This window comes from Streptomyces sp. NPDC001941 (genome assembly GCF_040296945.1).
Lineage (GTDB): Bacteria > Actinomycetota > Actinomycetes > Streptomycetales > Streptomycetaceae > Streptomyces.
In genome coordinates, this window is sequence record NZ_JBEOYE010000021.1 from 56,330 (window position 1) to 111,312 (window position 54,983).

Annotated in this window: 55 protein-coding genes (1 of these 55 cut by a window edge); 30 read left to right on the forward strand and 25 right to left on the reverse strand. The window is 73.6% G+C overall.

Translation table 11 applies throughout. The annotated features are described in order from the left end of the window. On the reverse strand, positions 1 to 545 hold the 5' portion of the coding sequence (locus ABT160_RS16850) for a response regulator (RefSeq protein WP_351648206.1). Its footprint begins 154 nt before the window's first position; 545 of the gene's 699 nt are visible here — the first part of the coding sequence; it begins with the start codon at positions 543 to 545; the stop codon falls past the left edge of the window. A 300-nt stretch (positions 546 to 845) separates the two neighbouring features. Here ABT160_RS16850 and ABT160_RS16855 point away from each other — a divergent pair, with 300 nt between their 5' ends. From ABT160_RS16855 to ABT160_RS16865, 3 genes are all read left to right on the forward strand, one after another. Beyond that, positions 846 to 1,619, forward strand: a complete 774-nt coding sequence (locus tag ABT160_RS16855; protein ID WP_502984243.1) for a polysaccharide deacetylase family protein — start codon at positions 846 to 848, stop codon at positions 1,617 to 1,619. A 96-nt stretch (positions 1,620 to 1,715) separates the two neighbouring features. Beyond that, complete coding sequence (locus tag ABT160_RS16860; protein WP_351648209.1) at positions 1,716 to 2,723, forward strand: SPFH domain-containing protein; 1,008 nt, start codon at positions 1,716 to 1,718, stop codon at positions 2,721 to 2,723. Beyond that, the gene (locus ABT160_RS16865) at positions 2,720 to 3,619 is read left to right on the forward strand and encodes a hypothetical protein (RefSeq protein WP_351648211.1); all 900 of its coding nucleotides are present in this window, start codon (positions 2,720 to 2,722) and stop codon (positions 3,617 to 3,619) included. The genes ABT160_RS16860 and ABT160_RS16865 overlap by 4 nt, the downstream gene beginning before the upstream one ends. A gap of 173 nt (positions 3,620 to 3,792) precedes the next feature. On the opposite strand, the gene ABT160_RS16870 is transcribed toward ABT160_RS16865, so the two are convergent. Further along, entirely contained in the window at positions 3,793 to 4,614 is an 822-nt protein-coding gene (locus ABT160_RS16870) for a DMT family protein (RefSeq protein WP_351648272.1), read from the reverse strand. A 131-nt stretch (positions 4,615 to 4,745) separates the two neighbouring features. Between ABT160_RS16870 and ABT160_RS16875 the strand changes: the two genes are divergently transcribed. Then, positions 4,746 to 5,021 (forward strand): hypothetical protein, encoded by a 276-nt coding sequence (locus tag ABT160_RS16875; protein WP_351648212.1) that lies wholly within the window; start codon positions 4,746 to 4,748, stop codon positions 5,019 to 5,021. 14 nt (positions 5,022 to 5,035) lie between these two features. Next, a complete protein-coding gene (locus ABT160_RS16880) occupies positions 5,036 to 6,217 on the forward strand; it encodes a glutathionylspermidine synthase family protein (protein WP_351648213.1) in 1,182 nt (393 codons plus the stop codon). Positions 6,218 to 6,244: 27 nt separating this feature from the next. Here ABT160_RS16880 and ABT160_RS16885 read toward each other — a convergent pair whose 3' ends face one another. After that, positions 6,245 to 6,928, reverse strand: coding sequence for a polysaccharide deacetylase family protein (locus ABT160_RS16885; protein ID WP_351648214.1), 684 nt, complete (start codon positions 6,926 to 6,928; stop codon positions 6,245 to 6,247). Between the two features lie 252 nt (positions 6,929 to 7,180). Then, positions 7,181 to 8,380, reverse strand: a complete 1,200-nt coding sequence (rocD, locus tag ABT160_RS16890; protein WP_502984244.1) for an ornithine--oxo-acid transaminase — start codon at positions 8,378 to 8,380, stop codon at positions 7,181 to 7,183. Between the two features lie 244 nt (positions 8,381 to 8,624). Here rocD and glyA point away from each other — a divergent pair, with 244 nt between their 5' ends. After that, the gene (gene glyA / locus ABT160_RS16895) at positions 8,625 to 9,905 is read left to right on the forward strand and encodes a serine hydroxymethyltransferase (RefSeq protein WP_351648217.1); all 1,281 of its coding nucleotides are present in this window, start codon (positions 8,625 to 8,627) and stop codon (positions 9,903 to 9,905) included. Between the two features lie 97 nt (positions 9,906 to 10,002). Here glyA and ABT160_RS16900 read toward each other — a convergent pair whose 3' ends face one another. Further along, entirely contained in the window at positions 10,003 to 10,800 is a 798-nt protein-coding gene (locus ABT160_RS16900; protein WP_351648218.1) for a hypothetical protein, read from the reverse strand. Further along, positions 10,793 to 11,407, reverse strand: a complete 615-nt coding sequence (locus ABT160_RS16905; RefSeq protein WP_351648219.1) for an RNA polymerase sigma factor — start codon at positions 11,405 to 11,407, stop codon at positions 10,793 to 10,795. Before ABT160_RS16905 ends, ABT160_RS16900 begins: the two co-directional genes overlap by 8 nt. A 59-nt stretch (positions 11,408 to 11,466) precedes the next feature. Here ABT160_RS16905 and trpS point away from each other — a divergent pair, with 59 nt between their 5' ends. Together trpS and ABT160_RS16915 are read left to right on the forward strand one after the other, a co-directional pair. After that, positions 11,467 to 12,492: a tryptophan--tRNA ligase gene (gene trpS / locus ABT160_RS16910; RefSeq protein WP_502984239.1), complete on the forward strand. Its 1,026-nt coding sequence runs from the start codon at positions 11,467 to 11,469 to the stop codon at positions 12,490 to 12,492. Positions 12,493 to 12,626: 134 nt separating this feature from the next. Then, positions 12,627 to 13,217: a 2'-5' RNA ligase family protein gene (locus tag ABT160_RS16915; RefSeq protein WP_351648221.1), complete on the forward strand. Its 591-nt coding sequence runs from the start codon at positions 12,627 to 12,629 to the stop codon at positions 13,215 to 13,217. Between the two features lie 55 nt (positions 13,218 to 13,272). Here the strand turns inward: ABT160_RS16915 and dprE2 are convergent, their stop codons facing one another. Together dprE2 and dprE1 are read right to left on the reverse strand one after the other, a co-directional pair. Continuing rightward, entirely contained in the window at positions 13,273 to 14,028 is a 756-nt protein-coding gene (dprE2, locus tag ABT160_RS16920; protein WP_351648274.1) for a decaprenylphospho-beta-D-erythro-pentofuranosid-2-ulose 2-reductase, read from the reverse strand. A 27-nt stretch (positions 14,029 to 14,055) separates the two neighbouring features. Further along, complete coding sequence (gene dprE1 / locus ABT160_RS16925) at positions 14,056 to 15,417, reverse strand: decaprenylphosphoryl-beta-D-ribose oxidase (protein ID WP_351648223.1); 1,362 nt, start codon at positions 15,415 to 15,417, stop codon at positions 14,056 to 14,058. Between the two features lie 151 nt (positions 15,418 to 15,568). On the opposite strand from dprE1, the gene ABT160_RS16930 reads away from it, so the two are divergent. From ABT160_RS16930 to ABT160_RS16945, 4 genes are read left to right on the forward strand one after another with little or no spacing between them, the layout of a single operon-like run. Then, entirely contained in the window at positions 15,569 to 16,096 is a 528-nt protein-coding gene (locus ABT160_RS16930) for a phosphatase PAP2 family protein (protein ID WP_351648224.1), read from the forward strand. After that, positions 16,089 to 17,042, forward strand: coding sequence for a decaprenyl-phosphate phosphoribosyltransferase (locus ABT160_RS16935; protein ID WP_351648226.1), 954 nt, complete (start codon positions 16,089 to 16,091; stop codon positions 17,040 to 17,042). The genes ABT160_RS16930 and ABT160_RS16935 overlap by 8 nt, the downstream gene beginning before the upstream one ends. Then, complete coding sequence (locus ABT160_RS16940; RefSeq protein ID WP_351648227.1) at positions 17,039 to 17,473, forward strand: GtrA family protein; 435 nt, start codon at positions 17,039 to 17,041, stop codon at positions 17,471 to 17,473. Before ABT160_RS16935 ends, ABT160_RS16940 begins: the two co-directional genes overlap by 4 nt. Continuing rightward, the gene (locus ABT160_RS16945; protein WP_351648228.1) at positions 17,461 to 18,408 is read left to right on the forward strand and encodes a YihY/virulence factor BrkB family protein; all 948 of its coding nucleotides are present in this window, start codon (positions 17,461 to 17,463) and stop codon (positions 18,406 to 18,408) included. The genes ABT160_RS16940 and ABT160_RS16945 overlap by 13 nt, the downstream gene beginning before the upstream one ends. On the opposite strand, the gene ABT160_RS16950 is transcribed toward ABT160_RS16945, so the two are convergent. Beyond that, positions 18,356 to 19,624 carry a D-alanyl-D-alanine carboxypeptidase family protein gene (locus ABT160_RS16950; RefSeq protein WP_351648230.1) on the reverse strand — a complete coding sequence of 423 codons (1,269 nt, stop codon included), beginning with the start codon at positions 19,622 to 19,624 and terminating at the stop codon, positions 18,356 to 18,358. The two genes, ABT160_RS16945 and ABT160_RS16950, sit on opposite strands and share 53 nt — an antisense overlap. 127 nt (positions 19,625 to 19,751) lie before the next feature. Here ABT160_RS16950 and ABT160_RS16955 point away from each other — a divergent pair, with 127 nt between their 5' ends. The 3 genes from ABT160_RS16955 to ABT160_RS16965 all read left to right on the forward strand — a co-directional run bounded on the left by ABT160_RS16955 (position 19,752) and on the right by ABT160_RS16965 (position 23,021). Then, positions 19,752 to 20,006, forward strand: a complete 255-nt coding sequence (locus tag ABT160_RS16955; protein WP_351648231.1) for an SCO4848 family membrane protein — start codon at positions 19,752 to 19,754, stop codon at positions 20,004 to 20,006. Between the two features lie 21 nt (positions 20,007 to 20,027). Further along, positions 20,028 to 21,317, forward strand: a complete 1,290-nt coding sequence (locus tag ABT160_RS16960; protein ID WP_502984245.1) for a metallophosphoesterase — start codon at positions 20,028 to 20,030, stop codon at positions 21,315 to 21,317. Positions 21,318 to 21,464: 147 nt separating this feature from the next. Continuing rightward, the gene (locus ABT160_RS16965) at positions 21,465 to 23,021 is read left to right on the forward strand and encodes an ABC transporter substrate-binding protein (protein ID WP_351648234.1); all 1,557 of its coding nucleotides are present in this window, start codon (positions 21,465 to 21,467) and stop codon (positions 23,019 to 23,021) included. Positions 23,022 to 23,052: 31 nt separating this feature from the next. On the opposite strand, the gene ABT160_RS16970 is transcribed toward ABT160_RS16965, so the two are convergent. Genes ABT160_RS16970 through ABT160_RS16980 form a run of 3 tightly spaced genes read right to left on the reverse strand, consistent with a single transcriptional unit; the run spans position 23,053 to position 24,768 of the window. After that, positions 23,053 to 23,847 carry a TetR/AcrR family transcriptional regulator gene (locus tag ABT160_RS16970; RefSeq protein ID WP_351648235.1) on the reverse strand — a complete coding sequence of 265 codons (795 nt, stop codon included), beginning with the start codon at positions 23,845 to 23,847 and terminating at the stop codon, positions 23,053 to 23,055. A gap of 10 nt (positions 23,848 to 23,857) precedes the next feature. Further along, positions 23,858 to 24,331, reverse strand: a complete 474-nt coding sequence (locus tag ABT160_RS16975; RefSeq protein ID WP_502984240.1) for a thiol-disulfide oxidoreductase DCC family protein — start codon at positions 24,329 to 24,331, stop codon at positions 23,858 to 23,860. Between the two features lie 5 nt (positions 24,332 to 24,336). Then, positions 24,337 to 24,768 carry a hypothetical protein gene (locus ABT160_RS16980; protein WP_351648237.1) on the reverse strand — a complete coding sequence of 144 codons (432 nt, stop codon included), beginning with the start codon at positions 24,766 to 24,768 and terminating at the stop codon, positions 24,337 to 24,339. Positions 24,769 to 24,905: 137 nt separating this feature from the next. On the opposite strand from ABT160_RS16980, the gene ABT160_RS16985 reads away from it, so the two are divergent. Then, complete coding sequence (locus ABT160_RS16985; RefSeq protein WP_351648238.1) at positions 24,906 to 25,694, forward strand: alpha/beta fold hydrolase; 789 nt, start codon at positions 24,906 to 24,908, stop codon at positions 25,692 to 25,694. 46 nt (positions 25,695 to 25,740) lie between these two features. Here ABT160_RS16985 and ABT160_RS16990 read toward each other — a convergent pair whose 3' ends face one another. The 9 genes from ABT160_RS16990 to ABT160_RS17030 form a co-directional block, all read right to left on the reverse strand. Beyond that, complete coding sequence (locus tag ABT160_RS16990) at positions 25,741 to 27,816, reverse strand: DUF4132 domain-containing protein (protein ID WP_351648239.1); 2,076 nt, start codon at positions 27,814 to 27,816, stop codon at positions 25,741 to 25,743. A gap of 101 nt (positions 27,817 to 27,917) precedes the next feature. Then, positions 27,918 to 28,112: a ferredoxin gene (locus tag ABT160_RS16995; RefSeq protein WP_351648241.1), complete on the reverse strand. Its 195-nt coding sequence runs from the start codon at positions 28,110 to 28,112 to the stop codon at positions 27,918 to 27,920. A gap of 2 nt (positions 28,113 to 28,114) precedes the next feature. Further along, entirely contained in the window at positions 28,115 to 29,305 is a 1,191-nt protein-coding gene (locus tag ABT160_RS17000; RefSeq protein ID WP_351648242.1) for a cytochrome P450, read from the reverse strand. 134 nt (positions 29,306 to 29,439) lie between these two features. Then, the gene (locus tag ABT160_RS17005) at positions 29,440 to 29,964 is read right to left on the reverse strand and encodes a hypothetical protein (protein WP_351648243.1); all 525 of its coding nucleotides are present in this window, start codon (positions 29,962 to 29,964) and stop codon (positions 29,440 to 29,442) included. A 131-nt stretch (positions 29,965 to 30,095) separates the two neighbouring features. Beyond that, positions 30,096 to 30,854 carry a succinate dehydrogenase iron-sulfur subunit gene (locus ABT160_RS17010; protein WP_351648245.1) on the reverse strand — a complete coding sequence of 253 codons (759 nt, stop codon included), beginning with the start codon at positions 30,852 to 30,854 and terminating at the stop codon, positions 30,096 to 30,098. Next, positions 30,854 to 32,608, reverse strand: a complete 1,755-nt coding sequence (gene sdhA / locus ABT160_RS17015; protein ID WP_351648246.1) for a succinate dehydrogenase flavoprotein subunit — start codon at positions 32,606 to 32,608, stop codon at positions 30,854 to 30,856. Before sdhA ends, ABT160_RS17010 begins: the two co-directional genes overlap by 1 nt. A gap of 25 nt (positions 32,609 to 32,633) precedes the next feature. Then, positions 32,634 to 33,113: a succinate dehydrogenase hydrophobic membrane anchor subunit gene (locus ABT160_RS17020; protein ID WP_351648247.1), complete on the reverse strand. Its 480-nt coding sequence runs from the start codon at positions 33,111 to 33,113 to the stop codon at positions 32,634 to 32,636. A gap of 8 nt (positions 33,114 to 33,121) precedes the next feature. Continuing rightward, positions 33,122 to 33,502, reverse strand: coding sequence for a succinate dehydrogenase, cytochrome b556 subunit (gene sdhC, locus ABT160_RS17025; RefSeq protein WP_351648249.1), 381 nt, complete (start codon positions 33,500 to 33,502; stop codon positions 33,122 to 33,124). Positions 33,503 to 33,649: 147 nt separating this feature from the next. Further along, on the reverse strand, positions 33,650 to 34,255 hold the full coding sequence (locus ABT160_RS17030) for a 2-oxo-4-hydroxy-4-carboxy-5-ureidoimidazoline decarboxylase (RefSeq protein ID WP_502984246.1): 606 nt from the start codon (positions 34,253 to 34,255) through the stop codon (positions 33,650 to 33,652). Positions 34,256 to 34,551: 296 nt separating this feature from the next. On the opposite strand from ABT160_RS17030, the gene ABT160_RS17035 reads away from it, so the two are divergent. Continuing rightward, positions 34,552 to 36,132 carry a beta-N-acetylhexosaminidase gene (locus ABT160_RS17035; protein ID WP_351648250.1) on the forward strand — a complete coding sequence of 527 codons (1,581 nt, stop codon included), beginning with the start codon at positions 34,552 to 34,554 and terminating at the stop codon, positions 36,130 to 36,132. A 6-nt stretch (positions 36,133 to 36,138) separates the two neighbouring features. Here the strand turns inward: ABT160_RS17035 and ABT160_RS17040 are convergent, their stop codons facing one another. Further along, a complete protein-coding gene (locus ABT160_RS17040; RefSeq protein ID WP_351648251.1) occupies positions 36,139 to 36,711 on the reverse strand; it encodes a Uma2 family endonuclease in 573 nt (190 codons plus the stop codon). 337 nt (positions 36,712 to 37,048) lie between these two features. On the opposite strand from ABT160_RS17040, the gene ABT160_RS17045 reads away from it, so the two are divergent. Further along, positions 37,049 to 37,741: an RNA polymerase sigma factor gene (locus tag ABT160_RS17045; RefSeq protein WP_351648278.1), complete on the forward strand. Its 693-nt coding sequence runs from the start codon at positions 37,049 to 37,051 to the stop codon at positions 37,739 to 37,741. Beyond that, positions 37,741 to 38,727 (forward strand): hypothetical protein, encoded by a 987-nt coding sequence (locus ABT160_RS17050; RefSeq protein ID WP_351648253.1) that lies wholly within the window; start codon positions 37,741 to 37,743, stop codon positions 38,725 to 38,727. Before ABT160_RS17045 ends, ABT160_RS17050 begins: the two co-directional genes overlap by 1 nt. Before the next feature lie 195 nt (positions 38,728 to 38,922). Here the strand turns inward: ABT160_RS17050 and ABT160_RS17055 are convergent, their stop codons facing one another. Further along, positions 38,923 to 39,756: a L,D-transpeptidase family protein gene (locus ABT160_RS17055; protein ID WP_351648254.1), complete on the reverse strand. Its 834-nt coding sequence runs from the start codon at positions 39,754 to 39,756 to the stop codon at positions 38,923 to 38,925. 237 nt (positions 39,757 to 39,993) lie between these two features. Here ABT160_RS17055 and leuE point away from each other — a divergent pair, with 237 nt between their 5' ends. Continuing rightward, positions 39,994 to 40,647, forward strand: a complete 654-nt coding sequence (gene leuE, locus ABT160_RS17060; RefSeq protein ID WP_351648255.1) for a leucine efflux protein LeuE — start codon at positions 39,994 to 39,996, stop codon at positions 40,645 to 40,647. Between the two features lie 58 nt (positions 40,648 to 40,705). On the opposite strand, the gene ABT160_RS17065 is transcribed toward leuE, so the two are convergent. Next, entirely contained in the window at positions 40,706 to 42,043 is a 1,338-nt protein-coding gene (locus tag ABT160_RS17065) for an alpha-2,8-polysialyltransferase family protein (RefSeq protein ID WP_351648257.1), read from the reverse strand. Then, a complete protein-coding gene (locus ABT160_RS17070) occupies positions 42,040 to 43,050 on the reverse strand; it encodes a glycosyltransferase family 2 protein (RefSeq protein ID WP_351648279.1) in 1,011 nt (336 codons plus the stop codon). The genes ABT160_RS17065 and ABT160_RS17070 overlap by 4 nt, the downstream gene beginning before the upstream one ends. Before the next feature lie 200 nt (positions 43,051 to 43,250). Between ABT160_RS17070 and ABT160_RS17075 the strand changes: the two genes are divergently transcribed. The 10 genes from ABT160_RS17075 to ABT160_RS17120 all read left to right on the forward strand — a co-directional run bounded on the left by ABT160_RS17075 (position 43,251) and on the right by ABT160_RS17120 (position 54,936). After that, positions 43,251 to 44,510, forward strand: coding sequence for a DUF6716 putative glycosyltransferase (locus tag ABT160_RS17075; RefSeq protein ID WP_351648258.1), 1,260 nt, complete (start codon positions 43,251 to 43,253; stop codon positions 44,508 to 44,510). A 1-nt stretch (position 44,511) separates the two neighbouring features. Next, positions 44,512 to 45,684: a cytidylyltransferase domain-containing protein gene (locus ABT160_RS17080; protein ID WP_351648259.1), complete on the forward strand. Its 1,173-nt coding sequence runs from the start codon at positions 44,512 to 44,514 to the stop codon at positions 45,682 to 45,684. Between the two features lie 13 nt (positions 45,685 to 45,697). Continuing rightward, positions 45,698 to 46,585 carry an N-acetylneuraminate synthase family protein gene (locus tag ABT160_RS17085; RefSeq protein WP_351648260.1) on the forward strand — a complete coding sequence of 296 codons (888 nt, stop codon included), beginning with the start codon at positions 45,698 to 45,700 and terminating at the stop codon, positions 46,583 to 46,585. Between the two features lie 5 nt (positions 46,586 to 46,590). After that, a complete protein-coding gene (locus ABT160_RS17090; RefSeq protein ID WP_351648261.1) occupies positions 46,591 to 47,688 on the forward strand; it encodes a hypothetical protein in 1,098 nt (365 codons plus the stop codon). 269 nt (positions 47,689 to 47,957) lie between these two features. Beyond that, positions 47,958 to 49,178 (forward strand): amidohydrolase, encoded by a 1,221-nt coding sequence (locus ABT160_RS17095; RefSeq protein WP_351648280.1) that lies wholly within the window; start codon positions 47,958 to 47,960, stop codon positions 49,176 to 49,178. A 171-nt stretch (positions 49,179 to 49,349) separates the two neighbouring features. Further along, on the forward strand, positions 49,350 to 50,399 hold the full coding sequence (locus tag ABT160_RS17100) for a BMP family lipoprotein (protein WP_351648263.1): 1,050 nt from the start codon (positions 49,350 to 49,352) through the stop codon (positions 50,397 to 50,399). A gap of 187 nt (positions 50,400 to 50,586) precedes the next feature. Then, positions 50,587 to 52,152, forward strand: coding sequence for an ABC transporter ATP-binding protein (locus tag ABT160_RS17105; protein ID WP_351648282.1), 1,566 nt, complete (start codon positions 50,587 to 50,589; stop codon positions 52,150 to 52,152). Next, a complete protein-coding gene (locus ABT160_RS17110; RefSeq protein WP_351648264.1) occupies positions 52,149 to 53,270 on the forward strand; it encodes an ABC transporter permease in 1,122 nt (373 codons plus the stop codon). The genes ABT160_RS17105 and ABT160_RS17110 overlap by 4 nt, the downstream gene beginning before the upstream one ends. Next, entirely contained in the window at positions 53,267 to 54,532 is a 1,266-nt protein-coding gene (locus ABT160_RS17115; protein WP_351648265.1) for an ABC transporter permease, read from the forward strand. Before ABT160_RS17110 ends, ABT160_RS17115 begins: the two co-directional genes overlap by 4 nt. Next, positions 54,529 to 54,936, forward strand: coding sequence for a cytidine deaminase (locus ABT160_RS17120; protein WP_351648267.1), 408 nt, complete (start codon positions 54,529 to 54,531; stop codon positions 54,934 to 54,936). The genes ABT160_RS17115 and ABT160_RS17120 overlap by 4 nt, the downstream gene beginning before the upstream one ends. Positions 54,937 to 54,983: the final 47 nt, after the last annotated feature.

The window sequence follows — 54,983 nt, forward strand, 5'->3', positions numbered from 1 at the left end:
AGCTGCTGTCGGCTGAAGACCTGGCCGGGCGCGGAGCTGAGGAAGAGCAGCAGCTTCAGCTCGGAGGGGGCGAGGACCAGTTCCGTACCGTCCTTCTCGACCCGGAGGGCGACCCGGTCGACGGTGAGCGCGCCGTGGGACTCGCGGGCGGGGGGCCGGGGGCCGGCGTCGTCGGGGGCGGGCGGGACGAGGCGGCGGAGCACGGCGCGCATGCGGGCCTCCAGGACCTCGCCGCTGGCGGGCTTGACGACGTAGTCGTCGGCGCCGGCCTCCAGGCCGACGACCATGTCGATGTCGTCGCCGCGCGCGGACAGGATGATGATCGGGATCTGCTGGCGCTCGCGGATCCGGCGGCAGACCTCCAGGCCGCTCATGCCGGGGAGCATCAGGTCGAGCAGCACCAGGTCGGGGTGGAAGCGGTCGAGGGCGAGCAGGCCGGTCTCGCCGCTGCCCGCCGTCTCCACCTCGTGGCCGCGCCGGCGCAGCGCGAGGGTGACGCCCTTCTGCACGGCCGGGTCGTCCTCGATGAGCAGTACTCGTGTCATGGCGGTGCGCGGTTCCTCCGGCCCGGCGGGCTGACCACCCGGGCGACATAGACGGATATGGACGGCAGGACGTTCTGCTGAAGCCTACGCGGAGCCCGCCGTCGACCAGCGTGCGCGAGTCGCGTGACCGGCCCTTCCCCGTTCCGTGACGGATCGATGACGACCCTCGGCGCCGGGTCCCTGACGTGGTTGCTTCGGTGGTGCGCACCGGGAGGAAACGGTGCGGAGGTGACACAGGGAGAGGGATGCCGCATGGGGTACGGAACGGACGTGGCGAGGTTCCGGGCGAGGCTGCGGGCGATGGTCCGCGGGGACGGCGGGACCGGCCGCTCGGTACGGGGCATGCGCTGGGAGGCGCTGGTGGCGGGGATCGCCATGGCCGCGGTGGTCGGCGCGCTGCTGCTCGTGCTGCCGGACGGGCGGGCGGAGGAACCCGCAGGGAAGAACGCCTCGGCACAGATGGCGAAGAAGGTCGAGACGTCGATATCCCGGAAGGCCGAGTCCGGCGGCAAGGCGGTGAACCTGACCCTCGACGACGGTCCCGACCCGCGCTGGACCCCGAAGTTCCTGGCGCTGCTGAAGGCGAACGGCGTCAAGGCGACCTTCTGCATGGTCGGCCCCAACGCCCAGCGGAACCCGGAGCTGGTCAAGCGGGTGGTCGCGGACGGGCACCGGCTGTGCGACCACTCGATGAGCCACGACGTCTCCATGGACCGCAAGCCCGTCGCGTACCAGGAGAAGGAGATCCTGGAGGCCAAGCGGCTGATCGAGGACGCCTCGGGCGGTGCGCCGGTGCGCTACTACCGCGCGCCCGGCGGCGCCTTCACCCCGGAGAGCCGGAAGATCGCGGCGGAGGCGGGGATGCGTCCGCTCGGCTGGAACGTGGACCCGAAGGACTTCGAGCGGCCGGGCGTGGACAAGATCGTGTCGAACGTCAAGGAGCAGCTGGCCAAGGGTCCGACCGTCCTGCTGCACGACGGCGGCGGCAGTCGCGAGCAGTCACTGGCGGCCCTGGAGCGGCTGATCCCCTGGTTCAAGGAGCAGGGGTACGCCTTCTCCTTCCCCGAGGCGTGATCCACGGCTCCGCCCGCCGCGTCGCCCCATTTCGTCCTCTTGACGATAACCAGGAGAGCCCCCTATCGTCGTACTGACGAAAAGGGGGCTCTTCCCATGGCCGACATCACCCGGCGCCTCGGCTGGCGCCATCTGCGCTCCGCGCCCACCGCCCATGTGCGCCACCACCGGCGGGGCGAACTCGTCCACGACGGCGCGGGACTCAGCTTCTGGTTCCGCCCGCTCACCGCGGCGCTCTCCGAGGTGCCGGTGGACGACCGGGAGCTCGCGGTCGGCTTCCACGCCCGCACCTCCGACTTCCAGGACGTGACCGTGCAGGCCACCGTCACCTACCGGATCAGCGACCCCGCCGTGGCCGCCGCCCGGCTGGACTTCTCCGTGGACCCCGACACCGGCGCCTGGCGCGGCACCCCGCTGGAGCAGATCTCCACGCTGCTCACCGAGACCGCCCAGCAGCACGCCCTGGACGTGCTGGCGCGCACCGCGCTGTCGGCCGCCCTGGTCGACGGCGTCGCCGCCGTGCGCGAGCGGATCGCCCAGGGCCTGGCCACCGAACCCCGGCTGGCCGCGACCGGCCTGGAGGTCGTCGCCGTGCGCGTCGTCGCGCTGCGCCCCGAGCCCGAGGTGGAGCGCGCCCTGCGCACCCCGGCCCGCGAACAGATCCAGCAGGAGGCCGACCGGGCCACCTACGAGCGCCGCGCCGTCGCCGTCGAACGCGAGCGCGCCATCGCCGAGAACGAGCTGGCCAGCCGGATCGAACTGGCGCGCCGCGAGGAGCAGTTGGTCGAGCAGCAGGGCGCCAACGCCCGGCGCGAGGCCGAGGAGAACGCCGCCGCCGACGCGGTACGGGCCGGGGCCGAGGCCGCCCGCAAGGTCCGCCTCGCCCGGGCCGAGGCCGACGCCGCGCGCGCGGTCGGCGAGGCGCGGGCCGCGGCCCAGGCCGCCTGGCTGCGGGTGCACGCCGAGGCCGACCCGGCCACCCTGCACGCCCTCGCCGCCACCCGGCTCGCCGAGAACCTCCCGCGCGTCGAGAGCCTCACCCTCACCCCGGACGTCCTCACCGGGCTGCTCCAGCGGCTCGGCCGGGGCGGCGACCAGCGGTGAGCCTGGCCCCCCGCGCGGTCCTGGTGCACCGCACCACCGAGTACGAGGAACTGCTCGTCCGGCACGGCACCCACGGCCAGGCCGCCTTCTTCCTCTCCACCCGCGGCCGCTCCATCGACGAGGTGGCCGCCCGCCACCACCGCGCCCGGCGCGCCCTCGCCGACGTCGCCGCGGCGGTGCCGCTCACCTGGCGCCGCACCCGCGTCGAGCGCGCCGACCTCGACCGCTTCCTCTTCGCCCCCGAGGACGTGGTGGTCGTGGTCGGCCAGGACGGCCTGGTGGCCAACACCGCCAAGTACCTCGCGGGGCAGCCCGTCCTGGGCGTCGACGCCGACCCCGGGCGCAACCCGGGCGTGCTGGTCCGCCACCGCGCGGGGGACGCGGCCCGGCTGCTGCGCGCGGCGGCCTCGGCGGCGCCGGCCGTGGACGAACTGACCATGGTCGAGGCCGTCGCCGACGACACCCAGCGGCTGCTCGCCCTCAACGAGATCTACCTCGGCTCCCCCGGCCACCAGACGGCCCGCTACCACCTCGGCCCCGACGACGACGCCGCGCGGGGCGAGGCCCAGGCCTCGTCCGGCGTCCTGGTCGGCACCGGCACCGGCGCCACCGGCTGGCTGCGCTCGGTGTGGCAGGAGCGCGGCGGCGCCCCCGACCTGCCCGCCCCGGCCGAGTCGCGGCTGGTCTGGTTCGTGCGCGAGGCCTGGCCCTCGCCCGCGACCGGCACCTCGCTGGTCGCCGGTGACCTGCGCGCGGGCGCCCGGCTGCGGCTGACCGTCGAGTCGGACCGGCTGGTCGCGTTCGGCGACGGCATGGAGGGCGACGCCCTGGAACTGACCTGGGGCCAGACCGTGCGCCTGGGGATCTCCGCCACGACGCTGCGCCTGCTGGACTAGGGCGTGTTGCGAAAGTCCCGCCTGCCCCGCGACGCCTGGCACGCACGCTCGCTGCGTTGTCGGGATCACCCAAGTACGCCCAGTACGAGGATGACCCTCCGCCTTGCGAGCGCACGCACCAGACGCCGCGGGGCCCGCCCTCCGGGCGGACGGCGCTACTTTCGCAACACGCCCTAGTCGACCACTTCCGCCTCCGGCGCCTCGCCGAACCGGGACAGGAAGAGCGCGCCCGCCACCGCCACCGCGAAGCCCAGCACCGCGAGCCAGCCGAGCCCCTCCCGGGTCCGGTCGCCCAGCCACACCACCCCGACCAGGGCCGGACCCACCGTCTCGCCGACCACCATCCCGGCGGTCGCCGTGGTCACCGCCCCCTTCTGCAGCGCGGACGTCAGCAGCAGGAACGCCGACGCGCCGCCCAGCAGGAGCGCCCACAGGGCCGGGTTCGACAGGTCCACCCGGTCGATCAGCCGGACCGCCACCTCCACCACCCCGAAGCCGCACCCGGCGCCGAGCCCCAGGACCAGCGCCCGGGGCCGGTCGGGCAGCCGGCCGCCGGCCAGCCCGACGGCCAGCACCCCGAGCGCCGCGCCCAGCAGCGCCCAGGGCAGCGCGCCGGGACCGGAGCCCGAGCCCTCCGCGCCGGACGCCAGGCCCAGCATCGCCAGGCCCCCGCAGACCACCGCGACGGCCGCCCACTCCCGGCCGGTCAGCCGCACCCCGAGCAGCCGCGACGCCACCACGGCCGTCACCGCGAGGCTCGCCGCCAGGGCCGCGCCGACCGCGTAGATGGGCAGCGAGCGCAGGGCCACCACCTGGAGCACGAAGCCCAGGCCGTCCAGCCCGAGCCCGGCCACGTACCGCCACTGCCGCACCGCGCGCAGCAGCAGCGCCGCGTCCACCCCGGAGCCGGAGCCGGGGGCCGTGGCGCGGGCCGCCGCGGCCTGCAGCACCGACGCCGTACCGAAGCAGACCGCCGAACCGAGCGCGCAGATCATCCCAATGAGCACATAGCGACTCTAGTTGGGGAGGCTTCGTGGACCGGCCTTACGGGCGCGTGGCCCCGCCCTCTAGTGTGTGCGTTCGGCCGGTCGCGAGATGGCCGGAAAGCGACGGGAGGGACCCGGACATGCGCAGGCTCAGGTCGAGCACGGTCGTGCTCGGCGGCATGGGCGTCCTCGCGGCGACGATCACGTCCTGCGGCTCGGAGCCCGACAAGCGGTGCGTGGACCCGTTGACCCAGGAGACGCTCCCCAGCTACGAGTGCAAGAGCGGCGGCTCGGGCGGCACCGGCCGGTACTACTACGGCGGCAGCGTCAGCAAGGGCAAGGCGTCCGGCGGCAGCTTCGACAAGAGCGCCGTGGACCGCGGCGGCTTCGGCTGCTCCGGCTCCTCCGGCGGCTGAGCCCCGCCCCCCCCGTGCGACGCCACACCATCGAACCCCGCCCCGGCTGGCAGCGGACCGTCGAGGAGCAGGGCCTGGTCTACCCGCTGACCCGCCACCCCGACGGCTCGCTGCGCCCCTACTGGGACGAGAGCGCCTACTACTCCTTCACGCTGCCCGAGGTCGAGGCGCTGGAGGAGACCGTCGAGGAGCTGCACGCCCTGAGCCTGGCCGCCGCCGCGCACATCGTCGAGCACGACCGCTTCGCCGACCTCGGCATCACCGACCCCCGGCTGCGCGACCTGGTCGCCGAGTCCTGGCGGCGGCGCGCCGAACTCCCCAGCCTCTACGGCCGGTTCGACCTGCGCTACGACGGCACCGGACCGGCGAAGATGCTGGAGTACAACGCCGACACCCCCACCTCACTGGTCGAGGCGGCCAGCCCGCAGTGGTTCTGGATGGAGGAGCGCTTCCCGGGCGCCGACCAGTGGAACTCGCTGCACGAGCGGCTGGTCGAGGCGTGGCGGCGGCAGGCCCCGCTGCTGCCGCCGGGCCCGCTGCACTTCGCCCACTCCGAGGGCGACGAGCTCGGCGAGGACCTGATGACGGTCGCTTACCTGCGCGAGACCGCCGAGCAGGCCGGGCTCGCCACCGAGGCGCTCTCGGTGGAGCGGATCGGCTGGGACCGGCTCTCGGGGCGGTTCGTGGACGAGCGGCTGCGCTTCATCCGCAGCTGCTTCAAGCTCTACCCCTGGGAGTGGCTGGCCACCGACCCGTTCGGCCCGCACGTCCTGGACACCCTGGACAACGGCGGCTCCACCGGCACCACCTGCTGGATCGAGCCCGCCTGGAAGATGCTGCTGTCCAACAAGGCGCTGCTGGCGGTCCTCTGGGAGCTCAACCCCGGCCACCCCAACCTGCTGCCCTCCTACCTCGACGGCCCCCGCGAGCTCGCCACGGCCGGCGGGTACGTCGCCAAGCCGCTGCTCGGCCGCGAGGGCGCGGGCGTCACCGTCCACGAGCCGGGCGCCGCGCCCGTCCCGCGCGACGAGCCCTGCTGCTACCAGGAGCTGGCCCCGCTGCCGGACTTCGACGGCAACCGGGTGGTGCTCGGCGCCTGGGTCGTCGAGGACGAGGCGGCGGGGCTCGGCATCCGGGAGTCGGCGGGGCTGATCACGGACGAGTACGCCCGGTTCCTGCCCCACGTGATCCTCTGAACCGCCGCCGCCTCGCTCCCGGTTCCTTCACTCCCTGACGTAGTCCCGCAGCGGCGCCGGCCGCAGCCCCGCCGCGTCGGCCGCCGCGAGCGCCCGGGCGAGGTCGGCCGCCAGGGTGTCGTTGAAGTGCAGCAGGATGATGTCGCCGCGCTGCAGCCGCGGGGTCGGGGGCGTCCAGCCGCCCCAGGTGGTGAAGTCGTACGTCCAGGTGACCAGCGCCTTCGCCCCGCAGGCCCGGGCCACCGTCCGGGTGTCCTCGTCGTACGTCCCGTACGGCGGGCGCAGCAGCCGGGGCTCGAAGCCGAAGGTGTTCAGCTGGCTCTCGCGCGCCCCGCACGCCTGGGCGCGCTGGGCGTCGGCGGGGAGCGTGGCCAGGTCCGGGTGGTCGACCGTGTGGTTCTCCAGCCGGGACGGGCCGTGGTCCAGGAGCGTACGGAAGTACTGCGGGTCGTAGGAGTAGGCGCCCGGCAGCACGAACAGCGACGCGGGCACCCGTCGGTCGAGCAGCAGCTTCGCGGCGGCCGGGTCGTGGGTCCAGCCGTCGTCGATGGTGATGAAGACGACCGGGTCGGCCGTCTCCACGTGGGAGACGACCGGGACGGGCTCGGGCCAGCCGCGGTCGGCGGCCCGGGCGGGGCCCGCCAGGAACGCGAGCGGGACGAGGGCGGCGAGCGCGGCGCGCAGGGCGCGGCGCATGCGGGGTCTCGGCATGCGCCGCATCATTGGTCCAGACCAACTCCCGCGTCAATACCCGTACTTGAGCGGGTTTTCCGGGGGCTGGGGGCCAGGGCCGGGACACCTGGCCGTCCGACCCGCGTCCGGCCCGCGTCCGGCGACCGGGGCCGGGGTCCGGGGCCGGGGTCCGCGACCGGGCCGCAGACCGAAGCCGTGGCCGCGTCCGGCGACCGGGGTGCCCCGGGTGCCGGGCCCGGCCCCGAAGCCAGAACCCGGCCCCCGACGTGTTCACTCTCCGGACAGCACCGCCCTCAGCTGGTCCAGGCCCCAGTCCAGGTCCTCCTTGCTGATCACCAGCGGCGGGGCGAGCCGGATCGTGGAGCCGTGGGTGTCCTTCACCAGGACGCCGCGCTCCATCAGCCGCTGCGAGACCTCCCGGCCGGTGCCTCGGTCGGGCTCGACGTCCACGCCCGCCCACAGCCCGCGCCCGCGCACCCGCGCCACGCTCCCGCCGCCCACCAGCAGGCCCAGTTCGTGGTGCAGGTGGTCGCCGAGCTCGGCGGCGCGCTGCTGGTACTCCCCGGTGCGCAGCATCGCGATCACCTCCAGGGCCACCGCGCACGCCAGCGGGTTCCCGCCGAACGTCGACCCGTGCTCACCCGGCTTGAACACCCCCAGCACGTCCGCGCCCGCCACCACCGCCGACACCGGCACCACACCGCCGCCCAGCGCCTTGCCCAGCACGTACACGTCGGGCACCACGCCCTCGTGCTCGCACGCGAACGTCTTCCCGGTGCGGCCCAGGCCCGACTGGATCTCGTCCGCCATGAAGAGCACGTTCCGCGCGCGGGTCAGCTCGCGCACCCCCGCCAGGTAGCCGGGCGGCGGCACCAGCACCCCCGCCTCGCCCTGGATCGGTTCGAGCAGCACGGCGACGGTGTCGTCGGTGAGCGCGGCCTCCAGCGCGGCCAGGTCCCCGTACGGCACGACGTCGAAGCCCGGGGTGTAGGGCCCGTAGTCCTCCCGCGCCTCGGGGTCCGTGGAGAAGCTGACGATCGTGGTCGTCCGGCCGTGGAAGTTGTCGCCCGCGACGACGATCCGCGCCCGTCCGTCCGGCACCCCCTTCACCCGGTAGCCCCACTTGCGGGCGGTCTTCACGGCGGTCTCCACCGCCTCCGCCCCGGTGTTCATCGGCAGCACCATCTCCTTGCCGCACAGCTCGGCGAGCTGGGTGCAGAAGTCGGCGAACCGGTCGTGGTGGAACGCCCGCGAGGTGAGCGTCACCCGTTCCAGCTGTGCCTTGGCGGCCTCGATCAACCGCCGGTTCCCATGACCGAAGTTGAGCGCCGAGTACCCGGCGAGCATGTCGAGGTACCGGCGGCCCTCGACATCGGTCATCCAGGCGCCCTCCGCCGTGGCGACGACCACGGGCAGCGGGTGGTAGTTGTGCGCGCTGTGCGCCTCGGCGGAGGCGATGGCGTCTTGCATGATCGACACGGGTTCTCCGTTCGTCCTGCGGCGTGGGGCGAGGGTGGCGCCCCTTTCTATCGTCGCTCGCGATGCGGACGAAGAAACCCGCGTTCCGACGCGCCAGCTAGTCTTGGCCCACGCGCGGCGACTGGCGTACGGGGAACGAACCCCGGGGGAGCCGCGCGCGGACCGACCGCTACGAGGGTGCCGCCCGCCTGGGGACCCCGGGACCCATCCCGTACGGAACGTCCCGGAGGACGCCATGACCCTTCCCCCGCGCCACCCCGCCCTCAGCGCCACCGACCCCGAACTGGCCGCGCTCGTCGACGCCGAGGAGCGCCTGCAGGCCGACACCCTGCGCCTGATCCCCAGCGAGAACTACGTCTCCGCCGCCGTCCTGGAGGCCTCCGGCACGGTCCTGCAGAACAAGTACAGCGAGGGCTACCCCGGGCGCCGCTACTACGAGGGCCAGCAGAACATCGACCAGGTCGAGGCACTCGCCGTCGCCCGCGCCAAGGCGCTGTTCGGCGTCGACCACGCCAACGTCCAGCCCTACTCCGGCTCCCCGGCCAACCTCGCCGTCTACCTGGCCTTCGCCGAGCCCGGCGACACCGTGATGGGCATGGCCCTGCCCATGGGCGGCCACCTCACCCACGGCTGGGGCGTCTCCGCCACCGGCAAGTGGTTCCGCGGCGTCCAGTACGGCGTGCGCCGCGACACCGGCCTGATCGACTTCGACGAGGTCCGCGCACTGGCCCTCAAGGAGCGCCCGAAGGTCATCTTCTGCGGCGGCACCGCACTGCCCCGCACCATCGACTTCGCGGCCTTCGCCGAGATCGCCCGGGAGTGCGGCGCGGTCCTCGTCGCCGACGTCGCCCACATCGCCGGCCTGATCGCGGGCGGCGCCCACCCCTCGCCGGTCCCGCACGTCGACGTGGTCTCCACGACCACCCACAAGACCCTGCGCGGCCCGCGCGGCGCGATGCTGATGTGCACCGAGGCGCACGCCAAGGCCATCGACAAGGCGGTCTTCCCCGGCCTCCAGGGCGGCCCGCACAACCAGACCACCGCGGGCATCGCCGTCGCCCTGCGCGAGGCCGCCCTGCCCTCCTTCCGCGACTACGCCGCCTCGGTCGTCGCCAACGCCAAGGCCCTCGCCGCGGAACTGCTCGCCCGCGGCTTCGACCTGGTCTCCGGCGGTACCGACAACCACCTGGTCCTGATGGACCTCACCCCCAAGGACGTCCCGGGCAAGACCGCCGCCAAGGCCCTGGACCGGGCCGGGATCGTCGTGAACCACAACACCGTCCCCTACGACACCCGCAAGCCCTTCGACCCCTCCGGCGTCCGCATCGGCACCCCCTCGCTCACCTCCCGCGGCCTGCGCACCGAGCACATGGCCACCGTCGCCGACTGGATCGACCGGGGCGTCGCCGCGAGCCGCACCGGCGACGAGGAGGCCCTGCTGAAGATCCGCGCCGAGGTCGCCGACCTGATGGCCGCCCACCCCGCCCCGGGCCTCCCGCTGGGCGACCCGGCCTGACGGACCCGGAGGGCCTGACGGCCCCTCGCGTGCCGAGGAGCTCCTGACGGGGTTCCTCGGCGCGTGCGGGCCGACCCGACCGGCCCGTCCGCCGCCCTCACGGCACCGATCGCGCGACCTCCACCGCCGCCGCCCGCGCACCCTCGCCCTCCAGCCGGAACGTCAGCGCGTCCCGCGTCCACAGCAGCGTCGGCCCCGCCGTGCGCGACGGCCAGTCCCACGTGCCGCCGCCCTCGCGCAGCGGCAGCACCAGCTCGTGCGGCGCCGCGAACCAGTACGCCTGCCGCCCCCGCCCCAGCTCCACCCACTCCGGCGCCACCCGCACCGTCTTGCCGAACACCCCGTCCAGCTCCGCCGAGAACTCGTCGAGCCGCACCGTCCCCGCGCCCCGGCCCCAGCACAGGCTCACCACCGTCCGCCCCGCGCCCGCCCGCACCACCGCCACCGCGTCCGGCTCGCCCAGCGCCACCGGCACCCGGGGCGCGAACCCGGCCAGCCGCGCCGCGTCCGCCAGCCCCATCGACGGCGCGCACCCCGGCACCGCCGCCAACTCCGGGGACGGCGCCGACGGGTCGTACCGCACGGCCACCCCGCCCAGGCCCAGCCAGTCCGCGACGGCCGCCCGCACCGGGGGAGTGAGCGCGACCACCACCAGGACCCCCGACAGCGAGGCGGCCAGCGCCCGGCGCCGCCGCAGCAGCCGGCCCAGCGCCCGCGCCGCCCGCCCCGGCGCCGCGGCCACCGGCACCGGGGCGCCCTCGTCCGCGATCCGGCCGAGCACCCGCGCCGCCATGTCCGCGCCGTCCACCTCCGGCGTGCGCAGCCCGCGCCCCAGCTCCCGCAGTTCCCGCGCGACGTGCCGCTCCAGCGGGGTCAGCTCCTCGTCCTCACCCATGCTCCTCACCCCCTTCCGTGGTCAGCGCGGGCGCGGGCAGCAGCTTGCCCAGCTTCCGCAGTGCCCGGCTCAGCCGGGACTTCACCGTGCCCCGGGGCCAGCCGAGGACCCGCGCGGTCTCCGCCTCGTCCATCTCCAGGAGGTAGCGGCAGGTGACGACCCGGCGCTGCTCCTCGCTCAGTCCGTCCAGGGCCCGGGCCAGCTCCCGGCTCCGCTCCCGCTGCTCGGCGGCCACCGCCGGGTCGGCCGACTCCGGTATCAACGGCTCCGCCGAGGAGCCCCGCAGCTCCGCCTCGCGCCCGGCGAGGGTGCGCCGCCGGGCCGCCGAACGCACTGTGTTCCTCGTCTCATTCACGACGATCCGCAGCAGCCACGGCCGGAAGGACTCGCCCTCCCGGAACGCCCCCAGCGAGCGGTACGCCTTGAAGAACGCCTGCTGCACCACGTCCTCCGCGTCCGCCCCCGCGCCGAACGCCACGGCCGCCCGGAGGGCCACGCCCGTGTGGGCGCGGACCAGTTCCGCGTACGCCTCCGGCTCCCCGGCGCGCACCCGGGCGATCACCGAGCCCTCGTCGACGACGATGCGGCCCCCCTCCCGCGTCCTCACGCCCTTGATACACCGCAGCCCCCGGATCGGTTCCCGCCGTGTCCGCGGCACCTGAGAGAATGAGGAACATGGCCTCTGCTGACAGCCCCCGCGTGCTTTCCGGAATCCAGCCCACCGCGGGCTCGTTCCACCTCGGCAACTACCTCGGCGCCGTGCGCCAGTGGGTGGCTCTGCAGGAGTCCCACGACGCCTTCTACATGGTCGTCGACCTGCACGCGATCACCGTCCCGCAGGACCCGGCGGAGCTGCGGGCCAACACCCGCCTGGCCGCCGCCCAGCTGCTCGCGGCGGGCCTGGACCCCGAGCGCTGCACGCTGTTCGTCCAGAGCCACGTCCCCGAGCACGCGCAGCTCGGCTGGGTGATGAACTGCCTCACCGGCTTCGGCGAGGCCTCCCGGATGACCCAGTTCAAGGACAAGTCCGCCAAGCAGGGCGCCGACCGCGCCACGGTCGGGCTGTTCACGTACCCGATCCTGCAGGTCGCCGACATCCTGCTCTACCAGGCCCACGAGGTGCCGGTGGGCGAGGACCAGCGCCAGCACATCGAGCTGACCCGGGACCTGGCCGAGCGCTTCAACGGCCGCTACGGGCAGACCTTCACCGTGCCGAAGCCGTACATCCTCAAGGAGACGGCGAAGATCTTCGACCTGCAGGACCCGTCGAGCAAGATGAGCAAGTCGGCGGCCAACCCCAAGGGCCTGGTCAACCTGCTCGACGACCCGAAGACCACGGCGAAGAAGGTCAAGAGCGCCGTCACCGATACCGACACGGTGATCCGCTTCGACCCCGAGGGCAAGCCGGGCGTCAGCAACTTGCTCACGATCATGTCCACGCTCACCGGCACCGGCGTCCCGGAGCTGGAGAAGAGCTACGAGGGCAAGATGTACGGGGCGCTGAAGACCGACCTCGCCGAGGTCATGGTCGACTTCGTCACCCCCTTCAGGGACCGCACCCAGCAGTACCTGGACGACCCGGAGACGCTGGACGCGATCCTGGCCAAGGGCGCCGAGAAGGCCCGCGCGGTGGCCGGCGAGACCCTGGCGCGCACGTACGAGAGGGTCGGCTTCCTGCCCGCCAAGCACTGACCCGGGGGCGGCGGCGGAGCCCCGGGTACCCGGGACGCCCATCGCGTGCCCACTCCAAGGACCCTGGCCACAACGGAGGTGCAGCCGCCAGACTGGCGGCTGCACGCACCACACACACGACGGAGGAGAACGACGTGGGGACCGTAACGCTCGGCGTTTCGATCGCGGTCCCGGAGCCCTACGGCAGCCTGCTCCAGGAGCGGCGCGCGGGCTTCGGTGATCCCGCCGCGCACGGCATCCCCACGCACGTCACCCTGCTGCCGCCGACCGAGGTCGCCCCGGCGGACCTGCCGGAGATCGAGGCGCACCTGGCCGGGGTCGCCTCCCGGGTGCGGCCCTTCCCGATGCACCTCGCGGGCACCGGCACCTTCCGGCCGCTGTCCCCGGTGGTCTTCGTGCAGATCGTCGAGGGCGCCCCGGAGTGCACCCGGCTCCAGGCCGAGGTGCGGGACGCGTCCGGGCCGCTGGTGCGCGAGCTGCAGTTCCCGTACCACCCGCACGTGACCGTGGCGCACGGGATCGCCGAGGAGGCGATGGACCGGGCGTACGCGGAGCTGGCCGACTTCGAGGCGGCCTGGACCTGCGACTCCTTCGCGCTCTACGAGCAGGGCGCGGACGGCGTGTGGCGCAAGCTGCACGTGTACGACTTCGGCGGCGGCGTCCCGGTCACCGGCGTCCCCGCGCAGGGCTCCCCGGTGGACGAGCCGGCGGCCACCGCCTCGTAACCCCGCGAGCAACCCCGCCCGTGGCCCCGCGAGCAACCGCGCCCGCGGCCCGGGCTCAGACCGGCAGCCGCCGGAACAGCGGTCGCGGCACGTGCCGCAGCGCCGACATCACCACCCGCAGCGTCCCCGGCACCCACACCGTCTCCGCGCGCCGCCGCAGCCCCGCCTCGATCGCCGTGGCCACCGCCTCGGGGGTGGTCGCCAGGGGCGCCTCCGCCATCCCGGCGGTCATCTTCGTCCGTACGAAACCGGGCCTGACCACCATCACGTGCACGCCGGTGCCGTGCAGCGCGTCGCCCAGGCCCTGGGCGAAGGCGTCGAGCCCGGCCTTGGACGAGCCGTAGATGAAGTTGGCGCGGCGGGCCCGCTCCCCGGCGACCGAGGAGAGCACCACCAGCGAGCCGTGCCCCTGGGCCTGCAGGGAGCGCGCGCAGACCAGGCCCGCGGAGAGCGCGCCGGTGTAGTTCGTCTGGGCGACGCGCACGGCGGCGAGGGGCTCGGCCTCGTCGGTGGCCTGGTCGCCCAGCACGCCGAAGGCGACCAGGACCATGTCCACGTCCCCCTCCGCGAAGACCTTGCCGAGCACCTCCTCGTGGGTGTCGGGCGCCAGCGCGTCGAAGGCGACCGTGCGCACGTCCGCGCCCAGCCCGCGCAGCGAGGCGGCGGCCTCGTCCAGGGCGGGGGAGGGGCGCCCGGCGAGGAAGACGGTGCGGGTGCGGCGGGCGACCAGGCGGCGCGCGGTGGCGAGCCCGATCTCGGAGGTGCCGCCGAGGACGAGTAGGGACTGGGGGGTGCCGAAGGCGTCCTTCAAGGTCATCTCCTGGGAGGGGAAGGGCTGCTAGAGGGCGAGCCGGCGGGACAGGTCGGAGGTGAACACCCCGCGCGGGTCCAGCTCGGCGCGCAGGGCGCGGAAGGCGGGCAGCTTCGGGTACATCGCGCGCAGCACCTCGGGCCGCACCCGGGAGTCCTTGGCGAGGTAGACCCGGCCGCCCGCCGCGGCGACCTCCTCGTCCAGCTCGTCGAGGAACGTGCCCAGGCCGGACAGGGCCGCCGGGATGTCCAGGGCGAGGGTCCAGCCGGGCACCGGGAAGGACAGCCAGCCGGGGTCGCCCTCGCCGAAGCGCTTGAGCACGGCGAGGAAGGAGGGGCAGCCGCGCCGGGAGATGCGGCGCACCACCCGGCGCAGGGTCTCCTCCTGGCCGTGGCCGACGACGAACTGGTACTGGACGAAGCCGTGCCGCCCGTAGATCCGGTTCCAGTGCGGGACGCCGTCCAGCGGGTGGAAGAAGGTGGAGATCTTCTGCAGCTCGCCGGTGCGCCGCCGGGGCGCCCTGCGGTACCAGAGCTCGTTGAAGAGGCCGACCGTGGTGCGCCCGAGCAGCCCGCCGGGCACGAACTCCGGTGCGGAGGGCAGCTGTCCGGGCCGGAACCTGAGCGGTGCGCGCCGGGCCCGGGCGGGCAGCGCGTCGTGCGGCGCGTGCTCGCCGCGGGTGAGGACGGCGCGGCCGGTGGCGGCGCCGCGGGCGAGCAGGTCGATCCAGGCGACCGAGTAGCGGTAGCGGTGGTCGGTGGCGGTGAGCCGGGCCATCAGGTCGTCGAGGTCGGTGGCGCGCTCGGTGTCGACGGACATCAGGGAGGTCTCGACCGGGTGCAGGGAGAGGGTGACGGAGAGGATGACGCCGGTCAGGCCCATGCCCCCGGCGGTGGCGTCGAAGAGGTCGGTGCCGGGCAGCACGGTGCGCACCTCCCCGTCGGCGGTGAGCAGCTCCAGGGACCGCACGTGGCGCGAGAAGGACCCGCTGACGTGGTGGTTCTTGCCGTGGATGTCGGCCCCGATCGCGCCGCCCACCGTCACGTACCGGGTGCCCGGGGTGACCGGCACGAACCAGCCGAGGGGGAGCAGCACCTCCATCAGCCGGTGCAGGCTGACGCCCGCGTCGCAGACCGCGGTGCCGTTCTCGGCGTCGATGGAGCGCACCCGGTCGAGGCCGGTCATGTCGAGCACCGCGCCGCCCGCGTTCTGCGCGGCGTCCCCGTAGGCCCGGCCGAGGCCGCGCGCGATGCCGCCGCGCGCGCCGACGGTGCGGACGGCGTCCGCCGCCTCGTCGTAGGTGCGCGGGCGCAGGACGCGGGCGACGGTCGGGGCGGTGCGTCCCCAGCCGGTGACCGCGGCGGTGTCGTGGTGGGTGTCGGCAGCCATACCCGCGACCGTAGCGCTCCGCTTGTGGCAATTGTCGGTTCTGTCGATGACTCGCCGAAATGGGTGATTAAAGGAGTGTCATCAAAGATTGCCCGTCCCCGGGCCGTCCGCCGAGCGAGAGTCGCCCCTGCACGGACGAAAGGGGTGGCCCATGGGACGCATCGAACGCGCGGGCACCGGCGCGGACCGCCGACTGCTCGCCGCGCTGCGCGACTGCGGAGGCCAGCCGCAGGTCGCGGCCGTCGCGCGGGCGCTGTCGGCCGGCGGCGAGCACGGCGCGCTGTGGCTGGCGGCGGGACTCGCGGGCGCCGCCGCCGACCGCGGCCGCCGGGCCGCCTGGCTGCGCGGCACCGGTCTGGTCGCCACCGCCCACCTGGCCAGCATCGGCGTCAAGCGGGTGGTACGCCGCCCCCGCCCCGCCCGCGCCGTCTTCGACCCGCTCGTGCGCACCGCGGGACGCCACTCCTTCCCCAGCTCGCACGCCACCTCGGCGGCCGCCGCCGTCGTCGCCTTCGGCGCGCTCGGCCCGGTCGGCCGCCACCTGCTGCCGCCGCTGGCCGCCGCCATGTGCGTGTCCCGGCTGGTCGTCGGCGTGCACTACCCCACCGACGTGGTCGCCGGGGCCGCCCTGGGCGCCCTCACCGTGCGGCTGGCCGGGAAGCGGGGCCCCCGTGTCTGAGCGCAGCACCGCCCTCCTGGAGATCCCCGAGCCGGCCCGCCGCCAGGCGCCCGCCCGCCGGGCGCTCGGCCTGCCGGCCGGCCTGGTGCGCACCGCGCGCCCCCGCCAGTGGGTCAAGAACGTCCTGGTGCTCGCCGCCCCGGTGGCCGCGGGCGAGCTGGTCTCCTGGCGCACCGCCCTGCACCTGGCGCTGGTCTTCGTGCTGTTCACCGCCGCCGCCGCGGCCGTCTACCTGGTCAACGACGCGCGCGACGCGGAGGCCGACCGGGCGCACCCGGTCAAGTGCCGCCGCCCGGTGGCCGCCGGGGACGTGCCGGTGCTGGTGGCGTACGCAGCGGGCGGGGTGCTCGCGCTGGCCGCGACCACCGGCGCCGCGGTGCTGTGCAACCCGATGACCGCCGCGCTGCTCGCCGCGTACCTGCTGATGCAGCTCGCGTACTGCGTGCGGCTCAAGCACGTGCTCGTCGTCGACCTGGCCGTGGTCACCACCGGCTTCCTGATGCGGGCGATGATCGGCGGCGTGGCGCTGGACATCCCGCTGTCGCGCTGGTTCCTGATCACCACCGGCTTCGGCGCGCTGTTCATGGTCTCCGCCAAGCGCTACTCCGAGGCCGTGCAGATGGCCGGGCGCGGCGGCGCCACCCGCGCGCTGCTCACCGAGTACACCACCGGCTACCTGCGCTTCGTGTGGCAGCTGGCCGCCGGGGTCGCGGTGCTCGGCTACTGCCTGTGGGCGCTGGAGAGCGGCAACACCGCCAACGGCTCGCTGCTGCCCTGGCGCCAGCTGTCGATGATCGCCTTCATCCTCGCGGTGCTGCGCTACGCCGTGTTCGCCGACCGGGGCACCGCGGGCGCCCCCGAGGACGTGGTGCTGCGCGACCGCGCGCTCGCCGTCATCGGCCTGGTCTGGCTCGCGCTGTACGGGATGGCGGTCACCGACCTGTGACGGTCACCGGCCGCGAGGTCGCCGCCTTCGCCGCCGCGGGCCTGGCCGCGTACGCCGCCGACCTGGCGCTGTTCCTGTGGCTGCGCGGGCCGCTCGCGATGGACCCGCTGACCGCCAAGTCCCTGTCCTTCGTGGCCGGGTGCACCGTCGCCTACCTGGGCAACGCGCTGGGGACCTACCGGCGCGGACGGACGGGCCTGCGCGAGTACGCGGTGTTCTTCGCGGTGAACGTCGCCGGGGCCGCCGTACAACTGCTCTGCGTCGGCGTCTCGCACTACGGCCTGGGGCTCACCTCCGCGCGCGCCGACACCGTCTCGGGGCTCGGGGTCGGCATGGCCCTGGCCACCTGCCTGCGCTTCTGGGGGACACGGACGCTCGTCTTCCGCACACCGGCGCCGGTCCGGGGTAGTCGTAGTCCATGGACTGGCTGACCAAGCTCCCCGTCGTGGGACCCCTCGTGGCGCGGCTGCTGCGCACGCACGCGTGGCGCTCGTACGAGACCCTCGACCGCGTGCACTGGACGCGGCTCGCCGCCGCGATCACCTTCACGAGTTTCCTGTCGCTGTTCCCGCTGATCACCGTGGGTGCGGCGGTCGGCGCGGCGCTGCTCAGCCAGAAACAGCTCGACGAACTCCAGGCGAAGATCTCCGAGCAGGTGCCGGGCATCTCCGACCAGCTCGACCTGCAGGCCCTGGTCTCCAACGCGGGCACCATCGGGGTGGTCGCCGGCGCGCTGCTGCTGTTCACCGGCATCGGCTGGGTCGGCTCGATGCGCGACTGCCTGCGGGCGGTGTGGGAGATCGACGACCTGGACGAGGGCAACCCGTTCGCCCGCAAGGGCAAGGACGCGCTGGTCCTGGTCGGCCTCGGCGCCGCCGGGCTCACCGCGTTCGCCGCCTCCGCGGTCGGCTCCACGGCCGTCGGCTGGAGCGCCCGCCAGACCGGCATCTCGGAGAGCGGCTGGGGCGGGGTGCTGCTGCAGGTCCTGGCGCTGCTGGTGGCGGCGCTCGCGGACTTCCTGCTGCTGATGTACGTCCTGACGCTGCTGCCCGGCGTCCAGCCGCCGCGCCGCCGCCTGGTGGTCGCGGGCGTGCTCGGCGCGGTCGGCTTCGAACTGCTGAAGCTGCTGCTCGGCAGCTACATGAAGGGCGTGGCGGCGAAGTCCATGTACGGCGCGTTCGGCACGCCGGTCGCGCTGCTGCTGTGGATCAGCTTCACCGCGAAGCTGCTGCTGTTCTGCGCGGCCTGGACGGCCACCCCGTCCAAGGACGCGGACGGGGCGGCCGGCGAGGGGCCTTCGGACGAGCCGGGGACTACGGGCGCGGACGGCGGCGTACGAGATCGGGCAGCGGCCACTTCCGGTTGATCAGGAACGCGCCGCCCGCCAGCAGCACCAGCAGGCCCCCGGTGACCGCGAGGGCGGTGCCCACGCCGCCCGACGACTCGTGCGCCGCCAGGCCCGCCTTCACCGGGGCGCCGCTCTTGCCCCTGGCGGCCTCGGAACCCTTGTTCCCGGCGGTCTCGGCGGACTTCGGCGGGACCAGCTCACCGACCGGCTTGACCTTGCCGAGCGCGGCGAAGCCCCAGTCGAACAGCCGGGCCGTCTCCTTGTAGACCGCGTGGCTCTCGCCGGAGGACGGGTTCATCACGGTGACCAGCAGCACCCGGCCGTTGCGCTCGGCCACGCCCGTGAAGGTCGCGCCCGCGTGCGTGGTGTTGCCGTTCTTGACGCCCGCGATGCCCTTGTAGGGGCTGATGCCGTAGTCGCCGGTGAGCAGCCGGTTGGTGTTCTGGATCTCGAAGGAGTCGCGCTTCTTGCCGTCCTGCTCGCCGGGGAACTTGGCCCGCGCCGTCGCCGCGTACTCCCGGAAGTCCTTCTTCTGCATGCCGCTGCGCGCGATCAGGGTGAGGTCGTACGCCGAGGAGACCTGGCCCGGGGCGTCGTAGCCGTCGGGCGAGACCACGTGGGTGTCCAGCGCCTGGAGCTCACCGGCGTGCGCGTTCATGTCGGTGACCGTCTTGGGGACGCCGCCGTTCATCGAGGCCAGCACGTGCACCGCGTCGTTGCCCGAGCGCAGGAACACCCCCAGCCACAGGTCGTGCACCGAGTAGCTGAGCTTCTCCTTCACCCCGACCAGGCTGGAGCCCTCGCCGACGTCGGCGAGCTCGCTCGGGGCGACCGTGTGCTGCTGCTCCTTGGGCAGCCGCGGCAGCACGGTGTCGGCGAACAGCATCTTCAGCGTGGAGGCCGGGGGCAGCCGCCAGTGCGCGTTGTGCGCGGCGAGCACCTCGCCGCTCTCCGCGTCCGCCACCACCCAGGAGCGCCCGGAAAGCTCCTTGGGGAGTACGGGGGCGCCCGCCCCCAGGTTGACCTGCGTGCCCGGGCGGCCCAGCTGCGCGCCGCCGACGGTGGACATCAGCCCCGGCGGCTGCGGCTGCTTCGGCTGCTTGTCGTCCGTCTTCCCGGAGGCCGCGCCCCCCGAGGGGGTCGGGCCGGGGGCGGCCAGCGCGGGCGCGGCGGTGAGGGCGGGCAGCAGCGCGGCGGCGGCGACCGTCAGAGCGGTCTTCTTCAAAGCGGACACGAGCGAGAACGTACAGGGCCGCGGCGCCGATCCGGACACCGGCGCCGCCGCCCCGCCCAAGGTCCGCCGGGACAGCCCAGTACCACCCCGGCCGGTGGCGGCGGGGCCGCCCGACGATACTGATCCCATGAAGCTCAGCCGTTCCGCCTCCTGGTTCCTGCTCGCGTTCGGGGTGTGGAGCTGGTTCATCTGGATTACCTTCGCCCGCAATCTCTGGAAGGACGGGAGCGGCCTCGCCTTCGAAGACGGCGAACCCACCGCGTACTTCTGGGTCCACCTGCTGCTCGCCATGACGTCGTTTCTCCTGGGGACGGTGGTCGGGGTCATCGGGTTGCGTGGCGTGCGCGCATTGCGACGCGGGCAACACCCGGATCAGGGATAAGGGACAGGGAGCCGGACCGTGGTGGTCGTCGTCGCGCTCGTGGTGGTCGTGGTGCTCGCCGTACTGGCGGGAGTGCACTGGTACGTGTGGCGCCGGCTGGTCCGTGACGTGACCAGGCCCGGCAGCCCCTGGCGCCGGGTCGGCGCGGCGGCGCTGGTCGTCCTGCCGCTGCTGTCGGTCGGGGCGCTCGCCTCGGGGCGGTCCGGGGCGCCCTTCTGGCTGCAGAAGGTGCTCGCCTGGCCGGGCTACCTGTGGCTGGCCCTGCTGCTGTACCTGGTGCTCGCCCTGGTGGTGGGCGAGGTGGTACGGCCGCTGCTGCGGCGCCTCGTGGAGCGCCGGGCCGCCGCGCCCGGTCCCGGCCCCGCCGCAGAGCCGGAGCCCGAGCCGGTCGCGGTGGCCGCCGTCACGGCGCAGCCCGCGCCCGAGGCCCCGGCCGCGTCCGGCCCCGGGCCGCACGAGCCGGGGGAGCGCACCGCTCCCGCCGCCCCGTCCCGCCGGCTGTTCGTGTCGCGGGTCGTCGGGGGCGCGGCAGCGGCGGCGGCCGTGGGGACCGTCGGGTACGGCACGTACGGGGTGCTGCGCGGGCCCCGGGTCAAGCGCGTCACCGTGCCGCTGGCCAAGCTGCCCCGCGCCGCGCACGGCTACCGGATCGCGGTCGTCAGCGACATCCACCTCGGACCGATCCTGGGCCGCGCCCACACCCGGCGCATCGTCGACACCATCAACGCCACCAACCCCGACCTGGTGGCCGTCGTCGGCGACCTGGTGGACGGCAGCGTGGCGGACCTGGGCCCGGCGGCCGAGCCGCTGGCCGGGCTGCGCGCCCGGCACGGCTCGTACTTCGTCACCGGCAACCACGAGTACTTCTCCGGCGCCGACGCCTGGGTCGAGGAGGTGCGGGAGCTGGGCCTGCGCCCGCTGCGCAACGACCGCGTGGAGACGGCGTACTTCGACCTGGCGGGCGTGGACGACGTGGCGGGCGAGAGCGAGGGGCGCGGGCCGGACTTCGGGCGGGCCCTGGGCGACCGCGACCGCACCCGCACGGCGGTGCTGCTGGCCCACCAGCCGGTCGTCATCCACGACGCGGTGCGGCACGGGGTGGACCTCCAGCTGTCCGGGCACACCCACGGCGGGCAGCTCTTCCCCGGCAACCTGATCGCCGACCTGGCCAACCCGACGCTGGCCGGCCTGGAGCGCTACGGGGACACCCAGCTGTACGTGTCGAGGGGCGCGGGGGCGTGGGGACCGCCGGTCCGGGTGGGCGCGCCGTCGGACATCACAGTGGTCCAACTCGCCTCATTCCAGGCATGAGATGACTGTCCGTGAATCGCCGTGTACAAGACCGGCATACATGACTGAATCGATACCTGTGTGGTGAAGCTTTTCCCTTCCGGATGTGAAGGCCGTGTGATTGGGTGAGCGGCATCACGTCGGGGGTGGGCGAAAGGAAGCACGGCCATGCGGTCGATCAGACTGCGAATACTCGTCATCTGTGCCGTTCTGGTCGCCGTGGGGGTGGGGGCCTGGCAGCTCCTTCCCGCCACGAGCGCGAAGAAGAAGGACGCGATCGCGGTCGGCACGACCGACGAGGTGACGTCGCTCGACCCGGCCGGGGCGTACGACGCCGGCTCCTGGGCCATGTACAGCAACGTCTTCCAGTCGCTGCTCACCTTCAAGCAGGGCGCGTCCCTGCCGGTGCCGGACGCCGCGAAGTCCTGCCGGTGGCTGGGCACGGACCTCACGTCGTACGGCTGTGAGCTCCGCGACGACCTGACGTTCTCCAACGGCCGCGGGATCACGGCCGAGGACGTCAAGTACTCCTTCGACCGGATGATGGGCATCAAGGCCGACGCGGGCCCCAGTTCGCTGTTCCCGACCCTGAAGTCGGTGAGCGCGCAGGGCCGGTCGGTGACCTTCAAGCTCTCCGCGCGCGACGCGACGTTCCCGCAGAAGGTCGCCACCGGCGCCGGCTCGATCGTCGACCGCGAGCACTACCCGCGCACCTCGCTGCGCGAGGGCACCGGGGTGGACGGCTCGGGGCCGTACGTGCTCAGGAAGTTCGAGGTCGGCGGCGACGCCGAGCTGGAACCCAACCCCCGCTACAAGGGCGCCCTGGTGAAGCAGGGCGGCCCGGTGACGGTGCGCTACTACAAGGACTCCGACGACATGGCGGACGCCTGGAAGGCGCACCGGATCGACGTCGCCCACCGGCAGATGCCCCCGGAGTTCATCGCGGACATGGACCGCACGAAGGACGGCGTCCGGGTCACCGAGGCCGACAGCGCCGAGATCCGCAACCTGGTCTTCAACGTCCGCAAGGGCGCGCCGCTGGCCAAGAGGGCGGTGCGACAGGCGGTCGCCTCCGTGGTGGACCGGCAGAAGATCGCGGGCAGCGTCTACCACTCGACCGTCGAGCCGCTCTACTCGCTGATCCCGCAGGGCTTCCTCGGCCACACCACGTCGTTCTTCGACCGCTACCCGCAGCCGGACGCCAAGGAGGCGAAGGAGCTGCTGCGGGACGCGGGCGTGCAGACGCCGGTGCGCTTCACGCTGGCGCACCGCGACGGCGAGACCTACGCCGCCGAGGCGGCCGAGCTCAAGCGCGAGCTGGACGCGACCGGGCTGTTCGAGGTCACCGTCAAGCCGGTCGCCTGGAAGACGTTCCTCCAGGAGTACGCGCGCGGGACCTACGACGCGTTCACGGTCGGCTGGCTGCCCGACTTCCCGGACTCCGACAGCTTCACCCAGCCGCTGGTCAGCAGTGGCAACTCGATGCACAACGGCTACGCCAGCAAGGCCGTCGACGGGCTGATCCAGACCACCCAGCAGTACGGGGAGCGCTCCCAGGCCGTCCAGGACTTCAAGGCCATCCAGCAGGAGGTGGCCAAGGACGTGCCGCTCCTCCCGCTGTGGCAGAAGAAGGACTACGTGCTCAGCAGCGGTGACGTGGCGGGCTCGCAGTACCTCACGGACGGCACCGGCATCTGGCGGCTGTGGGAACTCAGCTGGCTCTGACCGGCCGCCCCGGGGTCGTGCACCGGGCGCCTCAGGACTCCTCGGGGTCCCGGGGCGCCTTCGTGCCCTCCGCCCCGCCGTCCCGCGCCTCCTTGCGGTCCTCGCGCACCTTGCGGGCGGCGGCCGCCGTGGCCATGCCGGGCAGGAAGTCGGAGAACAGCTCGTGCACCTCGCGCACCAGCGGGCGCAGCACCCGGAAGCGGGCCAGGGCGACGCCGCGCGCGGTGAGCCGGGCGCCGCGCGCGGCCAGCCGCCTGCTGCGCTCGCTGTCCTCGGAGCGGTCGAAGACCCAGTAGAGGACCAGGCCCATCTGGGACAGCCACATCAGCTCGGGCAGCACGTCGCGCAGTTCGTCCGGGACCTTGGACTTCGCGCCCTCGAGCACCTGGCGGTGCACGTCGATGGCGGCCGCGCGGGCGTGCTCCGACTCGGGGGAGAAGGGGCTGAGCGGGCTCTCGGGGTCGGCGGCGTTCTTGAAGAACTGGGCCGAGAACTCGTGGTAGGGCCGGGCGATGTCGAGCCAGGCGGCCAGCACCCCGGCCATCCGGTCCTCCAGGTCCTTCTCCCGGGCCAGGACCGGCAGGACCGCCGCCTGGTGCTCGGCGGCGATCCGGTCGTAGAAGCCCTGGACCAGGTGCTCCTTGGAGGAGAAGTAGTAGTACGCGTTGCCGACGGAGACCCCGGCCTCCTTCGCGATGGCCCGCATCGTCGTCTTGTCGTAACCGCGCTCCTGGAACAGCCGGAGCGCGGTCTCGAGGATCAGCGTGCGGGTCTGCTCGCTCTTGGGGGCCTTGGCGGGGGCCTGCTCTTCGGTGGCGTCGTTCACGGCGTCGAGCCTAACCGGGGCCGTCGGGCGTACCGCACCGGCCGCCCGCGCACGGATCGGCGGTGAGCTCCCGCCACTTGGCGGCGGCCAGCACGGTCGCCCGGGCGAACGGCGCCCCGGCCGGGGTGGCCAGCCAGTGGGCCTTGGGCCGGTGCTCGGCCAGCGCCCACAGGCACACGATCCAGGCGGCGGTGGAGCGGTAGACCTGTCCGCCGCTGCCGATCACGGTGATCTCCTGGAGCGTGGCCCGGTGGTCCAGCGCGGGGAAGAGCCGCCGGGCCTCCTGCGACCCGGCCGGCACCAGCCGCATCGGGACGAGCCGGCGCTGGCCGAGCAGCCAGTGGCGCAGGTGCACGCAGAGCGCGCAGTGGGCGTCGTAGAGGACGGTGACGCCCGTGACGGGGACCTGCGCGGGACCGGGACCGGGTGCGGGTGCGGGTGCGGGGGCGGGTGCGGCGCCGGGGGCGGCCGGGGTGGCGGTCACGGCCGTCACCGGGCGGGCGCGGCCCAGGGGCCCTTGCCCGGGGCGGGCGGGGTCCAGCCCTGCGGCGGTACGGGCGGGAACTGGCCGCGCTCCAGGACGCCCCGGCGGCGGATCTTGTTCAGTACGTAGACGTTGGCCAGGTGCATCACGCCCAGCACCAGGAGCACCACGCCGAGCTTGACCGACAGGGCCTCGAAGAGCTCGCGGGCGTCGCGCACGGCGGTGTCGCGGCTGAGGTAGAGGGCGACGAAGCCGAAGTTGACCAGGTAGAAGCCGACGACCAGCAGGTGGTTGACGGCGTCCGCGAGCTTCTCGTTCCCGTGCAGGACGTCCGCGAGGAAGACCCGGCCGTTGCGGCTGAGGGTGCGGGCCACCCAGATGGTGAGCGCCACGCTGATGACCAGGTAGGCGATGTACGCGACAACAGTGAGGTCCATGTGCCCCACCTTCCCTTGAACGTGTTCAAAAGCTGGTAGCCCTGACTGTAGGGCTTCTTTTGAACATGTTCAAGCGATGTGCCGACGGGGCGGAAATACAGGGGCGCCGCACCGGAGTGGCGCTTAGGGTCGGCGGCATGACGCTCTCTCATGAACGTGCCGGTGAAGGCCCCGTCGTCCTGCTGCTGCACTCCGGCGTGTGCGACCGCCGCATGTGGGGCCCCCAGCGGGACGCCCTGGTGACGGCCGGGTACCAGGTGCTCGCGCCCGACCTCCGCGGTCACGGCGAGACCCCGGGCGACGCGGGCGACTACAGCGACGCCGAGGACGTACGGGACCTGCTCGACGCCCTCGGCGTCGAACGGGCCGCCGTGGTCGGCGCCTCCTGGGGCGGGCGCGTCGCCCTGGAGTTCGCCGCCCGCCTGCCCGGACGCGTGGACGCGCTCGCCCTGCTCTGCTCGGGCATGCCCGGCCATGAACCGGGCCCGGCCCTGCGGGCGTTCGCCGAGCGCGAGGACGAGCTCCTCGAAGCCGGGGACCTGGCGGGCGCCGCCGCGTACAACGCGGAGTTCTGGCTCGGTCCGGACGCCACCGACGCGGTGCGCGCCCGGGTCGCCGAGATGCAGCGGCACGCCTTCGAGGCGGACCTGGCCGCCGAGGCACGGGCCGTGCCCGAGGACGCCGAACGGGCCCCGGCCGCCCCCGCGCCCCCCGCGCCCGACCTGTCCCGCATCACCGCGCCCGCCCTCGCGGTCGGCGGCGCCCACGACATCGAGGACTTCCGCCGGATCGCGGCCCGGCTGGCCGCGACCCTGCCCGCGGCCCGCCACCTGGAACTGCCCTGGGCGGGCCACCTGCCGTCCCTGGAGCGCCCGGACGAGACCGCGGACCTGCTCCTGGACTTCCTCCGGGAGGCCCGCTCCTGATCCGGGCTAGGGCGTCGCGGGGCAGGCGGGACTTTCGCAACACGCCCTAGGGCTGCTGCTCGTCCCCTGCCGACCGAGTGAACAGGCCCACGTCCCGCAGCACTTCACTGCGCCCCACCCGCGGCACCCGCTCCGCCGCCACCGGCTCCCAGTCCGCACCCGGGCCCGGCCGGTGCTCGAAGCGCGGGCCGCCCAGCACGCACCGGGTCACGCCGTCCGCCGCGCCCCGTCCCACCAGCCGCAGTTCCAGGACCGCGCGCCAGGCCCCGCCCGCGTCCGGCGCCGTCTCGCCCGGGCGCGGCAGCTCGCGCACCACCTCCGCCGCGTACCCCTCGGTGAAGTACCCCAGGTGCCCGCCCGCCCAGCGGCGCTCGGCCAGCAGCGCCCGCAGCCGCGGGTGGTCCACCTCCACCGGGGGCCCCGCCGGTCCCGTCCCGTACACCTCGCGCCGCACCTGCGGGAACGGCTGGCGCAGGGCGCGCGCCGCCGCCTCCTCCAGCCAGGACCGCACCTCCCCGGACCGCTCGCCCACCGCGCGCGCCGGGTGCCACAGCCGCAGCACCGTCCCCGCGCCGCCGACCGGGAGCGCGGTGCCGTCCGGGTCGGCCAGCGCCCAGCCGCCCCCGGTGCGCTCGGGCAGCCCGGCCGTCCAGCCGTCGTCCGCCGCGCTCCTGGCCTCCCACACCAGGGACCGCGCCAGCGCCCCGGTCACCGGGTGGTCGACGTAGTACCGCTCCCAGTCGCCGGCCGGCCACCGGGTGCCCGCGACCAGGTGCTCCTCCAGGCGGGCCCGCTCCACCGGCAGCAGGGCGCGCAGCCGCTTCAGCGCCTCCTTGACCTCCGCGAGCCGCTCCCCGTGCGCCTCGCGCACCTCCTTCGGCGCGGACTTGAGCACCCGGCCCTCCGGCCCGCGGAAGGTGAGCGCGGCGCCCGCCGGGGCCACCGAGAGCACCGCCGTGTACGCCCCCAGCGGCTCCTCCCGCATCCCGCGCGCGTCCAGGCCCGCCGTCGGCACCCCGCGCTCGGCCAGCATCGACGGCGTGAGCCCGCGCCGCGCGGCCACCGCCTCCAGGGACCTGCCGACCGCCTTGGCCAGGGTCCGGTTGCGCACCCGGTGGCGCAGCCGACCCAGCCACTCCACCGCCCGCCCCGCCTCGTCCCCCTCGCGCGCGCCGAGCACCGCCACGGCCGCCGCCGCGACCCTGGGCGCCCGGCACTCGCCGCCCGAACCGCCCCGGCCGGTGCCCGCGTTGAGCGCCAGCTCGCCGAGGACCGGCACCACCCACTCCCGCGCCAGGTCCGCGCTGGCCCACACCAGGCCGCGGGCCAGCCGCTCGTTGGCGTCGCCCGCGATGCCGCGCCGCCGCTCCACGCCGAACGGCCGCGGGGCGACGACCTGGTGCTCGGGCTGCGCGGCCAGCTCGGAGAGCACCGTCCGGGCCAGCTCGTCGCCGCCGGGGACCCGCGCCAGCAGCTCCGCCGCCCGCGCGCGCCAGCGCCCGGACGGCCTGGCCCGGTCCAGGTCCCGGCAGTGCGCGAGGAGCGCGGCGACCCCGGGGCGGGCGAGCAGCGCGGTGTGCGCGGCGCGCACCCGGGGCCCGAACGCGTCCTCGTCGTCCAGGAGGTGGCGCTCCAGGCCGGTGCCGTCGTCGGCCTCGGGGCCGATCAGGGCATCCAGCTCCGCCCGTATCCGCGCGTTCTCCCCGTCCTCGTCCTGTCCGCCCCAGGCCGACAGCGACGCCGTGCGGGCGGCCCGCAGCAGCATCCGGTCGGCGTCCCCGGCCTCGCGCGCGGCGGCCAGCGGCAGGGCGACGAGCGCGCCGAACCGCCGCAGCAGGGTGCCCGGGTCGACCAGCGCCCCGGCCCCCACCAGCCGGGCGAACAGCTCGTCGGCCTCCGCCCCGCTCCAGCCGAGCCGCTGCCCCGCCAGCCACGGCACCTCCCAGCTGCCGGCCCGGTCGGCGTCCGCGTGGCACAGCGTCCGGTGGATCCACAGCGCGGCCCACCGCCGCCCGCCGGGGTCCAGCGACCCCAGCAACTCCCGCACGGCGGCGCCCCCCTGGGTCCGCTGCCGCACCCCCGCCTCGTAGAGCCTGGTCCCCAGGCCCGTGGTCCCCTCCATGACCCTGAAGGTAGGGGACCCCACTGACAGCGCCCGCCCCGGGGCCCGCACCCGGCGCGTGTACGGGGACGGGGCGCCGCCCCGTCCCCGTACACGCCGGACTACCCCTGGACGCTGATGGCCTGCACCGGGCAGGCGCGGGCGGCCTCGCGCACCATCGGGTCCCCGGCGCCGTCCTCGCGGCCCGGCAGCAGCGCGCTGAAGCCGTCGTCGTCCTGGGTGAAGACGCCCGGCGCGGTCAGGGCGCACTGGCCCGCCCCGATGCAGACGTCCGTGTCGATGTCGATGCGCGTCACGGTCACCACTCCACCGGCAGTTCGAGCATGCCCTGGATGGTGTCCCCGGGCTTGAACGGGATCTCCCCGGCGGGCGCGGCGAGCCGCAGTCCGGGCAGTCGCTCGAAGAGCGTGGTGAGGGCGATCTCCATCTCGGCCCGGGCCAGGTTCTGCCCGAGGCACTGGTGGATGCCGAAGCCGAACGCCACGTGGTGGCGGGCCGGGCGGTGCCAGTCGAGCGCGTCCGGCTCGGGGTAGGCGGCGCCGTCGCGGTTGATCACCGAGGTCGAGAAGACCACCCCGTCGCCCTTGGCGACCACCGTCCCCTCGACATCGATGTCCTCGGTCGCCACCCGCAGCATCCCGTCCGCGATCGACAGGAACCGCAGCAGCTCCTCGACGGCCGTGGGCATCAGGGACGGGTCCGCCTTCAGCTCGGCGAACTGCTCCGGGTGCTGGAGCAGCGTGAAGGTGCCCAGCGAGATCATGTTCGCCGTGGTCTCGTGGCCCGCGATGAGCAGGATCAGCGCCAGGTCGGCCAGCTCCCGGCGGTCGAACCGCCCCTCGGCCGCGCTCTGGGCGATCAGCTCGTCCAGGAGGCCCTCCCCGGGATTGTCCCGTTTGCGCTCAACCAGCGCGCCCAGGTAGTCCTCCAGGAGGGTGCGGGCCTTCTCCGCGTCCTCGACGGCGGGCCCGCGCAGCAGCTTGCGGGACTGCTCCTCGAAGAACTCGTGGTCGGCGTAGGGCACCCCGAGCAGGTCGCAGATGACCATCGAGGGCACCGGCAGCGCGAACGCGCTGACCAGTTCGGCACGGTTGCCGTCCTGCTCCATGGCGTCCAGCAGCCCGTCCACCGTCTGCTGGATCATCGGGCGCATGGCGGCGATCCGCCGCACGCTGAAGCTCGGGATGAGCAGCCTGCGCTGGGTGTTGTGCTCGGGGTCGTCGTAGCCGAGCAGGGCGGCCCGCCGCTTGCCGCGCACCACGGCGACCCGCTCGTTCGTCGCCGGGAACGACGCGTTGGTGGAGTCGGTGGAAAGGCGCTGGTCGACGAGGAGCGCGCGGGCGGCGGCGTGTCCGGTGACGACCCAGACGGTGCGGCCGTCGTACAGCGAGACGCGGGTCAGGGGCCGGGCGCGGCGCAGGGGTTCGTAGGCGGCGGGCGGGTGGTAGGGACAGGTGCGGTCCTGGGGGAAGGAAACGGTTTCCGTCATCAGACCTCGCTTGGAAGAGCCGGTCGTACCGATCTCCACTACATGCCCAAGGCACCTAAATGGTCCATGCACAGTTCGGCCAAACTCCCCCGTCCGGCCCAGCCCCCACCGCCCCCGGCGGCCCCTCGGGCGCCTTACGCGCTCAGCGACCGCGCGTAGTTGATCTGCCCCATCACCATGGCGAAGGTCTGCGGGCTGGTCGCCGGGATCATCGTCGCGTGGTGCCGCCCGCCGCTGGTGACCGTGACCTGCACGAACCCGGTCGTCACCTTCTCCTTCATCAGCAGGAACAGCAGCCCCAGGAAGCAGAAGACGAAGAACACGACCGCCAGCACGATCGCCACCGTCGGCATCTTCTCCTCGGTGCGCGACATGTCCGTGGCGTTCCACACCGCGCCCTTGAGCGGCAGGGCCCCGGCGGGCGTCATGATCGAGTCCTGGAGCACGGTGATGTCGCCGATCGCCACCAGCGGCGCCCCCGGCATCCCGCCCGGGACCGGCGGATAGGCGGGGCCCGGGTAGCCGTAACCGCCCGCCGGGCCCGGGTAGCCGTAACCGGCCCCCTGGGTCGGCTGCGCCGGCCCCCACTGGTACTCGCCGCCGCCCCCGGCCTGGTGGCCCCCGCCCCCGGCGTACGGGTTCTGGTTCGGATCGCTCATCTGCTCGTACTCCCCAACGAATCGACTACGCCCGGTACTGGACGCCCCGGGATGCCCGAGGGCCCGCCTCCGTACGGTGAGCGTACAGAAGCGGGCCCTCGGCGGACCGGTGGTCCCGGTGGTCCTGGTGGTCAGAAGCGCCGCGTGATCAGGGCGCGCTTGACCTCCTGGATCGCCTTGGTGACCTCGATGCCGCGCGGGCAGGCGTCCGTGCAGTTGAACGTGGTGCGGCAGCGCCACACGCCGTCCTTGTCGTTCAGGACCTCCAGGCGCTGCTCACCGCCCTCGTCGCGCGAGTCGAAGATGAAGCGGTGCGCGTTGACGATGGCCGCCGGGCCGAAGTACTGCCCGTCGTTCCAGAACACCGGGCAGGACGACGTGCACGCGGCGCACAGGATGCACTTGGTGGTGTCGTCGAACCGCTCGCGGTCCTCGGCGCTCTGCAGGCGCTCGCGCGTCGGCTCGTTGCCCGAGGTGATCAGGAACGGCATCACGTCGCGGTACGCCTGGAAGAACGGCTCCATGTCCACGACCAGGTCCTTCAGGACCGTCAGGCCCTTGATGGCCTCGACCGTGATGGGCTTCTCCGGGTTGATGTCCTTGATCAGCGTCTTGCAGGCGAGCCTGTTCTTGCCGTTGATCCGCATCGCGTCGGAGCCGCAGATGCCGTGCGCGCAGGAGCGCCGGAACGTCAGCGTGCCGTCGACGTCCCACTTGATCTTGTGGAGGGCGTCGAGCACGCGCTCCTTGGGGTCGATCTCGAGCTGGAAGTCCTCCCAGACCGCGTCCTCGGAGACCTCCGGGTTGAACCGGCGGACCCGCAGGGTGACCGTGATCAGGTGCGAGGAGGTCGAGTCGGCCTCGAGCTTGTCCAGGGTCGGGGTAGCCATCAGTACTTACGCTCCATCGGCTGGTAGCGGGTCTGGACGACCGGCTTGTAGTCGAGACGGACGGTCTCGGAGCCGTCGTCGCCGACCTCGCGGTACGCCATGGTGTGGCGCATGAAGTTGACGTCGTCGCGGTTGGGGTAGTCCTCGCGGTAGTGACCGCCGCGGGACTCCTTGCGGGCCAGCGCGGAGACGGCCATGACCTCGGCCAGCTCCAGCAGGTTGCCCAGCTCGATGGCCTCCAGCAAGTCCGTGTTGAACCGCTTGCCCTTGTCCTGGACCGACACGTTCTTGTACCGCGCGCGCAGCTCGGAGATCTTCTCGACGGCCGTCTTGATGGTCTGCTCCGTACGGAAGACCATCACGTTGGCGTCCATCGTCTCCTGCAGCTCGCGGCGCAGGTCCGCGACCCGCTCCGAGCCGGTGGAGTCGCGCAGCGCCTCGACCTGGGCCACGACCAGCGACGCCGGGTCCTCGGGCAGCTCGACGTAGTCGTGCTGCGCCGAGTACTCCGCGGCGGCGATGCCCGCGCGACGGCCGAACACGTTGATGTCGAGCAGCGAGTTGGTGCCCAGGCGGTTGGCGCCGTGCACCGAGACGCAGGCGACCTCGCCGGCGGCGTACAGGCCCGGGACGACGGTGGTGTTGTCGGACAGCACCTCGCCCTGGACGTTGGTCGGGATGCCGCCCATGGCGTAGTGCGCGGTGGGCTGGATCGGGATCGGGTCCGTGTACGGCTCGATGCCGAGGTACGTACGGGCGAACTCGGTGATGTCCGGGAGCTTGGCGTCCAGCTGCTCCGGCGGCAGGTGCGTGAGGTCCAGGTAGACGTGGTCGCCCTCGGGACCGCAGCCGCGGCCCTCGCGGATCTCCGTGTAGATGGAGCGGGACACGACGTCACGGGACGCGAGGTCCTTCATGACCGGCGCGTACTTCTCCATGAAGCGCTCGCCGTCCTTGTTGCGGAGGATGCCGCCCTCACCACGGGCGCCCTCCGTCAGCAGGATGCCCATGCGCCAGATGCCCGTCGGGTGGAACTGGAAGAACTCCATGTCCTCCAGCGGCAGGCCGCGCCGGTAGCAGGCCGCCTGGCCGTCACCGGTGAGGGTGTGCGCGTTGGAGGTCACCTTGAAGAACTTGCCGGTGCCGCCGGAGGCGTAGATGACCGCCTTGGCCTGGAAGACGTGGATCTCGCCGGTGGCCAGCTCGTAGGCGACCACGCCGGCCGACTTCTTGACGCCGTCGACCTCGGTGATCAGCTGGTCCAGGACGTAGAACTCGTTGAAGAACTCCACGCCCTCCTTGACGCAGTTCTGGTACAGCGTCTGGAGGATCATGTGGCCGGTGCGGTCCGCGGCGTAGCAGGACCGGCGCACCGGGGCCTCGCCGTGGTTGCGCGAGTGGCCGCCGAAGCGGCGCTGGTCGATGGTGCCGTTCGGGGTCCGGTTGAACGGCAGGCCCATCTTCTCCAGGTCGAGGACGGCGTCGATGGCCTCCTTCGCCAGGATCTCGGCGGCGTCCTGGTCGACCAGGTAGTCACCGCCCTTGATCGTGTCGAAGGTGTGCCACTCCCAGTTGTCCTCCTCCACGTTGGCCAGCGCGGCGGCCATGCCGCCCTGCGCGGCGCCCGTGTGGGAGCGGGTGGGGTAGAGCTTCGTCAGCACCGCGGTGCGGCTGCGCTTCGTCGACTCGATGGCGGCGCGCATGCCGGCGCCACCGGCGCCGACGATGACGGTGTCGTACTTGTGGATCTTCATGACGTGGATTACCTCAGCCCCGTGCCTAGCGGATGTTCGGGTCGAAGGTGAAGATCACCAGCGTGCCCAGAAGGATGGTGAACACCGTGGCGGTGTACAGCAGGCCCTTGAGCCACAGGCGCGTGTTGGCACGCTCCGCGTAGTCGTTGATGACCGTACGGAGGCCGTTGGCGCCGTGCAGCATGGCCAGCCACAGCATCAGCAGGTCCCAGACCTGCCAGAACGGGGACGCCCAGCGGCCGGCCACGAAGGCGAAGCCGATCTTGGAGACGCCGCCGTCCAGCACCAGCTGGATCAGCAGGTGGCCGAGGACCAGCACGACCAGGACGATGCCCGAGAGGCGCATGAAGAGCCATGCGGCCATCTCGAAGTTGCCGCGGGTCGAGCGCGGGGTCTTGGCGGTGCGCTTGCGGGGGGCCTCGATGAGCGGGGCCGGGTTGTCCACGTCGTAGAGGGAGACGCCCTCGACGGGACCGATCGGGGCGGAAGAGGTCTCAGCGGACATGGTGATCGTCAGCTCCCGAACAGTTCGCGTGCGGCGTGGCCGAGGACCGGGTAGATGGCACCCGCCATCAGCACGATCCAGACGCCCACGACGGTCCAGAGCATCTGCTTCTGGTAGCGCGGGCCCTTGGACCAGAAGTCCACGGCGATGACTCGGAGACCGTTGAGCGCGTGGAAGAGGATGGCGGCGACGAGGCCGTACTCCAGGCACGCGACGATCGGGGTCTTGTACGTGGCGACAACGTCGTCGTACGCCTCGGGGGAGACGCGGACGAGGGCGGTGTCGAGCACGTGTACGAACAGGAAGAAGAAGATGAGGACGCCGGTGACTCGGTGAGCCACCCAGCTCCACATCCCTTCCCGGCCGCGGTACAGCGTTCCAGCCGGCACGGAAAAACCCTCCGGGAGCGGGGATCGGGGTCGGCCGGCTTCAGTGTCGGTCTGACCCGGCCGGGTACGGTCCACCGGCCCCGGTCATCGTAGCGACGACTTGTCGGTTCCCTCGCGCCGGGTCCATAGGTGTGATCAAACAGGCAATCAAACAGGCACGGACGGGCTATCCGGGTGGGCGGAATCCCCCGAGCGGGCGTTCCATGACGGTTCGTCCGTCCCCCGGGGGTGTCCGCCGCCGATCAGCCGGGCGAGCCGCCCCCGGGCGAGCCTGCGCAGCTCCTCGGCCGAGACGGCCCGCTCCTCGTCCGGCTCGTTGCCCAGCCGGGTGCGGATGGCGGCCAGCACCTCGTCGGTGCGCTCGTCCGGGCGCGCGCCGTCCAGGCAGATCACGAAGGGGTGCCCGAAGCCGCTCTCGTACGCCGTGTGGGCGGCCCGCAGCGCGGTGTGGGCGGTGCCCGGGGCGTCCGGGGCCAGCGGCACCGGGTCCTCGTCGGCCAGCGCCTCGTCCAGGTCGGCGCCCGCCAGGTCGTAGCAGGCCTCGTCGGCGGCGGCGAGCAGCGCCTCGCGGGTGGGGTACGGACGGTGGGCGGCCAGCCGCTCGGCCCAGCGGCGGCTGCCGCAGCAGGCGAGCAGGGCGGCCTCGGCGGAGGGCGCCGCGGCCGTGTTGAAGCGCAGCAGGCCCAGCGGGTGGGGGGCGGCCCGGGGCTGGGACGGCAGGTCCGTGGGGTCCGGGGGGAGCGCGGTCGGCAGCGGGGGAGGGACTGCGGGGGTTTCGCTGGACAGCGTGGCGCTCCTGGGCGGTACCGGGACGGAGGGCGGGCAAGGTGAGGGAGGAGGGACACAACGCTATCGACGGTGCGGGGGAGTCGTCCGACGGATGCGCGAATTTCACCCGGAAGGGAGAGTTTCGCCGTGTGTGCTGGACGTCGCCCGGTCATCGTTCGAGGTGTTCCGTGACAGAAGTTGACTTTTGGCGGCGGTAAGTGACGTTCATGGTGATGAGGAAAGAGCCGCGAGGTACGCGGGTGCGAGGAGGTACGGCAGTGATGTGGCCCACCAGGGGACTCGCGGCGGTCGTGGTGGCCGCCGCGGCGCTGACCGCCTGCACCGACGGGGCGGCGGCGCCCCGCGGCGACGACGGGAAGTCCGGCGCCGCCCAGCCCTCGCCGTCCCCCACGCGGGTGTACCCGCTGTCATCCGCGCCCCGCACCGTCCCCTCCGTACAGGCGCACGAGCCGGCCCGCGGACCGGGCTGGAAGCCGGGCGCGGGCAGCGCGGTCGTGGTGGCCGCGGGCAGCGGGGCGCTGGCCGACGAGGCGCGGCTGCTGGCCGGTGAGATCGGCGCCGCCTACCGGGGCACCGCCGCCCCGCGCGCGGGCGACGTGAGCCTGGCCCTCGCCCCGGCCGCGGGCGCCGCCCCCGAGTCGTACGCGCTCACCACCCGCGACGGCCGGGTGAGCGTGACCGGACCCGACGAGGCGGGCGTCTTCTACGGCACCCGCACCCTCAAGCAGGCGCTGCGCTCGGGTGGCACCGTCCCCGAGGGCGTGGTGCGCGACCGGCCCGCCAAGCCGCAGCGCGGGCTCAACCTGGACATCGCCCGCAAGCACTTCCCGGCGGCCTGGATCGAGGACCGGCTGCGCGAGATGGCCGACCTGAAGCTGAACCAGCTGGGCCTGCACTTCTCCGACGACCAGGGCTTCCGCATCGCCTCCGACCGGCACCCCGAGGTGGTCTCGGCCGACCACCTGACCAAGGCCGAGGTGCGCCGGATCCTGGCGCTCGCGGCGAGCCTGCACATCACCGTGGTGCCCGAGATCGACTCGCCCGGGCACCTGGGCGCGGTGATCCGGGCCCACCCGGACCTCCAGCTGCGCGACGCCCGGGGCAGGGCGACGCGCGGCGCGGTGGACATCGGCAACCCGGAGTCGGCGCGGATGGTGGACGACCTGCTCGCCGAGTACGCGGAGCTGTTCCCCGGCGCCTACTGGCACCTGGGCGCCGACGAGTACCGGGCGCTCACGGTGAAGGACCCGGAGGGCTCCTACCCGGCACTGGCCCGCATGGCGCGCCGGGCGCACGGCCCGGGCGGCCGGGTGGCGGACCTGGCGACGGACTGGACCAACGCGCGCGCGGCGGCGGCGCGGGCGGCCGGCAAGAAGCCCAAGGCCTGGAACGACGGCTTCTTCCCGGGCGGCGCGGCGAAGGCCGACGCGGACATCGAGGTCGAGTACTGGACCGGCAAGGAGCTGGGCGCCCGCCGCCCCTCGGAGTACCTGCGCGAGGGCCGCCCGGTGGTGAACCTCAACGACGAGTACCTCTACTACGTGCTCGGCGAGCCCAACACCTTCCGCTACCCCACGGGCCGCCGCATCTACGAGGAGTGGACGCCCCTGGTGCTGCGCGGCACCGAGCCGGTGGACGCCCGCTACGACGGACAGGTCCTGGGCGGCCGCTTCGCCGTCTGGTGCGACTACCGCAACGCCCAGACCCCGGACCAGGTCGCCCACGGCATCCGCCTCCCCCTGGCCGCCACCGCCCAGAAACTCTGGGACGCCCGCAAACCGACCCCGGGCTGGGACGGCTTCAGGAACCTGGTGGACGTGGTGGAGGGACGCAAGGGCTGAGTGCCCTCAACGCGGCGCGAGACCACCGAGGTCAAGGCGGACCGGGAAGGGGACCGGACGCTCCAGGACGCCCCGGAAGATGCCGGCGGACACGTAGGCGGCCGTCGGCGCGTCCAGCTCGTACACGTGGACGACGGGCGCGCCGCCCTCGTCCTCGACGAGCCAGTAGTGCGGGATTCCGGCCTCGGCGTACTTGCGGAGCTTGACGGTGCGGTCGCGGTGGGCGGACTCGGGGGAGACGACCTCGACGACGAGCTTCGTCCCCTCGGGGGCGTACCAGGTCCGGTCGGGGTCGTACGGCTCGGTGGTGACCAGGAGGTCGGGCTCGGGGCGGTTGCGGTCGTCGAGGCGGATCGTCATCTCCCGTTCGACCTCGAGGCCGGCCGGCGCCTGTGCCATGAGCGAGGTGGTCAGGGTCGTGACGAGACGGCCGTGCCACGACCGCTGGGGCGACATCATGAAGACGAGGGCTCCGTCGATCAGCTCGGTGTGGCGCGGCGCGTCCGGGAGATTGTCCAGGTCCTCCGCGAGCCAGCCTTCCTGGCGGGGCGGGACCATCCACTCGGGCAGTGCGGTCATGCCCCCACGGTAGTGGCTGCCACGGCCCCGGGCGGGGGATCGCCCGACGGCCCCCGAAAGGAGGACGACCGGGGTCGCCACCCCCCACAGGAGAGACCCCGGTCGCCGTCCGCCGGGGCCGCAGCACGGCCCCGTACTCCTTTCAGCGCCGACGCTGCGGTTTGTGTCACACCGGTTTCGGGACCCCTTTCCGGAGCGCTCCGTCAGCGGGATGTTGCACGTTGTACAAAATCCGGGCAGACGTGGACGGGGGCCGCGACGAGGACGTAGCGTGCTGCTGCGCGCTGGGCGGCGCGGCGGTGGTGACCAGCCGCGATACGGAACAGGGTGTGTGGGATTGCTGGGGGACGACGCGGAGCTGACCGCCGCGGTGCTCGCGGCGCAGAGCGGGGACGAGAACGCCTTCCGTACTGTGTACCGCGCCGTGCACCCGCGGCTGCTCGGGTACGTCCGCACCCTGGTCGGTGACGGTGACGCCGAGGACGTCGCCTCCGAGGCCTGGCTGCAGATAGCGCGGGACCTGGAGCGCTTCAGCGGTGACGCCGACCGGTTCCGCGGCTGGACCGCCCGGATAGCCCGCAACCGCGCCCTCGACCACATACGGATGCGCGGCAGGCGCCCCGCCGTCGGCGGCGACGAGACCGAGCTGACCGACAAGCCCGCCGCCTCCGACACCGCCGGTGAGGCCATCGAGGCCCTGGCCACCGGGCGCACCCTGGACCTCATCTCCCAGCTCCCGCAGGACCAGGCCGAGGCCGTCGTCCTGCGCGTGGTGGTCGGCCTGGACGCCAAGAGCGCCGCCGTCACCCTCGGCAAGCGCCCCGGCGCCGTGCGCACCGCCGCCCACCGCGGGCTCAAGCGGCTCGCCGAACTCCTCGGCGTCGAGGGCCCCTTGGACGACACCGTGGACGGTTCCCTGGCGGGGGAGGGTGCGCTCGACGCCGTACCGCCGCAGCCCGGCCCCCGCGGGGGCACCGCGCGCCCCACCGGTGTGACGCATTCCGTCGCGCGGACGCAGAAGGACATGTGATGGCCGACGAGCGGTACGAGTGGCTCGATCAGGACACCGCGGAGCGCCTGCTGCGCGGTGAACCGGTCGAACCCGTCGACGATCACGCCCGGGCCCAGGCCCGCAGGCTCTCCGACGCCCTGGACCACACCCGGGCGCGCCCCGGCTTCGACGCCCCGCTGCCCGGCGAGGAGGCCGCCCTCGCCGCGTACCGCGAGGCCCGCTCGCCCGCCCCGGCCCGCGCGGCGGCCACCGGCCACTCCGGCGACCTGGGCGAGGTACGGCTCTCCGGGCCGGTGCGCCCGCTGCGCTGGGCCCGCCCGGTGCGCTGGGGCCTCGCGGTCTCGCTGGCCGGGCTCGCGGCCGGCGGCGTGGCCGTGGCGGCGGGCGTCGGCGTGCTGCCCGGCTTCGACCGCGACCCCGGGCCCGCCGCCTCCGTGACGGCGGCGGCCACCCCGGACCCGGTGCTCACCCCGAGCCCCGAGGACCGGCCGACCCCGGGACCGTCCGCCTCCGCGAGCCCGGGCGGCGGCCCCTCCGCGTCCGTGCCCCCGCCCGTCGGGTCCCCGTCCGGCCACGAGGCGGCCAACGCCGGGACGACGGCGGGCCCCGAGGACCGGGAGACCGGGGCGGGCGAGCACCCGGCCGCGACCGGTGGCGGCGGCTCCCGCGAGGACCTGGCCCGGCTCACGGCCACCACCTGCCGCGCCTACCGCGACGGCTCGCTGGACGGCGCCCGCCGCGACCGGCTGGAGAAGGCGGCCAAGGGCCCCGCCAACGTCGAGCGGTTCTGCGACCGCGTGCTGGACGACGACGGCCGGGGCGGCGACGGTGGCGGCCGGGGCGACTCCGGCGGCACCGGGCACGCGCCGGGCGACCCGCACCCGGGCCGGCCGGGCGGCTCCGGCGGCCCCGGCTCGGGTGGTCCCGGCGGCGGGGGCGCGGCCCCCTCGATCACTTTCGCGCCGGTTCCGATGACGGCCGCCTCCCCGGCAAACCGCCCCTGACCTGCGGATCTTTCTGCGGTCCGGTGGGGGTGTGACACTTTTCGAGCCGTCGACGCTGTACTGAATGAGCCGACTGGTCATCGGCCGCGCGACGAGCCGGGGTTCCCCCCGTACCTACGGCTCAGCGCACACGGCGCGGGCGGGACACGTTCCCCCGGTCCTGCCCGCGCCCCTCACTCCCCCCGGCCCCGTGCCCTACCAGTGGACGACGACCTTGTCGCCGGTCCGCACCTGGTCGAAGAGCGCCGAGATCTTCGCCTTGTCCCGGACGTTCACGCAGCCGTGCGAGGCGCCCGCGTAGCCGCGCGCCGCGAAGTCCGAGGAGTAGTGCACGGCCTGGCCGCGGCTGAAGAACATCGCGTACGGCATGGGCGTGTGGTAGATCGTCGAGACGTGGTCGCGGCTCTTGAAGTCCACCTTGAAGGTGCCCTCGCGGGTCGGGGTGTTCTCCGAGCCGAAGCGGACGTCCATCGCCGACACCACCTTGCCGTCGATCATCCAGGCGAGCGTGCGGCTCTCCTTGGAGATGCACAGCACCCGGCCGGTCATGCAGCGCGCGTCGGGCTTGTCCAGCTTGTTGGTGGTCGGCGGGTTCAGCTCCGCCTTGGACGGCTGGTGCGTCATCCCGAGGAGCTTCTGCCAGGTGCCCTCGTCCACCGAGCCGGTCGCCGGGACCTGGCGCTTCTTCTGGAACGCCGTCACCGAGGCCGCCGTCATCGAGCCGTAGAAGCCGGTGGGGTTGCGGTCGAAGTAGCCGAGCTGGCCGAGCCGCGCCTGCAGCTCGCGCACCTGCTCGTTCTCGGTGCCCTTGGCCATCAGCACCTTCGCGGCCGGCTGCGCGGGGGTCTCCTTCGCGGAGGGCGCCTCGGAGGACGAACCGTTCGGCGTCTGCCCGCCCTTGCCGTCCGCGCCGCCGTCGGAGGAGCCCGCCGGGGCCGAGGCGGCCGGGGCCGGGGTGCGGCCGGGCCCGTCGGCGCCTATGGCCTGGGCGCTGCACCCACTGGCCAGGGCCACCGCGGCGGCGGCCATGAGTGCTCTGCGTATGACGGACGTGCGGTGCATGAGTGCCCCCCGGGTTCCCTGTGTGTACGTAGGGATGGTTCCGCAGGGACCCCCGGTTGCGCACCGGCTGCCAGCAGGGTGTTACGGAACGGGAACAGAACGCGCACGCGACGCGGAGACGGTCCCGGCGCGGGGCCGGTGGGGGCGTCCCGCCCTGTGGGACCGGTGGGCCCGTTGTCGTACCCCCGTGCGAAACTCCTCCCCATGCTGGGTGTCATCGACCTCTCGACCTATCTCGTCGGCCTGCTGCTCATCGTGCTGCTGCCCGGGCCGAACTCGCTGTACGTGCTGTCCGTCGCGGCCCGCAAGGGCGTGCGCTCGGGGTACGCGGCGGCGGCCGGCGTCTTCACCGGCGACGCGATCCTGATGACGCTCGCCGCCCTGGGCGCGGCCTCGCTGCTCCAGACCACCCCGCTGCTCTTCCTGGTGGTGAAGTACGCGGGCGCGGGCTACCTGACCTGGATGGCCGTCGGCATGCTCCGCTCGGCGTACGGGATGTGGCGCTCGCGCGGCCAGGCGCTGGCCGAGGCCGCCGAGGGCGGCGGCCAGCCCAAGGGGTCGCTGGAGCGGCCCTACCGGCGCGCCCTGGTCGTCAGCCTGTTCAACCCCAAGGCCATCCTGTTCCTGGTCTCCTTCTTCGTGCAGTTCGTCGACCCGGACTACGCCTACCCGGCGCTGTCCTTCCTGGTCCTGGGCGGCCTGCTGCAGCTGGCGAGCTTCCTGTACCTGACCACGCTGATATTCGGCGGCACCCGGCTGGCCGCCGCCTTCCGCCGCCGCAGGCGCCTCTCGGCGGGCGCCACCACCGCGGCGGGCGCCCTGTTCCTCGGCTTCGCGGTGAAGCTGACCCTCGCCTGACGGGGCCGTTCCGCGGGCCCCTCCCGGTGGCCCGTCCCGACCCCTGTCGCCCGGGCCCTCACCCCCGTACGCGCCGCCGCAGTGCGCGCGCCCCGCGGGCCAGGCGGCGCAGCCGGGCGTGGTGGGGCAGCGGGACGCCGCCCGGCAGGTCCAGGACCGTGAGGCGGCGGCGCTTGAAGTAGGGCCGGGTGCGCGGGGAGAGGTGGGCGGCCAGGTAGGCGTGCGCCGCCCCGCGCAGGTCCGGCCTGATCCGCGGCTGCATCGCGTACCCGACGGCGGCCACGAGCCCGTCCAGCGGGCCGGTGTCCCCGGTACCGCCCCCGGCGCCGCCCCCGGCGTCCGGCGCCTCCAGGTCCCGTACGGTCGCGTCCACCAGGGTCAGCGGGATCCGGTTGCTGTTCTGGTACGGGGTCAGGCGGTCCAGGACGTCCCGGGTGCCGACCCGGGCCGTGGCGATCCCGTAGAACGACGACGCGGTCAGCAGCGCCGTCGAGAAGCAGCCCGCCACCAGCGCGGGCCGTAGCCGCCGGAAGAGCACCTCGGCCAGCACCGGCCGCTCCACCACGCTCAGTTCGGCGCCGAGCCGCGCCGCCTCCCGCTCCAGCTCGCGCGACCAGGACGGCGGCGCCACCGGGTGCGGCTTGAAGACCAGCCTGCGGTGCCCGGCGGCGACCGCGCCGCGCACCATCCGCAGGTGCAGCCCGGCCTCCTCCTCGGCGCTCAGGATGCCCAGGGCCGACAGGTACTGGCCGAGCAGCAGCGCGCCGCCCTCCGGCAGGCCGGGGCCGGGGCCGGCGCCCCGGTCGGCCAGCTCGTCGACGACCTTGGTGAACGCCGAGGTGGGCACCAGGTGCGCGACCGCCCCGAACTCGGCCAGCAGCAGCGGCGCGAGGCCCGGCACCAGGTCCAGGTGGAGCAGCCGGCGCACCCGCTCGCCGACCAGTGGGTCGATCCTGCTGCGGGTCGGCCCGTAGCTCATCAGCCCGTCCGCGTACACGTCCACGGGCGCCTCGGGGAACAGCTGGGCGACCGTGAGCGCGGGCGTCACCTGGATCGACTCCAGGGCCAGTTCGACCCGGTCCTCGCCGAGGCCCCACAGCAGCCGTACGTACCGCTCCCACAGCGGCAGGTCGTCGGCGCGGGGCGTCCAGCCGCCGGGGTGGAAGGGCGCGATCGCCTCGTTCCACGACAGCACCCCGTCGAACCGCTCGCGCAGCCGGGCGAAGCCGGGCATCCGGTCCAGCGGCGGCGTCGTCTCCGGGGTCGCCGCGTTGTTGGAGACCAGCAGCAGCCGCCGGTCGGCCGGGCCGAACAGGCCGCTGTCCAGGGCGGCGGCCAGGGTCGCCGCCCCGTACAGCGTGGAGGCGAAGAAGATCTGCGTGGTGCGCCCGCTCATCGCGCGGCCCCCGGCACCCGGGTCCGGACCGCGCCGGAGCCGCCGCCCGGCACCGGGCGCAGCCGTAGCCTGCGCAGCCGGGAGGCGCGCTCGGCGTCCATCGAGTCCAGGGCTTCGCGCAGGACGTCCTGCGGCATCCCGCGCAGTGCCGCCGCGCCCATCGCGCGCAATTTCCTGGCCACCGCCGGTTCGAACCTCTTCACGGATCCCAGGTGATGGGAAATCACCGCGCAATAGGTGCGCACCGCTTTCGGGAGAAGGCGGTCCGCATCGGGGTCCTTCGCCGTTTCCTCGATCACCTGGTCGAAAGCGCGGATGAAATCGAGCTGACGAATGTCGCCGATTTGTGTGAGGGAGGAGGAGACGCCGCGCCGGTAGAAGATCGACAACGAGCCGACCGCGGCGAACGAATCCGCCTCCCGGTGCAGCCGCCAGATCCAGGGCCGGTCCTCGGCCGTGCGCAGCCCGTCGGTGAAGTGCAGCAGCCCGCGCTCCTTCAGCCGCCGGTGGTAGAGCCCGGCCCAGGCGTAGGGGTAGTCCACCGACGTCGAGCGGTCGGCGGGCAGGATCGCGTCGCGCGGGTGCAGCGCCTCGCCGCGCCGGCCGACCGGGACCCGGTGCACGGAGCGGGCCCGCGCGGTGCACTGGACGTGGTCGGTGCGCACGAAGTCCACCCCCAACTCCTCGATGGCGCACAGGAGTCGGGCGAAGTGACCGGGGGCCGTCCAGTCGTCCCCGTCCAGGAACGCGAGGTACTCCCCGCGGGCCGCGTCCAGCCCGGTGTTGCGCGCCGTGGCGAGCCCGCCGTTGCGCTCGTGTCTGAGCAGGACCACCCCCGGGACCTCCCGCTCCGCGCGCTGCAGGAGCTCCAGCGTCCCGTCCGTCGAGCAGTCGTCGACCAGCAGGAACTCGAAGTCCTCGCGGGCGTTCGCCCGCAGGCTCGCCAGGGTGTCGGAGGCATAGGAACGCACGTTGTAGAACGGCACTACGACCGAGAGCTTGACCACCCGCCAGACGTTAATCGCCACCCCCGGCATTCGCCCTGACGAGGACCCGGACGAGGAGTGAACGGCGAGCGGCGAGCCTGTTAACCGGTGCGCCAACGACCTTGATTCATAGGCTTTTTCAAGGTTCGTAGTCGCGCTGTTCACTCGCTGTTGCGATCGAGTTGGGCCGACAAACGGAATGCCTTTCTAACGTCCCTTCCGTGCCAACACGTATCGCCGTGCTCGCCGACTCCGACACCCGCTGGAAATGGGGCGCGCTCACCGCGCGCCGCCTCGCACCCGAAGGAGCCCACCTCACAGGACTGCTGCTGCGCGGCCGGGCCACCCCGACCCCGCGCCAGCTCGACGAGGTCGGGGTGCGCGCGGACGAACTGCGCGAGGTCACCGGCGCCGGCTTCCTGCGCGCGGTACGGGAGGAGGGCTACGACCTCGTCGTCCTCGCCCTCGTCGGCGGCACCGTCCAGGCGGTGCTGCACGGCCTGGCCGCGCTCGCGCTGCCCCGCAGGCCCGTCCTGGTGACCGGGTACGTCGGCGTGGTCTACGAGAAGCTCGCCGACGGGCTGCTGCTGCGCCACGGCGCCGACGTGGTCCTCGCCAACTCGGCCCACGACGCCGGGCGGTTCCGCGCGGTGTACGAGGGCGTGGGCGCCGACGCCGCCGCGGTCACCGAGGCGGCGCTGCCCTTCCTGGGCGGGGCGCCCTACGCGCCGCGCCCCGACCGGGACACGCTCGTCTTCGCCGCCCAGCCCTCGGTGCCCGCCACCCGCGAGGAGCGCGCCTACCTGCTGCGCCGGCTGGTCGGCCACGCCCGGCTGCACCCCGACCGCGAGGTGCTCCTGAAGCTGCGCTCCAAGCCGGGCGAGCACACCACGCACGTGGAGGAGCTCCCGTACCAGCGCCTTGTCCGCGACCTCTCCGCCCCGCCCAACTTCCGCCTGGTGTACGGGAACATGGGCGAGCTCCTGGACCGCACCGACCTGCTGGTCACCGTCTCCTCCACGGCGGCCCTGGAGGCCCTGCACCGCGAGGTGCCCACCGCCGTCCTCACCGACCTCGGCGTGCGCGAGGCGCTGGGCAACCACCACTTCCTCGGCTCCGGGCTGCTCACCTCCTGGGACCGGCTCGACGACGAGCACCGCCCGCGCCCCGACCCGGAGTGGCTCGCCCGCCAGGGCGTGTGCGCCGACGGCAGCTACCCGGGCGCCTTCGACACCGCCCGCGCCCGCGTCGCCGCCCTCCTCGCCCGGGACCGGCTGCCGCCGCTCGCGCCCTACTACACGTCCGAGACCGCCACCGGCTACCTGCCCGGCGTGCTCGCCCGCCACCGGTACGACCCGGACGGCCCCGCCCCCGGGCGGGCCGGCGGGGTGCGCCGCCTGGTGCGCGAGGCCGCCCGCGGCGCCTACCGGCACGGCGTGCAGCGCGTCGCCCCCGTCATCCGCCGCCTGGGAGAACTCTGAGATGCCGTCCGCCGAACCCAAGGTGCTCGCCGTGATCCCCGCCCGGGGCGGCTCGAAGGGGGTGCCCGGCAAGAACCTCGCCCCGGTCGGCGGGGTCCCGCTGGTGGCCCGCGCGGTGCGCACCTGCCTGGCCGCCCGGCACGTCACGGACGTGGCCGTCTCCACCGACGACCCGGACGTCGCCGCCGCCGCCCGCGCGGCCGGCGCCCAGGTCGTGGACCGGCCCGCCGCGCTCAGCGGCGACACCGCGTCCAGCGAGGCGGCCGTGCTGCACGCCCTGGAGGCCCACCCCGACGCCCGGGTCGTGCTGCTCGTGCAGTGCACCAGCCCGTTCCTGGCCCGCGAGGACGTCGAGGGCGTCGCCGCCGCCGTCCTGGACGGCGCCGACACCGCCGTCACGGTCGCCCCCTTCCACGGCTTCCTGTGGCGCGACACCCTCGGCGCCCGGGGCGTCAACCACGACAAGGCCCACCGCCCGCGCCGCCAGGACCGCCCCGAGGACCTCCTGGAGACCGGCGCCGCCTACGCCATGGACGCCCGCGGCCTGCGCGAGCACGGCCACCGCTTCTTCGGCCGCACCGCCCTGGTGCGCACCGACCCGGCCCGGGTCCTGGAGGTCGACGACCCGCACGACCTGCGCCGCGCCCGCGCCCTGGCCCCGCTCCTGGACGAGCGGCGCACCCCGCGCCGCGCGGACGTGGACGCGGTCGTCCTGGACTTCGACGGCACCCAGACCGACGACCGGGTGCTGATCGACTCCGACGGGCGCGAGCTCGTCGCCGTGCACCGCGGCGACGGCCTCGGCGTCGCCGCCCTGCGCCGCGCCGGGCTGCACCTGCTGATCCTGTCCACCGAACGCAACCCGGTCGTCGCCGCCCGCGCCCGCAAGCTGCACGTCCCGGTGCTCCAGGGCGTCGACCGCAAGGACGCCGCGCTCAAGCACTGGTGCGACGAGTACGGCATCGACCCGCAACGCGTGCTCTACGCCGGCAACGACGTCAACGACCTGCCCTGCTTCGGCCAGGTGGGCTGGCCCGTCGCCGTCGCGGACGCGCACCCCCCGGTGCGCGCGGCGGCCCGCGCCGTCACCACCGCGCCCGGCGGGCACGGCGCGGTCCGCGAGATCGCCGCCTGGCTGCTCGGCCCCGACCTCGACGACGCCCCTACCCCCTGAAGGAAGTCCCGGTATGACCTCCCGTCTGCGCACCCTCGGCGCGAAGACCGCCGGACCCGGCCACCCGGTCTACGTCACCGGTGAGATCGGCATCAACCACAACGGAGACCTGGACAAGGCGTTCGCCCTCATCGACGCCGCGGCCGACGCCGGCTGCGACGCGGTGAAGTTCCAGAAGCGGACCCCCGAGCTCTGCACCCCGCGCGACCAGTGGGACGTCGAGCGCGACACCCCCTGGGGCCGGATGACGTACATCGACTACCGCCACCGGGTGGAGTTCGGCGAGGACGAGTACCGCGCCATCGCCGCGCACTGCGGGCGGCGCGGCATCGACTGGTTCGCCTCCCCGTGGGACACCGAGGCCGTCGCCTTCCTGGAGAAGTTCGACGTGCCCGCCCACAAGATCGCCTCGGCCTCGCTCACCGACGACGAACTCCTGCGGTCCGTGCGCGCCACCGGCCGCACGGTCGTCCTGTCCACCGGCATGTCGACCCCGAAGCAGATCCGGCACGCCGTCGAGGTGCTGGGCAGCGACAACATCCTGCTCTGCCACGCCACTTCGACGTACCCGGCCCGGGCCGAGGAGCTCAACCTGCGGGTCATCAACAGCCTGATGGCCGAGTACCCCAACGTGCCGATCGGCTACAGCGGCCACGAGACCGGGCTGCAGACCACCCTGGCGGCCGTCGCGCTCGGCGCCGCCTTCGTCGAGCGGCACATCACCCTGGACCGCGCCATGTGGGGCTCCGACCAGGCGGCCTCCGTCGAGCCCGGCGGCCTGGCCCGGCTGGTGCGCGACATCCGCACCATCGAGACGGCGCTCGGCGACGGGGTCAAGAAGGTGTACGACTCCGAGCTCGGCCCGATGAAGAAGCTGCGCCGCGTCCCGGCCGCGGTCTGACGCCCATGGCCGACCTCGCCTTCGTGGAGAGCCCGGTCCAGCTCCTGAACGTCCTGGAGTGGTCCCACGCCCGGGTCCTGCCCGCCGTCCTGCCCGCCGTCCCGGCCCAGCGCGGCGCGTCCGGCACCGCGCCCCGGGGGCCCGCCCTGACCGTCGTCGTCCTGTCGCCCACCGACCCGATGTCCCGCGGCCAGCTGCGCCGGATGGCCCAGCTGGCCCGCGAGGAGGGGATCGAGGTGTGCTGGCAGGAGGCGCGCGGCGGGCGGGGCTCGCTGCCGCGCACGGTGCGCCGGCTGGCGCCGCTGCTGCGCGCGGCCGACCGGGTCGTCATCGGCGACCCCTACTCGCGCTACGTCCAGCTGCTGCTCGGCCTCTTCGCGCCGCCGCTGGGCCCGCGCGAGCTCACCGTGGTCGACGACGGCACCGCCACCATGGAGTTCACCGCGGGGCTCGCCCGCGGCGAGCGGCTGGTGCGCTGGCACCGGCGCGGCAGCCGCTCGCCGCGCGAGCTGCTCCTCGCCCCGGTCTCCGCGCTGGCCCGGCGCCGGCTCGTGCCGTCCGGGCGGCGGGGCGTGGAGGTCTTCACGGCCCTGCCGGTGCGGGCGCCCGAGGGCGTCACGGTGACCCGCAACCAGTTCGCCTGGACCCGCGCGCGGTTCGGGCCGCCCCGGCTCACCCGGGGCGCCGACCTGGTGGGCACCTCGCTGGTCGAGACGGGCGTGGTCGACCCCGGCCCGTACGTGGCGGCGGTCGGCGCGCTGGCCCGCGCGCACGGTGCCACCCGCTACTTCGCGCACCGCCGCGAGGGGGTGGAGAAGCTGCACCGGATCGCCGTGGAGACCGGCCTGGAGATCGTCCGCCCGGACCTGCCGCTGGAGCTGATCGCCCGGCGCGGCCCGATCGGGCGCACGGTCCTGAGCTTCCCCTCCACGGTCGTGCACACCCTGCCGCTCGCCCTGGCCGGTACGGGGGTGACGATCGCCGTCTGCGAGATCGCCCCGCAGTGGCTGCGGGCCGGGGCCTCCCCGCGCGCCCAGGGCTTCCTGGCCGGGGTCTCGGGGACCGCGGCGCGGGACGTGCACCGGCTGCCGATCCCGGTCTGAGCGGCCGCCGGGGGAGGACGCTCCGGCGGCCCCGAGGCCCGGGTCCGCAACTCCGTTCGCGGGTCCGCAACCCCGTTCGTACGGGCGGCCGTTCGAAGGGGCGGTTCGAGCGGCGCTCGACCGTGAGCAAAGTCGGGTGAGCATACCCATCGCGCGCGGCGCCCATGCGCCTTAAGGCCACGAATCTTTCCCCTATCGGGCTGAACTTTTGTTGATCGGCGGTCAGTTGGGTACCGAAGGGACGTACCCTTCAACGGGTGAACCAGTTGATGTCCCGCGAGTCCGAAGCCGACCTGCCCGGGGAAGCCCTGCCCGGCACGCTGGGGGAGCCCCTGCGCGCCGAACTGATCGCCTTCCGCCGGGACTTGCACATGCATCCCGAGCTCGGCAACCAGGAGTTCCGTACCACCGCCGCGATCAAGGCCCGCCTCGAAGCGGCCGGCCTCGCGCCACGCGTACTGGACGGCGGCACCGGTCTCGTGTGCGACATCGGCACCTGGGACGGCGTGCGGCCGATGCTGGCGCTGCGCGCGGACATCGACGCGCTGCCCATCCCGGACACCAAGACGGACGTGCCCTACCGCTCCACGGTGCCCGACCGCGCCCACGCCTGCGGCCACGACGTGCACACCACCGTGGTCCTCGGCGCCGGCCTGGTGCTGGCCGAGCTCGACCGGCAGGGCGAGCTGCCCCGACCGGTGCGGCTGATCTTCCAGCCCGCCGAGGAGGTGCTGCCGGGCGGCGCCGCCGACGCCATCGACTGCGGGGTGCTGGACGGCGTCGGCAAGATCGTCGCGGTGCACTGCGACCCCCGGGTCGACGCGGGCCGCATCGGGCTGCGCCACGGGCCGATCACCTCGGCCTGCGACCGCCTGGAGATCACCCTGGACGGCCCCGGCGGGCACACCGCCCGGCCGCACCTGACCACGGACCTGGTCACCGCCGCCGCGAAGATCGTCTCCGAGGTCCCCGCGCTGCTCGCGCGCCGGGTGGACGCCCGCTCCGGCCTCGCCCTGACCTGGGGCCGCATCGAGGCGGGCCACACCTGCAACGTGATCCCGCAGCACGCCGAACTCTCCGGCACCGTGCGCTGCCTGGACCTGCCAGGCTGGCGCGAGGCGCCGGACCTGGTGCACGCCGCGATCGACGAGGTGGCGGCCCTGCACCGGGCCAAGTCCACGGTGAACTACGTGCGGGGCGTGCCGCCGGTGGTGAACGACCCGGTGATCGCCGAGCTGCTCCGCGACGGGATGGCCGCGCGCCGCGGCCCGTACTCCATCGAGGACACCGAGCAGTCGCTCGGCGGCGAGGACTTCTCCTGGTACCTGGAGCACGTGCCGGGCGCGATGGCCCGTCTGGGCGTCCGCAGGCCGGGTGACACCGCGCGGCGCGATCTGCACCGCGGGGACTTCGACGTGGACGAGCGGGCGATCCAGGTCGGCGTCGAACTCTTCACCGCGGTGGCGATGATCGACGGCGACCAGGCGTGACCGCTCGGTGATCGAGGGCGATTCGTAGCGACATACAGAAGACACCCCCCGTTCGCGACGATCCGATAACGGCTGCCGAACAGGTCTTTACGTGACATCTACGCGCGTTACGATCGCCGCGAAACCAGCGCCGCGAAGAGGCGCTTCGGTCAGGTTTGAAGGAGCCTCCCCTTGCGCCGGATCACCAGGATCACCACCGTGGGCATCGCCTCCGCGGCGCTTGCCCTCACGGCCACCGCCTGCGGCAAGTCGTCCACCTCCTCCTCCAGCGGCGACAAGAAGGACGCCGGCGCCGCCATCGCGTACGACATCGGTGGCCGCGGCGACCAGTCGTTCAACGACGCCGCCTACGCGGGCCTGCAGAAGGCCGAGCAGGAGCTCAGCGTCAAGGGCGCCGAGGCCGAGCCGTCGGCCGGCGAGAGCGACGCCGACAAGGTGCAGCGCCTGACCGAGCTGGCCCGCAAGGGCAACAACCCGGTCATCGGCGTCGGTTTCGCCTACGCCCCGGCCATCGAGAAGGTCGCCAAGAAGTACCCGAACACCACGTTCGGCATCATCGACGACACCTCGAAGACCGGCAAGAACATCGCCAACCTGGTCTTCAACGAGGAGCAGGGCTCCTACCTGGCCGGCGTCGCCGCCGCCAAGGCATCCAAGACCGGCACGGTCGGCTTCATCGGCGGTGTCGAGGTCCCGCTGATCAAGAAGTTCGAGGCGGGCTTCACCCAGGGCGTCAAGGACACCAAGCCCGGCGCCACGGTGCTCAAGCAGTACCTGACCCAGCCGCCGAACTTCGACGGCTTCGCCAAGCCCGACCTGGGCAAGGCCGCCGCGCAGGGCATGCTCGACAAGAACGCCGACGTGATCTACGCGGCCGCCGGCCTGGCCGGCTCGGGCGCCATCGAGGCCACCGCCACCAAGGGCAAGTGGGCCATCGGCGTCGACTCGGACCAGTACAAGCAGGCCGGTCTGGCGAAGTTCAAGGACAAGATCCTGACCTCGGTCACCAAGGACGTCTCGGACTCCGTCTTCAACCTGATCAAGTCGGTCAAGGACGGCAAGCCGCAGTCCGGCGAGATCCGCTACGGCCTGGACAAGGACGGCGTCGGCCTGGCCGACTCCAACCCCGAGTACAAGAAGATGGCCGACGTCATCGCCGCCGTGGAGAAGGCGAAGAAGGACATCGTCGACGGCAAGATCAAGGTCAAGACCACTCCGTAACGAGCGGTCCGAGATCGACTTCCTCCGTGGGCCCGGGGCGGCGAGCCGCCCCGGGCCCACGGAGCGATTGCACCGCCAGATTCACGATTCGGCAGCGCTACGCGTGTAGACGTACCTCCGGCACGATAACTTCGCCCCGCCCTGCCCCTGCCCCCTCCCACTCCTCCCCGGCCAAGGAGAGTGCGTCATCAACGCGTCCAGCAGCCCCCCCGCCGCGGTAGAACTGCGCGGCATCACCAAGCGCTTCCCCGGCGTCGTCGCCAACCACGACATCGACATCACGATCCGCAAGGGCACCGTCCACGCCCTCTGCGGCGAGAACGGTGCCGGCAAGTCGACCCTGATGAAGATCCTCTACGGCATGCAGAAGCCGGACGAGGGCACCATCACGATCGACGGCACCCAGGTGTCGTTCGCCACCCCCGCCGACGCCATCGAGCGCGGCATCGGCATGGTGCACCAGCACTTCATGCTCGCCGACAACCTCACGGTCCTGGAGAACGTGGTGCTCGGCGGCGAGAAGCTGTACGGCATCGGCGCCAAGGCCCGCCGGAAGATCAAGGAGATCTCCGACGCCTACGGCCTCGGGGTGCGCCCCGACGCCCTGGTCGAGGACCTCGGCGTCGCCGACCGCCAGCGCGTGGAGATCCTCAAGGTCCTCTACCGCGGCGCCAAGATCCTCATCCTGGACGAGCCGACCGCCGTGCTCGTGCCCCAGGAGGTCGACGCCCTCTTCGCCAACCTGCGCGAGCTCAAGGCCGAGGGCCTGACCGTCATCTTCATCTCGCACAAGCTGGGCGAGGTGCTGTCCGTCGCCGACGACATCACCGTCATCCGGCGCGGCACCACCGTCGGCACCGCCGACCCCCGCAACACCACCACCAAGCAGCTCGCCGAGCTGATGGTGGGCAGCGAGCTGCCCTCGCCCGAGACCCGCGAGTCGACCGTCACGGACGTCCCGCTGCTCCAGGTCGAGAAGCTGAAGCTGACCGCCCTGGACGGCGACGGCGTGGTGCGCGACGTGCTCTCCGACGTCTCCTTCACCATCCACAAGGGCGAGGTCCTGGGCATCGCCGGCGTCGAGGGCAACGGCCAGACCGAGCTCATCGACGCGCTGATGGGCCTGCGCGACCCGGACGGCGGCGCCATCGGCCTCGACGGCGCCGACATCTCGCACGCCTCCACCCGCAAGCGCCGCGAGGGCGGCATCGGCTACATCCCCGAGGACCGCCACCGCCAGGGCCTCCTCCTGGAGTCGCCGCTGTGGGAGAACCGCATCCTCGGCCACGTCACCGAGGCGCCCAACTCCAGGCGCGGCGTCCTCGACCCGAAGGCCGCCCGCAAGGACACCGAGCGGATCGTGCGCGAGTACGACGTGCGCACGCCCGGCATCGAGGTCACCGCGGCCTCGCTGTCCGGCGGCAACCAGCAGAAGCTGATCGTCGGCCGCGAGATGAGCCACGCGCCCAAGCTGCTCATCGCCGCCCACCCCACCCGCGGCGTGGACGTCGGCGCGCAGGCGCAGATCTGGGACCGCATCCGGGAGGCCCGCCGCGAGGGCCTGGCCGTGCTGCTGATCTCGGCCGACCTGGACGAGCTGATCGGCCTGTCCGACACCCTGCGCGTCATGTACCGCGGCCGCCTGGTCGCCGACGCCGACCCCGCCACCATCACCCCCGAGGAGCTGGGCTCGGCCATGACCGGCGCCGCCACCGGCCACCTGGAGGCCACCCCGGAGGACGAGGCCCGATGAAGAAGTTCGACAAGGACCGGCTGCTCCTGGCCGTCGCGGGTCCGGCGCTCGCGCTGGTCAGCGCGTTCGTCCTGACCTCGGTGGTGCTGCTCGCCAGCGGACTCTCGCCGTTCAAGCTGATGTCCCTGATGTTCGACCAGGCGGCGTACTCCGACGTCCAGGTCCTGATCATCAACCAGACGGGCACGTACTACCTGGCGGCGCTGGCGGTGGCCATCGGCTTCCGGATGAACCTGTTCAACATCGGCGTGGACGGCCAGTACCGCCTCGGCGTGATGATCGCGGCCGTGGTCGGCGCCGCGGTGGACCTGCCCGGTCCGCTGCACATCCTGCTGATCGTGCTGACCGCGATGGTCGTCGGCGCCCTGTGGGCCGGCATCGCCGGTGTCCTGAAGACCACCCGCGGTGTCAGCGAGGTCGTCTCCACGATCATGCTGAACGCGATCGCGACCGCGGTGATCGCCTGGCTGATCCTGCCGAAGAACCTCGGCGTCCAGCCGGAGGGCTCCAACGACCTGACCACCGGCGACATCGCCGAGTCCGGCTGGATGCCCGGCATCCCCATGGGCGACGGCGGCGAGATCTACGGCTTCACCTTCGTCGCCCTGGCGCTCGGCGTCGTCTACTGGTTCGTCCTCAACCGCACCCGCTTCGGCTTCGACCTGCGGGCCACCGGCGCCAGTGAGTCGGCCGCCAAGGCCAGCGGCGTGGACGCCAAGCGGATGATCCTCACCGCGATGCTGATCTCCGGCGCGGTCGCGGGCCTGATCGGCCTGCCGACCCTGCTCGGCGACACCCACACCTACAGCCTCTCCTTCCCGGTCGGGCTCGGCTTCATGGGCATCACCATCGCCCTGCTGGGCCGCAACAACCCGATCGGCATCGCGTTCGCCGCGCTGCTGATGGCCTTCCTCGACAAGGCCTCCAGCTCGCTGGACCAGGACGGCTACCCCAAGGAGATCGCCCAGATCATCCAGGGCCTGATCGTGATCGCGGTCGTCGTGTCGTACGAGCTCGTGCGCGTCTACGGCACCCGCCGCCAGCAGCAGAAGGTCGGCGAGGAACTGGCCGCCGGCGGCGCCCTCACGACCGACAAGGACAAGGAGGTCGCGGCATGAGCACCAGCACCGTCTCCGCGACGAGCGCCGCGCCCAAGAAGGGCGGCGGACGCCGCAAGCTCACCCTGCCGTGGATCCTGCTGATCGTCGCGGGCGCCCTGGCGCTGGTCTCGCTGGTCCGCCTGATCAGCGGCGCCAACGACATCACCTCCGTCGGCCAGGTCGCCGGCGCGCTGGAGCTGGCCGTCCCGATCGGCCTCGCGGGCCTCGGCGGCCTGTGGGCCGAGCGCGCGGGCGTGGTCAACATCGGTCTGGAGGGCATGCTGATCCTGGGCACCTGGTTCGGCGCCTGGGGCGGCTACCAGTGGGGCCCGTGGGTCGGCGTGCTGATCGGCGTCCTGGGCGGCGCGCTCGGCGGCCTGCTGCACGCGGTCATCACCGTGACGTTCAACGTGAACCACATCGTCTCCGGCGTGGCGATCAACATCCTGGCGCTGGGCTTCACCCAGTACCTGTCGACGTTCACCTTCGACAAGGCGCCCGGCGGCTCCTCCAAGCAGTCCCCGCGCATCGACCCGATCACCGACATCACCATCCCCGGGGTCTCCGACGGCCTCGCCACCCTCCAGGGCAAGCACTGGTTCCTGGTCTCGGACCTGGCGGGCCTGCTCGGCGGACTGGTCACCAACCTGTCGCTGCTGACGGTGGTGGCGCTGCTGCTGATCCCCGGCACCTGGTGGGTGCTGTGGCGGACCTCGTTCGGCCTGCGGCTGCGCTCCTGCGGCGAGAACCCGGTCGCGGCCGAGTCCCTCGGCGTGAACGTCTACAAGTACAAGTACATCGCCGTCACCGTCTCCGGCGGTCTGGCGGGCCTGGGCGGCGCCTTCCTGGCGATCGTGGCCACCGGCATCTACCAGGAGGGCCAGACCGGCGGCCAGGGCTACATCGGTCTCGCCGCGATGATCTTCGGCAACTGGATGCCGGGCGGCATGGCGCTGGGCGCGGGCCTCTTCGGCTTCACCTCCAGCCTCAAGCTGCGCGGCGGCGGCGAGAACGTCCACGCGATGCTGCTGCTCCTGGCGATCCTGCTGGTGCTGGTCGTCGTCTGGCAGCTGTACAAGCGGAAGTACGTCCAGGCGGCCGTCGCGGCCGTCTGCTCGGCGGGCCTGTTCGCCTGGTACGGGCTGACCTCCGAGGTCCCCAGCCAGTTCGTGGACGCCGCCCCGTACGTCACCACGCTGCTGGTGCTCGCGCTCTCGGCGCAGCGCCTGCGGATGCCGAAGGCGGACGGCCTGCCGTACCGCAAGGGCCAGGGCAAGTGACGACGGACGGCCCCGGCGACGTCGACTGGGAGAAGCTGCGGGAGGCGGCGCGCGCGGCCATGTCGCGCGCGTACGCGCCCTACTCCGGCTACCCGGTCGGCGCCGCCGCCCTCGCCGACGACGGGCGCACCGTCACCGGCTGCAACGTGGAGAACGCCAGCTACGGGCTCGGGCTGTGCGCCGAGTGCGGCCTGGTCTCCCAGCTGCGGGAGACCGGCGGCGGCCGGCTGACCCACTTCACCTGCGTGGACGGTGCCGGGGAGGTCCTGGTGCCGTGCGGGCGCTGCCGCCAGCTGCTGTACGAGTTCGGCGGCGAAGCGCTCCTGGTGGAGACCCCGCAGGGGGTCCTGCCGCTGGCGGCGATGCTGCCGCAGGCCTTCGGGCCCGACCACCTCAAGAAGTAGGCCGTCCTCGGACGGCGGAGCGGCGGCCCTGCCCGGTCACCCGGGCA

Excerpts from the sequence above, each read along its gene's own strand:
- ABT160_RS16855 (WP_502984243.1), top strand. The coding sequence starts at position 846 with ATGGTCCGCGGGGACGGCGGGACCGGCCGCTCGGTACGGGGCATGCGC.
- ABT160_RS16860 (WP_351648209.1), top strand. The coding sequence starts at position 1,716 with ATGGCCGACATCACCCGGCGCCTCGGCTGGCGCCATCTGCGCTCCGCG.
- ABT160_RS16870 (WP_351648272.1), bottom strand. The coding sequence starts at position 4,614 with ATGATCTGCGCGCTCGGTTCGGCGGTCTGCTTCGGTACGGCGTCGGTG.
- ABT160_RS16875 (WP_351648212.1), top strand. The coding sequence starts at position 4,746 with ATGCGCAGGCTCAGGTCGAGCACGGTCGTGCTCGGCGGCATGGGCGTC.
- ABT160_RS16885 (WP_351648214.1), bottom strand. The coding sequence starts at position 6,928 with ATGCCGAGACCCCGCATGCGCCGCGCCCTGCGCGCCGCGCTCGCCGCC.
- rocD (WP_502984244.1), bottom strand. The coding sequence starts at position 8,380 with ATGCAAGACGCCATCGCCTCCGCCGAGGCGCACAGCGCGCACAACTAC.
- glyA (WP_351648217.1), top strand. The coding sequence starts at position 8,625 with ATGACCCTTCCCCCGCGCCACCCCGCCCTCAGCGCCACCGACCCCGAA.
- ABT160_RS16900 (WP_351648218.1), bottom strand. The coding sequence starts at position 10,800 with ATGGGTGAGGACGAGGAGCTGACCCCGCTGGAGCGGCACGTCGCGCGG.
- trpS (WP_502984239.1), top strand. The coding sequence starts at position 11,467 with ATGAGGAACATGGCCTCTGCTGACAGCCCCCGCGTGCTTTCCGGAATC.
- dprE1 (WP_351648223.1), bottom strand. The coding sequence starts at position 15,417 with ATGGCTGCCGACACCCACCACGACACCGCCGCGGTCACCGGCTGGGGA.
- ABT160_RS16930 (WP_351648224.1), top strand. The coding sequence starts at position 15,569 with ATGGGACGCATCGAACGCGCGGGCACCGGCGCGGACCGCCGACTGCTC.
- ABT160_RS16945 (WP_351648228.1), top strand. The coding sequence starts at position 17,461 with ATGGACTGGCTGACCAAGCTCCCCGTCGTGGGACCCCTCGTGGCGCGG.
- ABT160_RS16955 (WP_351648231.1), top strand. The coding sequence starts at position 19,752 with ATGAAGCTCAGCCGTTCCGCCTCCTGGTTCCTGCTCGCGTTCGGGGTG.
- ABT160_RS16965 (WP_351648234.1), top strand. The coding sequence starts at position 21,465 with ATGCGGTCGATCAGACTGCGAATACTCGTCATCTGTGCCGTTCTGGTC.
- ABT160_RS16980 (WP_351648237.1), bottom strand. The coding sequence starts at position 24,768 with ATGGACCTCACTGTTGTCGCGTACATCGCCTACCTGGTCATCAGCGTG.
- ABT160_RS16985 (WP_351648238.1), top strand. The coding sequence starts at position 24,906 with ATGACGCTCTCTCATGAACGTGCCGGTGAAGGCCCCGTCGTCCTGCTG.
- ABT160_RS16990 (WP_351648239.1), bottom strand. The coding sequence starts at position 27,816 with ATGGAGGGGACCACGGGCCTGGGGACCAGGCTCTACGAGGCGGGGGTG.
- ABT160_RS17000 (WP_351648242.1), bottom strand. The coding sequence starts at position 29,305 with ATGACGGAAACCGTTTCCTTCCCCCAGGACCGCACCTGTCCCTACCAC.
- ABT160_RS17005 (WP_351648243.1), bottom strand. The coding sequence starts at position 29,964 with ATGAGCGATCCGAACCAGAACCCGTACGCCGGGGGCGGGGGCCACCAG.
- ABT160_RS17010 (WP_351648245.1), bottom strand. The coding sequence starts at position 30,854 with ATGGCTACCCCGACCCTGGACAAGCTCGAGGCCGACTCGACCTCCTCG.
- sdhA (WP_351648246.1), bottom strand. The coding sequence starts at position 32,608 with ATGAAGATCCACAAGTACGACACCGTCATCGTCGGCGCCGGTGGCGCC.
- ABT160_RS17020 (WP_351648247.1), bottom strand. The coding sequence starts at position 33,113 with ATGTCCGCTGAGACCTCTTCCGCCCCGATCGGTCCCGTCGAGGGCGTC.
- ABT160_RS17035 (WP_351648250.1), top strand. The coding sequence starts at position 34,552 with ATGTGGCCCACCAGGGGACTCGCGGCGGTCGTGGTGGCCGCCGCGGCG.
- ABT160_RS17040 (WP_351648251.1), bottom strand. The coding sequence starts at position 36,711 with ATGACCGCACTGCCCGAGTGGATGGTCCCGCCCCGCCAGGAAGGCTGG.
- ABT160_RS17050 (WP_351648253.1), top strand. The coding sequence starts at position 37,741 with ATGGCCGACGAGCGGTACGAGTGGCTCGATCAGGACACCGCGGAGCGC.
- ABT160_RS17055 (WP_351648254.1), bottom strand. The coding sequence starts at position 39,756 with ATGGCCGCCGCCGCGGTGGCCCTGGCCAGTGGGTGCAGCGCCCAGGCC.
- leuE (WP_351648255.1), top strand. The coding sequence starts at position 39,994 with ATGCTGGGTGTCATCGACCTCTCGACCTATCTCGTCGGCCTGCTGCTC.
- ABT160_RS17065 (WP_351648257.1), bottom strand. The coding sequence starts at position 42,043 with ATGAGCGGGCGCACCACGCAGATCTTCTTCGCCTCCACGCTGTACGGG.
- ABT160_RS17080 (WP_351648259.1), top strand. The coding sequence starts at position 44,512 with ATGCCGTCCGCCGAACCCAAGGTGCTCGCCGTGATCCCCGCCCGGGGC.
- ABT160_RS17085 (WP_351648260.1), top strand. The coding sequence starts at position 45,698 with ATGACCTCCCGTCTGCGCACCCTCGGCGCGAAGACCGCCGGACCCGGC.
- ABT160_RS17090 (WP_351648261.1), top strand. The coding sequence starts at position 46,591 with ATGGCCGACCTCGCCTTCGTGGAGAGCCCGGTCCAGCTCCTGAACGTC.
- ABT160_RS17095 (WP_351648280.1), top strand. The coding sequence starts at position 47,958 with ATGTCCCGCGAGTCCGAAGCCGACCTGCCCGGGGAAGCCCTGCCCGGC.
- ABT160_RS17110 (WP_351648264.1), top strand. The coding sequence starts at position 52,149 with ATGAAGAAGTTCGACAAGGACCGGCTGCTCCTGGCCGTCGCGGGTCCG.
- ABT160_RS17115 (WP_351648265.1), top strand. The coding sequence starts at position 53,267 with ATGAGCACCAGCACCGTCTCCGCGACGAGCGCCGCGCCCAAGAAGGGC.